General features: G+C 66.8%; 53 protein-coding genes and 3 pseudogenes (1 of these 56 cut by a window edge). 27 read left to right on the top strand and 29 right to left on the bottom strand.

Going from position 1 to position 57,052, the window contains the following annotated elements; genetic code table 11:
- The 6 genes from CF165_RS42435 to CF165_RS42410 form a co-directional block, all read right to left on the bottom strand.
- Positions 1-1,118, bottom strand: partial view of a recombinase family protein gene (locus CF165_RS42435; RefSeq protein WP_093953240.1) — the 5' portion only. The gene continues 691 nt to the left of window position 1, outside the view; only the first 1,118 of its 1,809 coding nucleotides appear in the window; it begins with the start codon at positions 1,116-1,118; the stop codon falls past the left edge of the window.
- A 150-nt stretch (positions 1,119-1,268) separates the two neighbouring features.
- Positions 1,269-3,395 carry an FtsK/SpoIIIE domain-containing protein gene (locus tag CF165_RS51920; RefSeq protein WP_093953239.1) on the bottom strand — a complete coding sequence of 709 codons (2,127 nt, stop codon included), beginning with the start codon at positions 3,393-3,395 and terminating at the stop codon, positions 1,269-1,271.
- Positions 3,388-4,077, bottom strand: a complete 690-nt coding sequence (locus CF165_RS42425; RefSeq protein ID WP_093953238.1) for a hypothetical protein — start codon at positions 4,075-4,077, stop codon at positions 3,388-3,390. Before CF165_RS42425 ends, CF165_RS51920 begins: the two co-directional genes overlap by 8 nt.
- On the bottom strand, positions 4,074-4,403 hold the full coding sequence (locus tag CF165_RS42420; protein WP_093953237.1) for a hypothetical protein: 330 nt from the start codon (positions 4,401-4,403) through the stop codon (positions 4,074-4,076). The genes CF165_RS42425 and CF165_RS42420 overlap by 4 nt, the downstream gene beginning before the upstream one ends.
- Positions 4,400-4,723 carry a WhiB family transcriptional regulator gene (locus tag CF165_RS42415; protein WP_093953236.1) on the bottom strand — a complete coding sequence of 108 codons (324 nt, stop codon included), beginning with the start codon at positions 4,721-4,723 and terminating at the stop codon, positions 4,400-4,402. The genes CF165_RS42420 and CF165_RS42415 overlap by 4 nt, the downstream gene beginning before the upstream one ends.
- Positions 4,720-4,908, bottom strand: coding sequence for a helix-turn-helix domain-containing protein (locus CF165_RS42410; RefSeq protein ID WP_093953235.1), 189 nt, complete (start codon positions 4,906-4,908; stop codon positions 4,720-4,722). The genes CF165_RS42415 and CF165_RS42410 overlap by 4 nt, the downstream gene beginning before the upstream one ends.
- A gap of 156 nt (positions 4,909-5,064) precedes the next feature.
- Between CF165_RS42410 and CF165_RS42405 the strand changes: the two genes are divergently transcribed.
- From CF165_RS42405 to CF165_RS50715, 4 genes are all read left to right on the top strand, one after another.
- Positions 5,065-5,445: a helix-turn-helix domain-containing protein gene (locus CF165_RS42405; protein WP_020640049.1), complete on the top strand. Its 381-nt coding sequence runs from the start codon at positions 5,065-5,067 to the stop codon at positions 5,443-5,445.
- A 144-nt stretch (positions 5,446-5,589) separates the two neighbouring features.
- Positions 5,590-6,333: a hypothetical protein gene (locus CF165_RS42400; RefSeq protein ID WP_143268807.1), complete on the top strand. Its 744-nt coding sequence runs from the start codon at positions 5,590-5,592 to the stop codon at positions 6,331-6,333.
- Between the two features lie 376 nt (positions 6,334-6,709).
- Positions 6,710-7,366: a Scr1 family TA system antitoxin-like transcriptional regulator gene (locus CF165_RS42395; protein WP_093953233.1), complete on the top strand. Its 657-nt coding sequence runs from the start codon at positions 6,710-6,712 to the stop codon at positions 7,364-7,366.
- Positions 7,367-8,746: 1,380 nt separating this feature from the next.
- Positions 8,747-10,192 (top strand): PIN-like domain-containing protein, encoded by a 1,446-nt coding sequence (locus CF165_RS50715; protein ID WP_143268806.1) that lies wholly within the window; start codon positions 8,747-8,749, stop codon positions 10,190-10,192.
- Positions 10,193-11,341: 1,149 nt separating this feature from the next.
- Here the strand turns inward: CF165_RS50715 and CF165_RS50710 are convergent.
- The 3 genes and pseudogenes from CF165_RS50710 to CF165_RS53080 all read right to left on the bottom strand — a co-directional run.
- Entirely contained in the window at positions 11,342-13,048 is a 1,707-nt protein-coding gene (locus CF165_RS50710; protein ID WP_143268805.1) for a hypothetical protein, read from the bottom strand.
- 1,091 nt (positions 13,049-14,139) lie between these two features.
- The gene (locus CF165_RS42385) at positions 14,140-15,261 is read right to left on the bottom strand and encodes an IS630 family transposase (protein ID WP_240522059.1); all 1,122 of its coding nucleotides are present in this window, start codon (positions 15,259-15,261) and stop codon (positions 14,140-14,142) included.
- A 79-nt stretch (positions 15,262-15,340) separates the two neighbouring features.
- Positions 15,341-15,514: pseudogene (locus CF165_RS53080) on the bottom strand (IS5/IS1182 family transposase); the annotation flags it as partial.
- A 334-nt stretch (positions 15,515-15,848) separates the two neighbouring features.
- Between CF165_RS53080 and CF165_RS42375 the strand changes: the two are divergent.
- From CF165_RS42375 to CF165_RS42355, 5 genes are all read left to right on the top strand, one after another.
- Positions 15,849-17,276, top strand: a complete 1,428-nt coding sequence (locus CF165_RS42375) for a hypothetical protein (protein ID WP_093953231.1) — start codon at positions 15,849-15,851, stop codon at positions 17,274-17,276.
- 10 nt (positions 17,277-17,286) lie between these two features.
- Entirely contained in the window at positions 17,287-17,688 is a 402-nt protein-coding gene (locus CF165_RS42370; RefSeq protein WP_093953230.1) for a hypothetical protein, read from the top strand.
- Between the two features lie 628 nt (positions 17,689-18,316).
- Positions 18,317-19,426 (top strand): tyrosine-type recombinase/integrase, encoded by a 1,110-nt coding sequence (locus CF165_RS42365; protein WP_240522058.1) that lies wholly within the window; start codon positions 18,317-18,319, stop codon positions 19,424-19,426.
- 9 nt (positions 19,427-19,435) lie between these two features.
- Positions 19,436-19,777 (top strand): helix-turn-helix domain-containing protein, encoded by a 342-nt coding sequence (locus CF165_RS42360; protein WP_093953228.1) that lies wholly within the window; start codon positions 19,436-19,438, stop codon positions 19,775-19,777.
- Complete coding sequence (locus CF165_RS42355; protein WP_093953227.1) at positions 19,774-21,285, top strand: hypothetical protein; 1,512 nt, start codon at positions 19,774-19,776, stop codon at positions 21,283-21,285. The genes CF165_RS42360 and CF165_RS42355 overlap by 4 nt, the downstream gene beginning before the upstream one ends.
- Positions 21,286-21,298: 13 nt before the next feature.
- On the opposite strand, the gene CF165_RS42350 is transcribed toward CF165_RS42355, so the two are convergent.
- The 3 genes from CF165_RS42350 to CF165_RS42340 all read right to left on the bottom strand — a co-directional run bounded on the left by CF165_RS42350 (position 21,299) and on the right by CF165_RS42340 (position 24,552).
- Complete coding sequence (locus tag CF165_RS42350; RefSeq protein ID WP_093953226.1) at positions 21,299-22,204, bottom strand: NmrA family NAD(P)-binding protein; 906 nt, start codon at positions 22,202-22,204, stop codon at positions 21,299-21,301.
- 93 nt (positions 22,205-22,297) lie between these two features.
- Complete coding sequence (locus CF165_RS42345; RefSeq protein WP_093953225.1) at positions 22,298-23,722, bottom strand: coniferyl aldehyde dehydrogenase; 1,425 nt, start codon at positions 23,720-23,722, stop codon at positions 22,298-22,300.
- A gap of 11 nt (positions 23,723-23,733) precedes the next feature.
- Positions 23,734-24,552 (bottom strand): SDR family NAD(P)-dependent oxidoreductase, encoded by an 819-nt coding sequence (locus CF165_RS42340; RefSeq protein ID WP_093953224.1) that lies wholly within the window; start codon positions 24,550-24,552, stop codon positions 23,734-23,736.
- 72 nt (positions 24,553-24,624) lie between these two features.
- Between CF165_RS42340 and CF165_RS42335 the strand changes: the two genes are divergently transcribed.
- Positions 24,625-25,215, top strand: a complete 591-nt coding sequence (locus CF165_RS42335; protein WP_093953223.1) for a TetR/AcrR family transcriptional regulator — start codon at positions 24,625-24,627, stop codon at positions 25,213-25,215.
- Between the two features lie 609 nt (positions 25,216-25,824).
- Here CF165_RS42335 and CF165_RS42330 read toward each other — a convergent pair.
- Positions 25,825-26,751: a helix-turn-helix domain-containing protein gene (locus tag CF165_RS42330; RefSeq protein WP_240522057.1), complete on the bottom strand. Its 927-nt coding sequence runs from the start codon at positions 26,749-26,751 to the stop codon at positions 25,825-25,827.
- On the opposite strand from CF165_RS42330, the gene CF165_RS50705 reads away from it, so the two are divergent.
- Positions 26,635-27,015, top strand: coding sequence for an SDR family oxidoreductase (locus CF165_RS50705; RefSeq protein WP_240522063.1), 381 nt, complete (start codon positions 26,635-26,637; stop codon positions 27,013-27,015). The two genes, CF165_RS42330 and CF165_RS50705, sit on opposite strands and share 117 nt — an antisense overlap.
- A 225-nt stretch (positions 27,016-27,240) precedes the next feature.
- Here the strand turns inward: CF165_RS50705 and CF165_RS42315 are convergent, their stop codons facing one another.
- Positions 27,241-28,026 (bottom strand): GAF and ANTAR domain-containing protein, encoded by a 786-nt coding sequence (locus CF165_RS42315; protein ID WP_093953220.1) that lies wholly within the window; start codon positions 28,024-28,026, stop codon positions 27,241-27,243.
- A gap of 417 nt (positions 28,027-28,443) precedes the next feature.
- Here CF165_RS42315 and CF165_RS42305 point away from each other — a divergent pair, with 417 nt between their 5' ends.
- On the top strand, positions 28,444-28,878 hold the full coding sequence (locus tag CF165_RS42305) for an SDR family NAD(P)-dependent oxidoreductase (RefSeq protein WP_240522056.1): 435 nt from the start codon (positions 28,444-28,446) through the stop codon (positions 28,876-28,878).
- 740 nt (positions 28,879-29,618) lie between these two features.
- Here the strand turns inward: CF165_RS42305 and CF165_RS42295 are convergent.
- The 3 genes from CF165_RS42295 to CF165_RS53570 all read right to left on the bottom strand — a co-directional run bounded on the left by CF165_RS42295 (position 29,619) and on the right by CF165_RS53570 (position 31,641).
- Complete coding sequence (locus CF165_RS42295; RefSeq protein ID WP_205661142.1) at positions 29,619-30,293, bottom strand: response regulator transcription factor; 675 nt, start codon at positions 30,291-30,293, stop codon at positions 29,619-29,621.
- A complete protein-coding gene (locus tag CF165_RS42290; protein ID WP_093953218.1) occupies positions 30,290-31,420 on the bottom strand; it encodes a sensor histidine kinase in 1,131 nt (376 codons plus the stop codon). Before CF165_RS42290 ends, CF165_RS42295 begins: the two co-directional genes overlap by 4 nt.
- 89 nt (positions 31,421-31,509) lie before the next feature.
- A complete protein-coding gene (locus CF165_RS53570; RefSeq protein ID WP_276209768.1) occupies positions 31,510-31,641 on the bottom strand; it encodes a hypothetical protein in 132 nt (43 codons plus the stop codon).
- Positions 31,642-31,869: 228 nt separating this feature from the next.
- Between CF165_RS53570 and CF165_RS42285 the strand changes: the two genes are divergently transcribed.
- Positions 31,870-32,067, top strand: coding sequence for a hypothetical protein (locus CF165_RS42285; RefSeq protein ID WP_093953217.1), 198 nt, complete (start codon positions 31,870-31,872; stop codon positions 32,065-32,067).
- A complete protein-coding gene (locus CF165_RS53715) occupies positions 32,064-34,022 on the top strand; it encodes an FAD-dependent monooxygenase (RefSeq protein ID WP_338023651.1) in 1,959 nt (652 codons plus the stop codon). Before CF165_RS42285 ends, CF165_RS53715 begins: the two co-directional genes overlap by 4 nt.
- A gap of 41 nt (positions 34,023-34,063) precedes the next feature.
- Here the strand turns inward: CF165_RS53715 and CF165_RS42270 are convergent, their stop codons facing one another.
- From CF165_RS42270 to CF165_RS42255, 4 genes are read right to left on the bottom strand one after another with little or no spacing between them, the layout of a single operon-like run.
- Entirely contained in the window at positions 34,064-34,609 is a 546-nt protein-coding gene (locus CF165_RS42270; protein ID WP_093953216.1) for a nuclear transport factor 2-like protein, read from the bottom strand.
- Positions 34,606-34,803: a ferredoxin gene (locus CF165_RS42265; protein ID WP_093953215.1), complete on the bottom strand. Its 198-nt coding sequence runs from the start codon at positions 34,801-34,803 to the stop codon at positions 34,606-34,608. The genes CF165_RS42270 and CF165_RS42265 overlap by 4 nt, the downstream gene beginning before the upstream one ends.
- Positions 34,800-36,146 carry a lanosterol 14-alpha demethylase gene (gene cyp51, locus CF165_RS42260; protein ID WP_439098545.1) on the bottom strand — a complete coding sequence of 449 codons (1,347 nt, stop codon included), beginning with the start codon at positions 36,144-36,146 and terminating at the stop codon, positions 34,800-34,802. Before cyp51 ends, CF165_RS42265 begins: the two co-directional genes overlap by 4 nt.
- Positions 36,147-36,148: 2 nt before the next feature.
- Positions 36,149-36,928 (bottom strand): SDR family oxidoreductase, encoded by a 780-nt coding sequence (locus tag CF165_RS42255; protein ID WP_093953213.1) that lies wholly within the window; start codon positions 36,926-36,928, stop codon positions 36,149-36,151.
- An 88-nt stretch (positions 36,929-37,016) separates the two neighbouring features.
- Here CF165_RS42255 and CF165_RS42250 point away from each other — a divergent pair, with 88 nt between their 5' ends.
- From CF165_RS42250 to CF165_RS42235, 4 genes and pseudogenes are all read left to right on the top strand, one after another.
- Positions 37,017-38,243, top strand: coding sequence for a hypothetical protein (locus CF165_RS42250; RefSeq protein WP_093953212.1), 1,227 nt, complete (start codon positions 37,017-37,019; stop codon positions 38,241-38,243).
- Complete coding sequence (locus CF165_RS42245) at positions 38,240-39,868, top strand: AMP-binding protein (protein ID WP_093953211.1); 1,629 nt, start codon at positions 38,240-38,242, stop codon at positions 39,866-39,868. The genes CF165_RS42250 and CF165_RS42245 overlap by 4 nt, the downstream gene beginning before the upstream one ends.
- A gap of 99 nt (positions 39,869-39,967) precedes the next feature.
- Positions 39,968-40,462 carry a GNAT family N-acetyltransferase gene (locus CF165_RS42240; RefSeq protein WP_093953210.1) on the top strand — a complete coding sequence of 165 codons (495 nt, stop codon included), beginning with the start codon at positions 39,968-39,970 and terminating at the stop codon, positions 40,460-40,462.
- 85 nt (positions 40,463-40,547) lie between these two features.
- A pseudogene (locus tag CF165_RS42235) lies at positions 40,548-40,847 on the top strand (transposase); the annotation flags it as partial.
- On the opposite strand, the gene CF165_RS53075 reads toward CF165_RS42235, so the two are convergent.
- A complete protein-coding gene (locus CF165_RS53075) occupies positions 40,847-41,443 on the bottom strand; it encodes a TetR/AcrR family transcriptional regulator (protein ID WP_240522062.1) in 597 nt (198 codons plus the stop codon). The pseudogene CF165_RS42235 and the gene CF165_RS53075 sit on opposite strands and share 1 nt — an antisense overlap.
- A gap of 51 nt (positions 41,444-41,494) precedes the next feature.
- A complete protein-coding gene (locus tag CF165_RS42225; protein WP_240522055.1) occupies positions 41,495-42,331 on the bottom strand; it encodes an NAD(P)-dependent oxidoreductase in 837 nt (278 codons plus the stop codon).
- 72 nt (positions 42,332-42,403) lie between these two features.
- On the opposite strand from CF165_RS42225, the gene CF165_RS42220 reads away from it, so the two are divergent.
- Positions 42,404-43,585, top strand: a complete 1,182-nt coding sequence (locus CF165_RS42220) for a cytochrome P450 (RefSeq protein WP_093953208.1) — start codon at positions 42,404-42,406, stop codon at positions 43,583-43,585.
- Here CF165_RS42220 and CF165_RS42215 read toward each other — a convergent pair.
- From CF165_RS42215 to CF165_RS42205, 3 genes are read right to left on the bottom strand one after another with little or no spacing between them, the layout of a single operon-like run.
- The gene (locus CF165_RS42215) at positions 43,582-43,953 is read right to left on the bottom strand and encodes a carboxymuconolactone decarboxylase family protein (RefSeq protein WP_093953207.1); all 372 of its coding nucleotides are present in this window, start codon (positions 43,951-43,953) and stop codon (positions 43,582-43,584) included. The genes CF165_RS42220 and CF165_RS42215 overlap by 4 nt on opposite strands.
- Positions 43,950-44,699 carry an SDR family oxidoreductase gene (locus tag CF165_RS42210; RefSeq protein WP_093953206.1) on the bottom strand — a complete coding sequence of 250 codons (750 nt, stop codon included), beginning with the start codon at positions 44,697-44,699 and terminating at the stop codon, positions 43,950-43,952. Before CF165_RS42210 ends, CF165_RS42215 begins: the two co-directional genes overlap by 4 nt.
- A gap of 13 nt (positions 44,700-44,712) precedes the next feature.
- Positions 44,713-46,191 carry an aldehyde dehydrogenase gene (locus CF165_RS42205; RefSeq protein ID WP_093953205.1) on the bottom strand — a complete coding sequence of 493 codons (1,479 nt, stop codon included), beginning with the start codon at positions 46,189-46,191 and terminating at the stop codon, positions 44,713-44,715.
- A 119-nt stretch (positions 46,192-46,310) separates the two neighbouring features.
- On the opposite strand from CF165_RS42205, the gene CF165_RS42200 reads away from it, so the two are divergent.
- The 3 genes from CF165_RS42200 (at position 46,311) to CF165_RS42190 (ending at position 49,934) form a co-directional block, all read left to right on the top strand.
- Positions 46,311-47,507 carry a cytochrome P450 gene (locus tag CF165_RS42200; RefSeq protein ID WP_093953204.1) on the top strand — a complete coding sequence of 399 codons (1,197 nt, stop codon included), beginning with the start codon at positions 46,311-46,313 and terminating at the stop codon, positions 47,505-47,507.
- Positions 47,507-49,096 (top strand): FAD-binding protein, encoded by a 1,590-nt coding sequence (locus tag CF165_RS42195; RefSeq protein WP_093953203.1) that lies wholly within the window; start codon positions 47,507-47,509, stop codon positions 49,094-49,096. The genes CF165_RS42200 and CF165_RS42195 overlap by 1 nt, the downstream gene beginning before the upstream one ends.
- 649 nt (positions 49,097-49,745) lie before the next feature.
- Positions 49,746-49,934, top strand: coding sequence for a hypothetical protein (locus CF165_RS42190; protein ID WP_093953202.1), 189 nt, complete (start codon positions 49,746-49,748; stop codon positions 49,932-49,934).
- A gap of 7 nt (positions 49,935-49,941) precedes the next feature.
- Here CF165_RS42190 and CF165_RS42185 read toward each other — a convergent pair whose 3' ends face one another.
- The gene (locus tag CF165_RS42185; RefSeq protein WP_093953201.1) at positions 49,942-50,478 is read right to left on the bottom strand and encodes a CGNR zinc finger domain-containing protein; all 537 of its coding nucleotides are present in this window, start codon (positions 50,476-50,478) and stop codon (positions 49,942-49,944) included.
- Between the two features lie 46 nt (positions 50,479-50,524).
- Between CF165_RS42185 and CF165_RS42180 the strand changes: the two genes are divergently transcribed.
- From CF165_RS42180 to CF165_RS42160, 4 genes are all read left to right on the top strand, one after another.
- The gene (locus CF165_RS42180; protein WP_205661141.1) at positions 50,525-51,445 is read left to right on the top strand and encodes a 2-dehydropantoate 2-reductase; all 921 of its coding nucleotides are present in this window, start codon (positions 50,525-50,527) and stop codon (positions 51,443-51,445) included.
- 1,071 nt (positions 51,446-52,516) lie between these two features.
- On the top strand, positions 52,517-52,777 hold the full coding sequence (locus tag CF165_RS42170; protein WP_240522054.1) for a DUF1883 domain-containing protein: 261 nt from the start codon (positions 52,517-52,519) through the stop codon (positions 52,775-52,777).
- Between the two features lie 227 nt (positions 52,778-53,004).
- Positions 53,005-53,313: an STAS domain-containing protein gene (locus CF165_RS42165; RefSeq protein WP_093953199.1), complete on the top strand. Its 309-nt coding sequence runs from the start codon at positions 53,005-53,007 to the stop codon at positions 53,311-53,313.
- 500 nt (positions 53,314-53,813) lie between these two features.
- Entirely contained in the window at positions 53,814-54,557 is a 744-nt protein-coding gene (locus CF165_RS42160) for a hypothetical protein (RefSeq protein ID WP_093953198.1), read from the top strand.
- Between the two features lie 16 nt (positions 54,558-54,573).
- On the opposite strand, the gene CF165_RS51465 is transcribed toward CF165_RS42160, so the two are convergent.
- Both CF165_RS51465 and CF165_RS54145 read right to left on the bottom strand, forming a co-directional pair.
- The gene (locus CF165_RS51465) at positions 54,574-54,726 is read right to left on the bottom strand and encodes a hypothetical protein (RefSeq protein ID WP_158226913.1); all 153 of its coding nucleotides are present in this window, start codon (positions 54,724-54,726) and stop codon (positions 54,574-54,576) included.
- A gap of 239 nt (positions 54,727-54,965) precedes the next feature.
- A pseudogene (locus tag CF165_RS54145) lies at positions 54,966-55,229 on the bottom strand (transposase); the annotation flags it as partial.
- Between the two features lie 544 nt (positions 55,230-55,773).
- On the opposite strand from CF165_RS54145, the gene CF165_RS42150 reads away from it, so the two are divergent.
- A partial coding sequence (locus CF165_RS42150; RefSeq protein ID WP_205661139.1) for a hypothetical protein occupies positions 55,774-57,052 on the top strand: 1,279 nt, incomplete at its 3' end.

Genomic DNA, 57,052 nt, shown 5'->3' with positions numbered 1-57,052 from the left:
AGGTAGGACCGCGCGGACTTCCGGGCGCCTCGCTCGGCCTTGCGTGCCGTCTTCAATCCGCCCGCAGACTTCGACCGACGCAAAAGCTGTACCTGCGTGAAGGTCTCCACGGACACGATCGCCGGATGCGCCTGCTCGCGCGACCGTACGACCCGGTCCGGCGCCGCGCGCTTGAACCGCACCACGTGGCCCGCGGCGACATCTTCCGGGTCGAGCAAGGTCTCATGTTTCGTCCAACGCCCGAAGATCGCGTAGCCGGTGTATCGCGGGTTGTCCAGGATCGCCCGCACCGAACTGCCTTGCCAGCCGTCCGCGAGCCGGTGCCGATTCTGCTCCGGCCGATGCGCGGAGGGACAGGGAATGCCGTCCCGGTTGAGCAGGTTGGCGATCGCTCGATCGCCGTTGCCGTCCAGGTACTCGGCGAAGATCCGGCGGACCACGTCCGCGGTCGTCTCGTCGAGCGCCAGCACCCGCAGCTTGAACCCTTCCGCAGCTTTTCGCGGGTTCGGGTGCGGACCGCTGTCGACGACCACATAGCCGTACGGCGCCCGGCCACCCTGGTGCCGTCCTTCGTTGATCACCTGGGCGTCCATCGCGGCCCGGACGCGCGCTTGAACGTGCTGACGCTCAGACTCGCTCATCCCGCCAAGCACGCTCATCAGCATCTTGTGCGACGGGTTCCGCGCGTCGTACTTCCCACCCAGTTCCGGCACCCATAGATCAATGCCGTACGCCGCGAACTTCGGCGCGATAAGCGAGAACTGATTGCCGAACCAGCACCGCGTGCCTTCGCCGACGACGATCGCGTCCCATCCGCGGCGCGGATTCTTCAACTCGGCGAGCAGCCGCGCACCCTCGGTCCGCCGTTCCCACGGGACGGACCGTGACTGCCCAACGTCGAAGAACTCCGCCACGATCTGCCCGCCGAGTGGCTCGACGAACTTCCGCGCGTTTCCGAACTGCCAACCACGAGAGGTCTCCGGGTCCTGGTTGTCCTCGGTCGAGCACCGGCCGTAGGCCGCCAACGCCCCGATCCCGTCGTCTGCCACGTCGGCGACCTCAAGCCCCAGAATGTCATCCAGCGTCGCCCACGGGTCGCTGATGATTTCAGCTGCCACGGTTCACCTCCTCGGCCGGAGCGTCCAGCGCCGGCACCTCAGTAACCTCGATCAGAACGGCCAGCGGTGCACGCGCGACAGCAGGCGTCAGCTCCGGTAATCCCGCAGGTAGGATAACCCGGATCGGCGGATCTTCGGAACGAGCGGCGCTCATCGCTGCCCGTCCTCGTCTGACGTGCTGGTGCTCGTGGTCGCCCGGCTGATCGCGCTCCTAATTTCAGCCGTCCGATACCCGCGGACCTGCCGGGTCTCGCCGTCTTCGCTGGTAACGCGGTCTCGTGTCGGCCGGCATCCCACCTCGGCCATCTGCTGCGCGAACGTCCGTGAGTCGACCTCCAGGACGTCCAGCAACTCGGCCGTCGGCACGAAGTCCCTGCCGTCCGGCCCGAGATCGTCTCCCAGGTACTCGACGAGCGATGCGAGCACCTCGGGTAGTTCGCCAGGCGACTCAGCTGCGTGACCTGCACCGATTGCCTTGACCGCGGCCGCGTGGTCGAGCACCGGCATCGTGTCCTGTCCGGCCGCGTGCCCGGTGAGCGTCCCGGCCGCCTCGCGTAGCGTCCGGCCCTGCTCGCAGATGGTCCGCCAGTCCTCGTTCGGCATGTAGTACGTCCGAACCGTCATGGCCAGCACGTCCGCGCCGGCTGACGTGTCGCCGTCCGGCCGTAGGATGCCCACTCCCTTGTGCGAGGGCAGCAGCCGACTGGAGTCGAACCCGCGCGTGTTCATCTGCTCGCCGAGCACGATGTTCGAGTCGCGCCAGTCCATTACCCGCAGCGCGAACCGCGATCCGAGCACAGCTCGCAGTCCGGACGGAATCGTCTTCGAGTCCGGCCGCTGCGTGGCGAGCACAAGCACGATCCCAGCGGCAGGGCCCTTCTTCGCCAGCCACGTCAACAGCTCGCCGACGTACTCGCCCGCGGTGAGCTTCTTGCCTTGCACGTCGACGGGCGTGCGATCCTCCAAAGGAACCTGAACCTCATCGATGAAGATGGCCGTGATCGGCATGTTCAGCGCCTTATCGCGGGACATCTCGGGCGTGACCTTCGATTCCGGGCACGTGAGGTCGTCCAGGTCGCGCATCCGCCGGAACCGCGTCTGAACCTCGCCGACCAGCTCAATCAGCCAGTCCACGAGCGCCAGAACGTGTTCGGGTTCGTCGCCGGACATGAACCGGTGCGCCACCAGGCCGGCCGCGTCCCAGTCCTTCCCGGCCTTGAAGTCCGCCACGTACAGCCGCACCCAGGCGTCCAGGATCAGCCCGGCCGCCGCGAGCCGGGCGGCAAAGGTCTTGCCCTGCCGGGGGATGGCACCGACCAGCAAGGACGTCCATACCAGCGGCAGGTCAATCCGCCGGTCCCGAGCATCCCGTCCGAACGGGATCGGCCGCCACGCGTCCCACTGCGCCACGCCGAGGAGCGGCGTTCGCAACGGCGACGACGCGTACGGGTCCTCATCGGCTACCCACATCGACACCCGCCCGGCATGCCCACCGTTCCCGCGGACCCGTTCGACGATCAGTTGGACCTCATCGACGGCGAGCGCGGACGCCAGTGCGTCCCGGTTCTTCACTACGTCGGCCGCCTTGCGGGTGGCTGGAAGGTCGACGGTGACCGCCCAGCCGTCGCCGACACGCGTCGCGCGCTCGACCAGCCGCAACATCTCGTCCTTACCGATCAGCTTTGCGTCCCGGAAGGCGTCCACCAGCACCTGCGGGTCCATCGTCCAGGTCAGCGTCCGCGGCCCAGCAAGCGCCGGCTTTCGGCCGGGACTGCCGTCCTTCCTGCGCCCGAGGATCGCGAGTGCCACGGAGGCGGCGACCCCGCCGATCCACAGAGGATCGGTGCCGTACACCAGGTCAAAGATGGACACCCCGACGATCGCGACGACCAGGACGGCACCGGTCACCTTCCAGCGGAACAGGGTCAGCGCCCGAATCTCCGTGAACTTGTCGGCCAGCTTCTCCGACTGTTCGGCCGCCGTCCGGTAGTCCCGGACGGTCACCCACCCACGCCACCACCGCACCCCGACGACCAGACCGCGAACGACCGCGCCGACGTACCGCCACGGCGACTTCACCAGCCCAACGACGGCGTCCTTGCCCGCCTGGACGGCCTGTGGCTTGCTCTTCAACCACAACGGCACCCGTGGCGAGTGCCGCCACCACCGAATGAAGCGGTTCGTCTTCGGCTCCCGCCGACGCGGTTGAGGCAACGTGTCGTCGATCAACTCGCCTTCGAACACGGGATCAGCTTTGACCGGCAATGAGTCAGCCATTGCGCACCTCCGACCGCAGCGCCCGCGCCAGCCGGGGCGACAGGCCCCGCGAGCATCCGGTAGCCCGCCGCACCCACGCTGGCGTGATCTCGACGTCCGGCGTCCAGGTCTCCCGAGCGATAGCGAGGTAATCGGCGAACAGCACCCGTCGCCCGGTCTCCTGCTGAACGGGCCGCCGTTCAGCTGCGACCAGCACGGCATCGGTGAGCTTGTCCCGCAGGTCGGTGATCGCCTCGACGGCGACGAACACCACAAGCGGCGGCACCGAGTGCAGCACGATCGCCGCAGCCTCCCCGGCGGCAAACGACGTCCAGGTGTTCATGACGTAGGTGGCCGCGAGCGTGAACCACTTCGCCCGCCGCACCCAGATGCCCGTCCGAACCTGGTACCGCGCGGTGACCTGCTCGGCCCGCAGGATCGCCAGCAGAACGAGCGAGACGGTCGGGTCCAGCACCCACGCGGCCAGCCACGGCAGCGACCCCGGCCGCGCGCCGGCCGAGGCGAAGCCCTGGACGTTCGTCATCGTGAACGCCAGCCCGAGCACGATCCCGGACCAGCACATCCAGTCGACCTGCCGACGCACCCGCTCGATCCGCAGCGCCACGACGTCCGGATCGGTCTGGTAGGCGCGCACCTCCGCCGCTTCGGCCGCGTCCTGCGCGAGCCGCTGTGCCCGGTTCATCGCCGACCACCCCGCTTCGCGGTGTTGACGGTGGTCACGGTCATGGCGCGGGTCAGGGCGTAGGACGCGAACAGGGCGGGCAGTCCGAGCACGGCGAACAACAGCCACGGGCTACCCGGGTGAGCGATCACGACCCACTGGACGGCGACGATCAGCCCGGCGTTGAACAGCACACGTCCGGCCAGCGACACGAGCCGCGCCCCACTCCGAGCAGCTTCAGCGGCGGCCTTCGCCCGGCGGGAACCGGTCCGCCAGACCCAGAACAGCACGAGCAGCACGCCGACACCGGCGAGGATCTGCGTGGGCGTCACGGTGAGTCCGTTCATCGCGCACCCCGATCGGTCCGCTCGCCACGCCGCAACCAGAGCGGGTACAGCGCGCGCCGGTCGTCGTCGGTCATCCCGCCCCAGACGCCGACGGTGTCGAGGCCGGCCGTCCGCAACTCCAGCTCCAGGCACTCGTCCCGGACCGGGCACCCGCCGCACAGCCGCTCGGCCAGCTCGCCGTCACTGCTCGCGTCGGGTGGACCGTCGTCCGGCGGGGGCCACATGCAAACTCCCTCGCAGGTCAGGACTTCGGTCGGCACCCAGCGCAGCCGGTCCAGCCGCCAGGCGGTCCCGATAAGTCGAAGGTCGTCGGCGCTCATGCGGCACCTCCGGCCTGACGCGATCCGAGCAGACGAGCCAGCTCGGTAGACGACACACGGAGGCCGGAACGGCAGCGGGTGGCGCGCAGCTCGCGCGTCCGGATTGCCCGGCTCACCGCGGCGCGGGAGACGCCGAGCAGCCAGGCCGCTTCTCGAGTGGTGTGAAAGGTGATGTGCGAGTTCATGAGAAAGACAAATCTGATGATTTCAAAACTATGCTGTTGATTTCAGCTCGTCATAGGGCGCGTTTGCCCGACGCGCCGCCGACGAAGTGCTAGGCGACGTGGTGAAAGCGCGAAGTACCGCTAATCTCGGCGCTGAGGCGGAGCGCGGAGGAATACGTGACGGAGGACTGGGCGGCAGTCGCCAAGGCCATCAACATGCGCGTGAACGAACTCGGCTGGCGGCAACGCGAGCTGGCCGAGCGGTCGCACGTGTCGCAGGCGATCGTGCGCGAGCTCCAGCACCACACAGTGGAGCGCCGCCGGAGCGCGCGCACGCTCGAAGCGCTGTCGACGACGCTGGGCTGGCACCCGCAGCACCTGTTGGCCGTGCTGCAAAACCGCACCCCGCCGCACCCGGACGAGCCGGCCGACGATGGCCACGAGCTGTGGTCCCGCCTGGACGCGCTCGAACAGCGCCTGGCCGAGATCACCGACCGGCTGGAGGACGTCCAAACGAGCCTCGCGACCGTGGTCGAGCACGTGAAGCCGAAGCGTTAGCGGCGGGCGATTCGGGCTGGTGAACCAGGTGATTTCCATACCTAGAATTCAAGGCCGAAACGACGTCCGATCCCATGCACAACCAGTGCAGGAGCAGTGCGCAACCACTGCATATCCGCTGCACAAGAGCGCTCTGGGGCGGCAATGAGCGGGGTAGGCGGTTGGACCGGACGGTCAGCGTCGGCGCTGCAATCCGCGTTGCGGCTGAGCAATGAGAAATTCGCGGAGAAGCTCGGAATCGGCGCGCGCACGGTCGCGTCATGGCATCAGAAGCCGGACCTTCGCCCGCAGTCGGAGATGCAGCAGGTTCTCGATACCGCGTATGAGCGGGCGTCGGACGCCGAGCGTGCCCGCTTCGCCGAGCTGACCGGCGACGGGCCGGCCGTCCACACCAGGCCGGACACAAAGGAAGCCGACCGGCGACTTGCTGCGGACCCCCACATCGGCGCGGCTCTCGAATGGCTCGACCAGCACGCCTACCGAAGCCCCGGCGCCGCACGCCGCGCCGTAGCCGAGCAGGCCGCACGCGTCGACGCGCAGGAGGCGTACGCCCGGGCCACGCGCCGCGCGTGGGTTGACCAGCGCGCTGTGACCGACGCACTTGCCGAGTACTACGGCCGCCGCCACGGTGACCACGGCTTGTACGCCGGAAGCTGCGGTGACCAGGCCGTGAACACCAGCATCCTGACCTGCGCCGACTGGCTCGACCTGGCGTGTGAACTACGCCCGCCGCACGACGGGCTCACGATCGCAAGCGCCCGGCCAGACCCGCGGGAAGTGCTGGACGAGCACGCGACGAAGGCAGCTGTTAACCGGCTGGCCGAGACGGTGGCCATGAACACGCGGCTCATGAACGCGCCGCTCGCGAACCGCGCGAACTCCGCCTGACCCCGCTGGGCCTGAACCGGCTGCTGGAGCACATTGGCGCACTAAAGACGGTCGCCGGCCACAGCCAGCGCTCTGGTCGGGGAGGTGCGAGCTGCGCTCCCCGTCGAGGGCCCTCCCTGAGGGTAGGCCAGCCAGCCGCCGTTCTCAATCCGCAGCTCACATGCGCACGCCTGCCACCAACAGCCCTCAGCAAGGACCCGAAAGATGCCCGAGCCGATTATTTGCCCGCCCGCCACAGTGGCCATCAGCAGCAGTCTGCGCGACGCCCGCAAGCGCCGTGGAATCGGCCTGCGCAGGCTGGCCGAGAAGATCGGGGTTCATCCAGCGACGCTCCTCGGCCTGGGAGCTGGGCATCAAGGTCGCGCCAGAGACCGCCGTGGCCTGGATCCTCGGGTACCTCCGGGTCGAGTGGGCCGAGTACGACCGGGTGATGTCGCTGGCCCCGCGTGCTGGCGACGCGAACCTGGTCGACCAGTCCGACCCGCAGCTAGGGCACTTGCTGTGGACGTACGAACAGCTCTCCAGTCGCATCGTGGAGTGGGCACCGTCGTGCATTCCTGAGCTTCTCCAGACGCGGGCGTATGCCGAACGAGCGCTCGACAAGATTATGATGCAGGACGACCGCAGGGACATGGACCTGCTGAGCCGCCAAGTCCGCCGCCAGGCACTGGATGTCGGCGATCGTCGCTACATGTTCCTGATCGGTGACCAGGCACTACCCGGCATGGACGACCCGCACGACGAGCAGGTCGAGCACCTTGGCGCGGCTGCCCAGCTCAAGCACGTGACTGTCCGGATCGTGCCGTCGACGGAGACCGCGCTGAGGTCAATCGGCGCCTTCGCGCTCTTCGAGGATCGAACCGATCCGATCGCCGTGAAGCTCAGACACCACCACTGCAACACCTACCTGACCGACCGGAAGATGCTGAGCCGCTACCACGCCACGGCAAGGGACCTGCTGCGGCGCGCGTTCGACGAGTCGGCGAGCACCTCCGCCTTGAGCACACCTGCACTGATTCGAGCGACGCCGTGACAGCGGCGATCTACATCGATCCGATGACGATCCTGCCGGTAATCGACGGCGAGTGGCATCGAACCCGCTTGACGGAGATTCCGGTACCCGGGAAGATCATCACGATGCTTGTAGTGCCTCCGGCGCAGCGGTGTTCGAGCCGTCCGATGAACGTCGACGACGCCAGATCCCGGTCCAGTGCGAACGCTGCGACGCCATCTACCGCCGTGAGCAGGGGATCCCACTGCGACAAGACCGGACCAGTCGCTCCTGAGTTGTCTACTGCCTACTTCGGCAAGACGTTCGGTTCGGCGAATATTACCATCTGTAGTCCGGTGTGACAGATGGCCTCGTTTAAACTGAAACCCTGGCGCCGCGGAGCCCAAACGTGACGGTGTGACGGGTATGAATGAAGCCGTCACAGCCGTCAAGAGCACCATCGTCGCAGGCCAACTGGCTTTCAGCTGTAACGACGAGTGTGACGGCTAAACGGAGAGGCTGCAACGCCAGGCCCGTGTCGAAGTCCATTGGAGTCGTCCGTCGATCGCCGCGATGTGTGGAGGGGGGCTTCGAAACGGTCGAGCGAGTGGTGGCCTCGGCGCGGCAGCGTTTGAGCCGGCTGATGTTGCACTCCATGGCGTGACGCTGACTTGTAGAATTCGGCGTCGAAGGCCGGTGGCCGCGCTTCTTGCGATTCCGTCGATGCTCAGGCTGGACGCCCAGGCACCGGACTACGAAGGTAAACTCGGTCGAGCCTCCATGTGTAGGCTTTGTCGGACACCACTACGATCGGGACGGGTGCGGGGCCGACTGCCAGTCAGCTGCGTTACCTGGATCCCGGTTGGCCGGCATGGACCGTGGGCAGTCGCCGCGCTGCCCGGCGGCCAGCCCGATTGACAACGGCTTCTGTCCTGTTCGCTGCCCAAGGTGTAGCTGCGTGGTCAACCCATCCCCGCGACCGGTCCAGCGTATGATCCTCCGGCTCGATCGAGTTCCCGCCCGACCCTGGCCTGCGCTTTTTCCCGCCCCGGCGGCGTGCTGCCGCGCCCCGAGTGGTCGTCGAGTCCGTGCTGTCGTCCCGAGTGATGCGCCAGGCCACGCCGACCAGAGCTGTAACGTAGTCAACATTCGTTGCCATGTCCCATTGCGCTGCGCTGCAGAAAACATCGCATACGCCGCTGCTCACGAGCCACATACGCCGAGGACATCGCGCCAAGGTGCTCCGGCGCACGCCCGCCACTGGATCGCGTCGATCAATTGCCCTTTGATCCACAACGACGGTCGTCCAGCTGGGTAAGCAACGGCTCCGTCGCCGCCTGCGGAGCGTCGGTCAGGTCAACCTGTCGCGACTCGTGAAGGCTCGTGGCCGTATCAGTGACCGCCGCTGTAAGATCGGTTGCTGTGACGAGAAGCAACAAGGTGGGTATCGCAGGGGGCGCCGAGAAGAATTCGGCTCTGACGGGGCTCCTGGATGGCTTCGATGGTTATTACAGGGTGCCTAGCGATCAGCGCGAAGCGGTCTATCTTTCTGGTCTGATCGTCTTCGACACGAATGCCCTTTTGGATTTGTACCGGTTCACGCCGGTTGCCAGGGCAGAGATGTTCGCACTACTCCAAGTGCTTTCGCCGCGTCTTTTTATTCCTTATCAGGTGGCCGCCGAATTCCATCAGAGAAGGATCAACGCGGTATCTGATCGACGTCGAGAGTTTCAAGATCAAATTCAATCGATAGAAGAGTTCGGCAATCAAACGCAAGCATTGATCAAGCGGGTTGCTCAACGAGCTCATGGTCGAACCGATCAAGCTGATCTGGTTCTAGCCAGTATGCGAGAAATCTTCGATAAAGGTCGAAACTTCATTGTTCAAGCTTCCGATGATTATGACTTGGATCCAGCTCTGCTTGCGAGATCTTCGTCAGATCCGATTCTGGATGAGCTTCAGAAAGTCCTCTCAGGGCGCGTCGCGCGGCGACCTAACAGTGAGACGCTTGAAGCTGACCGAAAAGAAGCTGAAAGGCGTGCTAGGGAGCAGCTTCCGCCGGGATTTAAGGACAAGGCAAAAGATAAAAACTCCGCTGGAGACTACTTGTGGTGGGCGGAGGTAATTCGGTACGCCAAGGGCAAGGTGTCTCATGTCCTGATTGTCAGCAATGATGTGGCTAAAGGTGATTGGACCTATGAACAGCATGGATTCCAGATCGGACCTGACCCTCGACTCGTTCGAGAAATGCAGGATCTTGCAGGCTGTCGCCTGATACTGGCGACCACAACAGCGATGTTAGGTGAGGCGCCGAAGATCGTCGGGGCGTCAGTCAGCCCTGAGACCGTCGCTGAAGCTGCCAGCATAGCGGAAGAAGCTGACGAGCACCGAAGGAAATCTCATGACAGCACAGGATCACTTCTTGAGCAATTGCCTGAAGGTCGATCTGCGGACTACCTGGAAACCGTCTTAGACATGTTGCGCCTGGCTGATCCTCCCGTTGCTCACGGTGACTACATACGATCATTTCAGCAGCGTTTTCATACCATTACTCGTTATGACGAGGCTTGTCGTCGTGCACGCGTTTTGGAGTCACTTGGTTTGGCTGAGGGGTTAGCTGGAAGCCGTTCCGACATGGTCTCGTTGACGCTAGCGGGTCGACGATTGATCGATGAGCAAGATCTGGAGTTCTTGCAGCAACAGATCTTGAAGCGGATACGTGGAGCAAAAGATATGGCCCAAATCGCATCATCATCGGATTCTGATCTTCGCGGACTTTTTGTATCTGGCGAATTTCCGGATGGAATCAGCGCTACGCAAGCAAGTGTTCAGCTAAGGTGGCTGAAGGCGCTTCGAATGATTCATTGACTACTTTCCTGTGTCGGAGCTTATGGCATTCACTCATCATGATGGGCTTGTTTTTGAAGTAAGCTGGGGGACCCCGTAGCTTGGGGTCCTCATGAAGAGTGGCCAATTTCGCATGGTTTTGACCGGTCCGCACGGACGATGCCCGCCATCGTCACCATGCAACTGGGTGATGGGAGTACTATGTCGAAGTAATTTGTGGATTTCCGTTTCAACGGTTCATTCGACTCCTGTATGTGTCTCGTGCTACCAAGCGTCTGCCTGCAAGTGGATCATGGGAAGAGCACACTACTTGAAGGTTGGCTGGATTTGGCGCGCCATCTGACCGTATTGGTGATACGGTCATTTCGGTAGTCTCTATTGAGCTTGAACAGCCTGAGTTATATTGGCAGGATTTTTGCATGGCAAGCGCGCGTACTACCCAGAAGCTATGCGGCATGCTAACTCGCCCTATGGTTGGGTGCTCGAAGCTCCGCATGAATCCAGGCGCGTCGTACAAAAGGCTGTAATCGCGCTTATTTCTATTGCACCATCCGCAGCTTAGTCTGAGTTGCTCCTCGTCACCTCCTGCACCCAAGGCGCCAACATGGTCTATCTCAACACGTAGATCATATCTTCCTACTCCGCGTGGACGCATGAAGTCGACCCAGGTTGGCAGCTCATCCAACGCAACTCTTTTACCAAGAAATCTATGTCCCGCGTTGGTGGAAAACTGATAACCGCAGATCCAGCACCGTGGCGTCGGGCCACTTGCGTCCCACAACTCCTGTTTCTCAGAAATCGTCCATGTGCGTCTTCCTGGTGCTTCGCTTCGTCGGGAGATCTCATCGACGATCAAGGTAGAAATCGAAGTTGCGATATCGCGACGTTGCATATCCGTATGCTGAGGCATTACGCGAGGCATGTGTTCTAGAACGCGAGCGAAGACTAAGGGAAAGGGATTATCTACAGTCCGATATCTATCTGGATCGACAACCCCTTCTGCAAACCATCGTGCCCACAAAAGGTGTATGTCCCCCATTAGGAGCCAGGCATAGCTGCCATGGAGGGCGTCGTTTGGTGGAGATATGTTCGACGCATGTGTAACCATCTCAATGTTCCATCGAGATGTGGCGTCGAGATAGCTACTTCGAAGGAAAGGTTCGAGTGTTGTCATTGCGACACGAGGGGTTTACGAAACGCTGCCGGCGAAGGCATGCGTACCGGATCTTTCCTGTAGTCCGTCCATAAGATGGCCCATTGATTTCGAATCCCCGTGGAGTCTTTCTTTATGCCACTTAACTTCCAGTCTCGGGAAAAATACTGGGGGTTCACTTCACTTAACCAGTTGTCGACCAGCGTGATGACTTGGTCTGCACTGTTGATGTTGACTTCTTTATCGCACATATACTGAAAAAAATCTGCTTGAAGTATGTGAAGTGTTACCTTATTGAAGAGATTTGACTGTCGAGGATCCCCCCAATAGTTGGGAGCTTGGTCGTCATCGCTGCCAAGACGGTCTTTGACAGAGTTCCAAAAATTGATGAAACACTCACGCCAAGGTCCGTCTGCTGATGACCAGTACTGATCACGTGTTTCGAATCCGTTAGATGCATAGCTTGACGCGATGTCAGATTCTGGCAAGCGGCGACGTCGCCACCTGTCGGCGTGGTCGGGACGTTGTCCCCAAAGGCGGCCACCTCGAAGATTTCGGAATACCCCAATTAGGTTTCCCATAACGGTCCAGTCTAGAAGACCGGATCCTTCGTCGCCAAGGCCGCGGCGCACGCGTCCAAAGAATGGGCTTTCCGGTCGACGTGTCATGAAGGAAATTGCTCGAGATTCCTCAAGCGGGATACCCGCCTGTCGCAATCGCGAGGCGACAGCATCGAGCTCCCTGTCTGCTAGGCTTGTCGCTACAATGGAACCGAGAAGTGCTGGCCTTATTGGCGTTGCCCTTTGGTTAACGACGACAAACTGAAATACATGTTCTGCGGATTCTGCGGTCATCAACATTGAGACGGGGAGATGTCGTGCAAACCGTGCTCTGGTGTCGAGTCGAACCTGTTCGGCGTCTGTGCCGTCCACGACTGATTCGGCCATTGCTTCACGCGTGCTGCGGGAATTCAAGGTCTTCTCGAGAGCTGCCACAGCGCCTGCCAGTCGGTGTTGCCCGTCAACCAGTAAGACTGGCTGAAGATACGCCTCAAGCGCCTCTCGGGAGAATCCCAATACGGAGCTTTCTGTGTATGGCCGCTCCAGGTCGCGCAAGATTTGCACTCGTGCACGTAGTTCTATCCAGAATCGGTGTATATGTGACTCGGTGTCGAACAGTACCTCTCCGTAGTCTTCCGGAGAACTGTCGTCGTTATTTTCCTCCCATGGTGCTTCTTCGTCTAAGATATCCGGCTGGCTTCTGTCAAAGATTGCCTTAAGCTGATCTATCCGCTCCTGTGGTGGTGGTGCATCCTTGAGTGCGTGATCTCGCTCCTCTAAGCGGCTGAGCACCCTTTCCATTACTTCGAGCAGTGGCAGGTCGCTGAGATCAGCGGTACTGATTGTTATCTTTCCGAGCTGTGTTCTTGAGGCTGCGCTCGGTGTCGCCTCAGTGGGACTCCAGGCTACTTGCTTGTCCTGTTGGGTAGCCGCCAATAAAGGGTTTTGCATCACATTACGATCGACTGCATAAAATTCGGCTAGCTGGCCAACTCGACTCGCGCTCAGGTCGCGTTGAAAACCGATAGGCTCCTCGTTTCCCCATAGCTGCCTTTGGGGAATCCCTGCCCACTGTTGAATCTCGTGGGCGGGAGCCGAGAATAAGACTAGATGTACACCTTCCTCGACCTGGAGTGTCGAGATGCCCTGGTATGTATACTCCATCAATCCTCCTTTGTGCGCAGCCTATGTCATACCATGGCACTTCGGCGAGCGCTTGGGCGCCCGAGTTTAGGCGGTGGTGCACGGTCATATCGCGCTGACCTGCATGAACGTAGTAGGAATGTGGCTCATGTCCGAGTAGCACTCCAACTTTCACATGGACGCGGCGTCAGGTCGAAGTCGAATCTCGTCTGAGATTCGCACCTGTGACGGCCAAGCTTCGTTGTCCCACAAGATCACGTTATCGTCACGTCCACGGCAACAGGTAGCGCATCTTGTTGTCGACTGGTAGGCGCCGTGTCGGCGGCATACGGGCAGGTACGTGGGGGAACAGGCCGGCGGGATGGCTCAACATGGCTGCCGTCCAGGCGAACCGCGTGACGAGTCAGTTGGCGCGGAGCAGGTAAAAGATGGGGCTGTTCTCCTAGGTGATCGGTGAGCTGCGCGCTCTTGAACCTGAGATCGTGTAGATGATCGCGCATGTCGCGGTGGGCGTCAAAAGATTGCTTCGCGGGTGATTACAGTTGAACCGGGTCTGCAGCGAAACCCGGTGAAACGACCAACTGGTCGGCTTGCTTATTTGCCTACGTTGGCCTCGTCACATCTGTCAACCTAAGCTGGATAGCGTCGATTACGGTCGACCTTGCCTTCAGTCGCTGCCGGTATTGGATTCCAAGGAAGAAAGTAAGTCGCGGCCAAAAGCGCTGGTCCTGGCTTCGCTGGTCAGCCGTAGTGCTGCTCACCGCCGGGAGATGTTCTCCAGGACCCGGCGGCAGGTGGCCACACAGTGTTCGCACTGCTGCCCCCTGCAGCTTGACCCGTGCTTGGTGCAGCCGGGACGTGGCCTGAATCAGCGAGGTCAGCGGCCGGCGGGACTGCGAGGGACGAGTCAGTCAGCGGACTGGAGAAGCGGACCCGTACTCCTATTTCCGTGCCGGGGTGTTCCAGCAGCTCCAGCTAGTGGGGCCTGGGGGCGCGCACCGGCAATCCCTCGTGTGCTGCTGGATCCACACCGCCCGGTGGTGCCAGCAGTGTGGCGGGGCCGTACTCGTGTGGGGCACATCTTCTCGCATCTAGCGCCGCCTAGTGCTGCATCATGCAACGTTGGGTAGGTAATCCGGGCGACGGATCTTGGAGTTGACCGCGAAGCGGCGTTTCGGGTGACAGTGGCGGTTGCGCCAGCGGAGGTACCCGGCGATGGCGGCCTCCTGAGCAGCGTGGTTGGGGTAGTCGCTGCCGTCGAGGGTGAAGTAGCGGACCGCAGTGAACTCGCATTCGATCCAGTTCAACCACGACGCGTGGGTGGGCGTGTAGACCAGCTCGATGCCGTTGGCCGCGCACCACGCCCTGACCTCCGCCTTGCCGTGGGGTCCGTAGTTGTCACAGACCAAATAGAGCTTCCCGGCAGGGAAGCGGCGGCGGAGTTGCTTGCAGAAGTCGAGGAACTGCGGCCAGCGTTTGCGGTCGCGGAACCGGTAGAACATCTGCCCGGTGGCGAGGTCGAGCGCGGCGAACATGTGCCGGACCCCGGCGGTGCGGGTGTAGGTCGCGCGTAGCCGGGCCGGGCGGCCGCGGGGGAACCAGCCTCGGCCGGGGCGGGGTTGCAGGTTCAGTGGCCCGAACTCGTCGACGCAGATCACCCGCCCGTCGGCGGGCGGGTGATCGTAGAGGTCGAGGATGCGGGTCTTCTTGGCTACGAAGTCCGGATCTTTGCTGGCTTTCCAGGTCTTCGTTGCCTGCCAGGACACGCCCGCCTTACGCAGGATTTGCCGGACGGTTTCGGTGCTCACCACCAGCCGCGCGTGCTGGGCGAGATACTCGACCAGCTTGCTCAGGCTCCAGGTCGTCAACGGCAATCCCAGCTCAGCGGGCTGACAGGCGGCGATGCGGCAGATCTGCTCACGGGCGGCCGGCCCGAACTTACGAGGTCGGCCGCCCCTCCATTTTGGGGACAACGCCGCGAACCCGGAGTCGTTGAACGCGTGGATCACCTCCCGCACATAGCCTTCGGTCGCGGCGAACATCTCCGCGATCTCACCCGTGGACCGGCTTTGCACCGAGGCCAGCACAATCCCGGACCGCCGCAGCCGCACCCGGTCCTTCGCTGACCTTGTGATCTTGATAAGTCGCTGAGCCTCCTCCGGCTCCAACGACCGCGCGAACACCTCCGGCTGACGCGCCACCAGCCTCACCTCCACCGCCAGCCTCGCGATCACCAGCCCGGATGTCCACGCGACACGATGACAACGTCAACGTTTCTTGCCGAGCCACTAGCCGGGTCCATTCGCCGTGTGGTCCCCCTTTGAGTGCACGCAGGTGCGTGGAGTCGACCAGTGCGGCCGACAGGTCCAGCAACCCGGCGGCACGTAGCTCGGCGAGCAGGGGTTCGTGCAGTTGCTGCCAGACGCCGGCCTCTTACCATTCGGTGAGGCGCCGCCAGCAGGTGGCGCCCGAGGCTCCGAACAGGGCGGCGTGATGGCACTAGGGCAAGCCCGCCCGTGACAGCCGCGGGGCTGTCGAGTTCGAAGCGCAATCCGGTCCACCTGCACCACTGATCGAGTTACGCCTGGACAGTCATCGAGCAGTTGCAGCCATGTTTCTTAGTCACCAATTCGACGATGTGAATGTCCGAATCTACCATTCGGAATCGAGATGTGCACGGTTCGCGCAGGCCCCGCGCCCCTTGACCTCGGCATGGTCGTTACCGCCGCCGGCGACAAGCGATGATGCCGGGCTCGCACCTGTAGCGAACGGAGCAACCGGACCGACTGACAAGTACGAGCTGAGTCATTCGGGAGCTGCCATGTTTCGCGATCCTACCCTCGAAGCCGTCGGTGTCGCTGGGTACCGTTGGGGCTCGTTCCTGCTCGAAACCACAGCTCTCTTCCCGGTTGACGGTCGGGGGATCGTCGAAACATTCGCCGGGGCGTCCGCACTCACGCTACCGTTCGAGACCGATGTGCGGATGCGGGCTGCGATCGCCTTGCTGCATGAGCTAGTCCATCTCAAGCAAGACTTGGCCAGCGGGATCGGCGCCCACGACCATCTCGTAACCCGCCACGCAGCACCTCGTCTCGTGGAGCAAAGCAAATGGTTCTTTGGCAAGTTCGACCGACAGCCGTATCGGGAAGCCGCGCTGCGCATCCTGGCCGATCTCGATCAGGCCAGTTTCACGGACCAGGTCCGCGGAGATCTCGCTGCGGTCGAAGACCGCACCATCGGACTACGCCAACTGCGCGGCGCGGCGTGGCGTACGCCTGCGACATCCCAGGTTCTCACAGACATGCTTGGCCCCAACGTCGAGTTGGACAACCTGTCCGAACACCCTCTACGACGAGTGCTAGAAGCTGAGGCCGCCTGTGAAACTTATCTGCATGTCATGCGATCAAAGGTGTCCGATATTGGCGTCGACCTGTTACATGAGCGGGAATATCTCTGGAACCCGATTCTCATGGGTGAGGACTACAGCAGTGGCATTATTTCCGTGGCACTAGCCACTGACCGCGAGGTCGGGTCCGACCAGATTCGCCGCGGTATGCGCGCTTACGCGGCGCTATCTTCGTGGATCGCCGAATTCGCAGTAGCCTACCCTCCTCCTGCAATCCTGGCTGACTGGCGACTCAGCCGCGCCTACTTCGACCCGGTCGTGCGCTACCTACTTGCATTGCGAGCACTTGGCGACATGTCGGAGCCAGCGTACGAGACTCTGCTTGAAGCTGTGTTGGACCGGCGTTGGGACGACTTCGACGACACCCTACGCGCGTATATGCGCGTAGAGTATCCGTCGACGCGAGACATCTACACCGCGTGGCTAGACGAGCTGGAGCCGCTCGCAACGGGCGAGAGCTGGGACGCGCCGCTCTTCGCGCTGCGGACTGCAATGCTGCGTAGCAGGCTCTCCGACACCCGGGAGACCGAGCTCGGCGCAGTATTCACAGCCCAGATTCCGATCCAGGTGATTGGTACGGGTACCGGCCTGCGTGGAATCATGTGGGGGCAGCAACTCTACGACGACAAGCTCAAGCGTGCCCTGCTTGACTGGAACGTCGACCGAGACCTGTACGAGCTTTTCTATGGCAGTGGTATGTTCCGTTGCATCTTCGCCCGCTCTCAGGTGTGCAAGAGCCGACAACCGAGATGCGCAACCGGCATGACACTGCTGAGTCAGCTTCCACCGGAGGAAGGATGTCAGGTCCGACGGGTGTTGCACGAATTGGGATATAATATCTAAGGAGATACCAATGGACGACAAGTGGTTTGCCACGCAAATCGATATGACTGCACTCGATCTGCGTGTTGCGATGGCGCAGGTTGAAAATGATGAAGCACTCAAGTTGACCGGACTCGAACCTGTCATCCTCGCGATTGCCTATAAAGCGGTGGTCGGCGTAGTATCGGGGTTCACAGGCAGACTCATGTACGACAAGTGGAAGTCCGCACGTAGTCGAAAGAATCTGGACGAGATTGCCGCAAGGCTCAGTCGGACGGTCATCGGTGCGCTTCAGTCCGACACAATGGACGATGATGTTATCAAGACCGATGTCATCAACGCCCTAACTTTGGAAGGACTCTCTCTCGAGCAAGCCCACATCGTCTGCGACAGGACATTCACTCGAGTCAAGGACCAGTTGCACAAGGCGTGACCTGCAGAGCTACTGATCGAATAGTTGCATGCGAGCCGGGTGCACCTTTTCCTCATCTCGCGCGATAAGTCGCCGAGCAGCCGGATTCATCTGGCAAGCACGTCGACTAAGGCGTTGTCGAACTGACGATTTTCGCGGCGGAGGACTTTCACCGCTTAGCAAACCCCACGCCGCTGTCAACACAGTCGCCGACCAGGTTGGCAAGGTCAGCGCTGGCACACGCCACGATGTTCGATCCTGCCAGTCACTGCCCGCTCGGCTGAAGATTACCGCCTCCGGCGACTCCTCCTTGGATGTGCGACGCCGTCGCGAGCGACTCACACTGGCACGAAACCTTCGCCTCAGACGATCCATGAGAACTCCACCCATCTTAACCCCAGACTGTACCAGTACAGCCGGGTCCAATCGCATCTGATGCGAACACGCGCCGCGCTGCACGCGGCGGTAAAGCGGCATTCGTGGAGCCCGCAGAAGAGGCGTTGACACGGCCTTCGGGATCCGAGTGTAGTGCAGGTCGGGACGGCGAAGTGCAACGCCGCGCCGCGATCGCGCCATGCAGTGCGACCAGCTAGGATCGCATCAGATGCGAGATCATCGCACTGAATGCGACCAGGTGGAGGCGGGTTTCGTGGGGCTGGACGATCGGTTGGCGGGCTCGGCCGGCCTGCACCTGGCCACGGGAGTGCCGCTTCTCCATCCGGAGGAGCAGGTGTTCGCGGCGATGCTGGACGGCTGGCGTAACCAGTTACTGGCCCGGAACCTGGCGCGTTCGACAGTCGAGAGCGGGCTGCGGGTGGTGCGGCAGTTCGGCGATCGCTGCGGCACCTACCCGTGGCTGTGGACCCCGCAGCTGGCTGACGAATGGTTCGCGGACCTTCGCGCGGTCCGGCACCTGTCACTGTCCACAGTGCGCAACTACCAGGGAGCACTACGTGGATTCGGCGCCTTCATCACCGACCTGGCCTACGGGTGGGCCGTCGAGTGCGAGCGCCGGTTCGGCACGCATCCGGTGCAGGTGATCAACGAGGTCAACGCCGCGGTGCACGTCGCTGACTCGGAGGCGGACGCAAGCAAGCGCGCGTTCAGCCGCGCGGAGCTGCAGGCGCTGTTCGACTACGCCGACGACGAAGTCGACCGCAAGCGAGCGTCGGGACGCAAGGGCTGGCTTACGGCGTTCCGGGACGCGACGTGTTTCAAGGCCGCTTGCGGCTTCGGGCTGCGGCGCAACGAGACGCGGATGCTCGACGTCGTCGACTTCGGACGGAACCCGCACGGTCCGGAGTTCGGTGAGTACGGAGTGCTCGACGTCCGGCACGGCAAGGCGAAGAAGGGCTCGCCGCCGAAGCGGCGTAGCGTGCTCTGCGTCTGGGAATGGGTCGCCGAGGTCGTCGAGCAGTGGTCGACCGAGGTGCGGCCGCTACTCGGCGTGGACGGCAACCCGGCGCTCTGGCCCTCGGAGCGAGGCCTGCGGATCGGGAACAAGCAGCTCAACCGGCAGCTAGCGACCTACCGCGACGCGCTCGGCCTGGACCCCGCGCTGGACTTCCACTCGCTGCGCCGCGCCTACGTCACCCACCTGATCGAGGACGGCTGGGACCCGCGGTTCGTGCAGGAACAGGTCGGTCATGACCACGCGAGCACGACCTCGATCTACACGTGCGTGTCCTCGGACTTCCGCACACGAACGCTGCGGCGGGTGCTCGATGGGACGATCACCCGAGCTTTGGCCTGGGAGTGAGGAGAGGCGATGACGGTGAAGAAGCGGTCGGTCAGCTACAGCTGGCGGTTGCGCGAGATCATGGCCGAGCACGGCATGTACCAGACCACCGAGCTGGTGGAGCCGCTGCACGAGCGCGGCATCTACCTGTCGGTCTCGCAGGTGCATCGGCTGGTGACCGGCACGCCGGAGCGGTTGTCGCTGCAGGTTCTGGCGGCGTTGTGCGACATCTTCGCCACCACCCCGTCAGAGCTGATCGTCACTGGCGCGGAGAACGCCGGGATCCGCAAGACCGGCACCACCGATCATCCTGCGCCGGCCGACGTCGCTGAGCTGCGGCCCCGGCGCGCCCGGATCACCAGCACCGAATGAGCCGTTCTGGCGAGTTCTGCGCCCGCTGCGAACGACCGGTCTGCACCGACGGGCAGAAGACGAAGCTGCGTGATCCGCGGCTGCGGATCCGGATCCGCTGGCCCGAGGGCCCAATCTGCGTGAAGTGCTACGACGACGCCGTGCACACGCGAGGACTGTGCGACGGCTGTGACACCGACCGGCTGCTGCCCGGAATCGGCACGGCAGGCACGCGGCTGTGCACCGAGTGCGCGGGCGGTCTCGGCGACTTCACCTGCCGCCGATGCGGCCAGGAAGGACCGCGCTACCGCGTCGGCGAGTGCGCGCAATGCGTCCTGTCCGAGCGGCTCGCGGCCTGTTTGGACGATGGAACCGGCGCGATCCCAGCTGCCCTGATGCCGTTCTATGAGTCGTTCCGAGCGATGCCCCGCCCTCGCGGCGGCCTGCTGTGGCTGGCCAAACCGCACATTCCGCCACTCCTGTGCGCCCTCGCCGGCGGCGAGGTCCCGCTCACCCACGCCGGGCTGAGCACGCTGCAGCCCTGGCGAGCGGTGATCCACCTGCGCGACCTCCTCGTCGAAGCTGAGGTTCTGCCGCCTGTCGACCGATTTCTGTTCCTGCTCGAGCAATGGCTTCCCGGCTGGCTGGCCTCGATCGAAGACCCGCAGCAACGCGGACTGCTCGAGCGCTTCGCGACCTGGCACCTCCTACGCCTGCTGCGCAACACCTCGGCGAAACAGCCCATCAACTCCGGACGCGCAAACCTGGCCCGGCACGTCCTGCGGACCTCCGCGCAATTCCTGACCCACCTCGCCGAGCACAACCGGCACCTCCGTGACTGCAGCCAAGCCGACATCGACCGCTGGTTCGCCACCGACCTTCGCCGCGCCGAACACTCCCGCGGGTTCCTACATTGGTGTGTCAACCAGCGCGAACTGACCCGCCTGCGGCTCCCGCCCGTCGTGAAGAAGACCGGAGCCCGGCTCAGCCAGCCCCTGCGCCTGGCGTTCATCCGGCGGGTGCTCACCGACGTGTCTATCCCGCTGGCTGACCGGGTGCTCGCGCTGCTGATCCTGCTCTACGCACAACCGCTGGTGAAGATCGCGCAGCTCACCGTCGACCACGTTCTGCGCGAACAGGATGAGGTCCTGTTGCGGCTCGGTGACCCACCGATCCCCGTGCCACAACCCTTTGCCGACGTGCTGCTGGACTACGTCGACCACCGCCCGAACATGCTCTCCGCCACCAACCCGAACAGTCGCTTCCTGTTCCCCGGGCGCCGCGCCGGGCAGCCGATGCACACCACGTCTCTGCGCCTGAGGCTCCGCAACCTCGGGCTCCCCAGCCTCGACGCTCGCACCGCCACGATCCGCCAGCTGCTGCTCGAAGCCCCCGCCGCAGTCGTCGCTGGCATGCTCGGCTACCACATCGGCACCGCCGAAACCCTCGCCATCCAAGCCGGTTCCACCTGGAGCCGCTACGCCGCGGGCGAGCACCAACGACTACCACAACCACAAGGACCGCGATGACATACTCCGGGAGTCAGCCGAGGTAGAAGTCCTTGCGGGCGGTGACGAACTCCTCGACCGTCTGGGGCCGCTTGCCGGTGATGCGCTCGACGTCGAGGGTCGCCCGGTCGTAGCGGTTCGCGCGGTGTAGCTGGGCCATGGTCGCGATGTGCTCTTCGGTGTGCCGTGGCAGGCCCGCGTTCGCGAGTACCTCTGTGCGCCACCATTGCAGGGGGACGTCCACATAGGTCACCGTACGGCCGAGCGCCTTGGAGAATTCTTGGGCTACGCCGGTCATATCGAGCGCTCGCGGTCCGGTCAGCTCGTACACCTTTCCGGGGTGCTCGCCGGGGTCGCGCAGGATGGTCATGACCACCTGGGCGACGTCGTGGGCGGCGATTGGCGAGGTGCGTCCGGTCCCGAACGGCAGTGCCAGCGTGTTGTTCTCGCGGATCGAGCGGGCGGCAAGCGTGGTGAACAGCGGGTTGTCGAGGAACGTGGTCGGGCGTACGTGCACCACGGGCAGGCCCGACCAATCCAGCACCTGCTCGGCCAGCCAGTGCAGTCGCTGCTGGTGGGATTCGGCGGTGCTGGTGGCGGTCATCTGCGACACCGTCATCTGCGACATGTCCACCAGCACGTCGAGTTCGGCGTGTGCCTTAGCGACCGTGGCCAGGATTGTCGCGGCCAGCAGGTGGTCCGGGGACACGCTGAGCCCGAAGTACACCCGGCGGACGCCGTCGAGCGCGGCCGCCACGGTGTCGGGCCGGGTCAGGTCCCCGGTGACGACCTCGGCGCCCAGTGCCCGCACCTCGGCCGCGCGGTCGTCCTCGCGGCGGACCAGGACGCGGACCGGCATGTTCTGCGCACGCAGCCGCTCGGTGACCAGGCGGCCCACGCCGCCCGCGCCGGTGACGAGAATGAGGTCGTGATCAGTCATTGGTAGTTCCTTCCAGTGAGTCAGCGTCGGCCAGGACCTGGCGCTTTTGTGCGGGTGTGGCGCTCAGGGCGGCGGGCCCCGGGGACGCCTCCCTCATCGGAGGAAGAAGTTGAGGAGTGCCTCGGTGCGCTTGTTGAAGGGGGCGCGGAGCAGGCGGGTGGCGTTCCAGCGTCCTTGTACGTGGATGCCCTTGGGGTGGCTGAGGGTGCGGAAGCCTTCGATGCCGTGGTATTTGCCGATTCCGCTGGCGCCGACGCCGCCGAAGGGGAGGTCGTCCTGGGCGACGTGCATGATGGTGCCGTTGATGGTGACGTTGCCGGAGGTCGTGCGGTCGAGGACCGTGCGCCGCTCGGGGCCGTCGTCGCCGAAGTAGTAGAGCGCGAGCGGCCGCGGCCGGGCGTTGACGTAGTTGATGGCGTCGTCGATGTCGCGGTAGGAGAAGATCGGCAGGATGGGGCCGAAGATCTCTTCGTAGGCGATGCGCATGTCGTCGGTGACGCCGAGCACGACGGTCGGGGCGAGGGTGTGCGGACGGCGGGCCGCGTCGCCAGGACGGTGCCCCACCTCGATGATCTGCGCCCCGTGGGCGCGGGCGTCGTCGATCAGGCCGGTGAGGATCTTGTACTGCTTGTCGTCGACGATCGAGGTGTAGTCCTCGCCGGCCGGGCCGTCGGGGTAGGCGGCCTTGACCTGTCTGTCGTAGCGGGCGATGAAGGTGTCGATCTCGGCTTCGTGGACCAGGGCGTAGTCGGGGGCGATGCAGGTCTGGCCGCCGGACAGGAGTTTGCCGAAGACGATGTCGGACACGGTCCGGTCCGTCACGCGTCCCTTGGCGACGATGGCCGGGGACTTGCCGCCGAGTTCGAGGGTGACGGGGACGAGGTTGTCGGCCGCGGCCTTCATCACGGCGCGGCCGACCTCGGTGCTGCCGGTGAAGACCAGGTGGTCGAACGGCAGGGAGGAGAACGCGGAGCCGTCGCCGCTGACCATCGTGACCTGCTCCGGCGGGAAGAGTTCGCCGAGCATCGACGCGATGACCGCGTTCGTCGCCGGGGTCAGTTTCGAGGGTTTCAGCATGACGCGGTTGCCGGCGGCGATGGCGGTGACGACGGGCAGCAATGACAGGTTGACGGGGTAGTTCCACGGCGAGATGACGCCGACCACGCCCAGTGGCTGGTATTCGATGTGGTTGCTGCCGAAACGCAGGAGCAGGTCGATGTGGCGGCGGGCCGGGCGCATGAACCGGCGGAGGTTGCGGTGCAGGTAGTCGATGCCCTGCACGACGCCCAGGATCTCCAGGAACGCGGTCTCGTGTCGGGAGCGGTGTCCGAAGTCGGTGTCGATCGCCGTCTCGATGGCGCTGCGCCGGGCGATCAGTGCGGCCTTGAACCTGCGCAGGTCGTTGCGCCGCGCCGCCAGGGAAGGCACTCCTTCGCGCAGGTAGGCGGCGCGCTGGGCTTGGAGGATGTGACCGAAGCGCTCCGCGTCGGTGGATTGCGTGACTTCTCTGGTGGTCATGACGGTGTTCCTCAGCTGTGAGCGGGGGCAGCGGGCTTGTTCTGTGCGCGGCGGGCCATCCAGCCGATGACCCGGACCATGTGCCGGCGGGTGAGGAGCCTGCCGAGGAGGGTGAGCGAGCGGCTGTTGGTGACCACCGACGGCGGCGCCGACCGGCGGTCGAGGGTGTCGAGGGCGATGGTGACGACCTGTTCGGGGGTGGCGCGTTTGGTGCCGAGGTCGGCGGTTTGGCCGGCGGCGTCGAAGAACTCGGTCTGCATGGCGCCGGGGTTCACGGCCAGGACGCGCAGGTTGGTGCCGCGGGTTTCTTCCCACAGGCCTTCGGTGAAGCTGAGGACGAAGGCCTTGGTGGCGGCGTAGACGCTCATGTAGGGGATGGGCTGGAAGCCGAGCAGGCTGGCGACGTTGATCAGGATGCCGGTGTCGGCGGTGGTCAGCGGGTCGATGTAGGCGCGGCTGAGGTCGACCAGGGCGCTGATGTTGAGCGCGATCATGTTCTGCAGGCGGTCGGGGTCTTCGTTGGTGAAGGCGTCGTGGGTACCGAAGCCGGCGTTGTTGACCAGCCCGGTGGCGTGGATGCCGCGGGATTCGAGTTCGGCGCGCAGGGTGCGGCCGGCGTCGGGCGCACCGAGGTCGCGGGCGATGGTGGTGACGGTGACGCCGTGGGCGCGGGTGAGTTCGGCGGCCAGGCTCTCCAGCCGGTCGGCGCGGCGGGCGACCAGCACGAGGTTCGCGCCGCGGCGGGCCAGCTGGCGGGCGAATTCGGCGCCGAGGCCGGAGCTGGCGCCGGTGACGATGACGGTCTGGTGGTGGTAGTCGATTTTGCTCATGCATTCACTCTACGCACGATCTTGCACTGAGTGCAAGAGCTTGCATGATGTGATGTGTCGTACCATGGGTGCATGGCTTCGAAACCGACACCTCTTCGGGAGCAGACCCGCTCGGTGGTCCGCTCCCTGCTGGCCCGGACCGCGATCGAACTGTTCGCCGCGAAGGGCTACGACAACACGACCCTCGACGAGGTCGCCGCCGCGGCGGGCGTCTCCCGGCGGACCCTGTTCAACTACTTCCGCAGCAAGGAAGACCTCGCCCTGAGCAGCCTGGCCGAGCAGGGTGACCTGATCGCCGCGCGCCTTGCCGAGCGCCCGGCCGGCGAGGACCCGTGGACGGCGCTGCGCGCGGCGTTCGGGGTCCTCGATGAAATCGAGATGAGCCCCGAAGGGCGCCTGGAGTTCATCACGCTGCTGTTCGGCAACGACTCCCTGCGCGCCGGCCACGCCGAGAAACAGGCTCGCTGGCAAGACCTGTTCGCCCCGCTGATCGAGCCGCGCCTGCCCGATACCGACCGCCGCATTCTGGAAGCCCGCTCGATCGCCGCAGCGGCGATCGTCTGCCTGCAGGTCGCCAACGAGGAATGGGTCCGCCTGCGCGGACAGGCCGACATGCTCGACCTCTACGACACGGCCGTACAGGCCATCCGCCGCCCCACCTGAAACCGGTCGCCTCCCGCTTCATCACACTCGCTGGCGTGGGATCACGCCCGAGCCCAGCCGGACCGAACGATCCAGCGCCGCCAACCGCGCAGCCCGAGGTCAACGCTGTGCGGGCAGCCGCAGCGGCCGGTAGCCATCGGCATCGATGCTTGGCCAGCTCACCGTCGATGTCCACCGAGTGGGTCCGTAGAAGTTGACGTTGGCGTGGTGGCTGGGCCAGATGTGCGCCAGCAGGTCATCCTCGACGGGGCCGGCCGGCCCGGCGCAGCGCGGTGGGCTCGTCTGGTGTCGCCGGACTGGAGTACTAGCCAGCAGAATCCAGCGCCCGCGCCAACTTCCGCATCGACGAACACGCGCCCATCAAATACGCGTCGTTACCAGTACACGTACAGAGCGCTCGCGATGAAGGGACCGAGCGCCCCGGCGATGTTCGGGCGTAGGACCGGGTCGCTACGAACGGTCCAGTGTGCTCAGCAATCTCCGAAACATCTTCGCGATGTTCGAGCATGGGATCGGCGGGGACTCCCTCGGCCCCCGCCGGAGGCCTTCGCGCTGGCGCGGCACTGGGTTCACCGTGTCTCCGAGATCATGTCGCGCGTTTCGTTGTGGTCAGGGACGGCCGGTCGGCGCGTCATGAGCCGAGGGAGATGTCGCGGCGATCCAGGAGCTGAGGATGCGGAACTTCTCGTGGGTGGGCGAGCCCGGTTCGGCGGACCAGACGATGAGCTGCTGGTCGGGGTCGCCGGCCCACTGGAAGCCGTCCCAGTCGACGGTGAGGTCGCCGAGCTCGGGGTGGCGGACAGTCTTGGTGCCGAACTCCTGGCGGGCCACGTCGCGGGCGGCCCACCAGCGACGGAACTGCGGGTGGGAGACCGACAGCTCTCCGACGAGGGTGGCGAGCCGCGGGTCGGCGGGGTTCTCGACGGCCTGCATGCGCAGGAGCGCGACGCCGGTGCGGGCCATGCTCTCCCAGTCCTCGTAGTAGTCCTTCATCCGGGGGTCGGTGAACATCATCCGGATGTAGCTGCGCTCGTGCGGGGCCATCTTGTCGACGTCGATCAGCAGCGCCGCGGCCAGCGGGTTCCAGGCGAGGATGTCGAGGTACTTGCCGACCACGAACGCCGGGGTGTCGATCAGCTGGTCGAGGAGCCGTTGGAGCTGGGGTCGCACCGGGTTCGAGCGGCGTCGCGGAGGCGTGCGCCGATCGGCCTGCTGTGCGAGGCCCTCGACGTAGGTGCGCTGGTCCGCGGTGAGGCGCAGGGTGTGGGCGATGGCCTCGAGGGCGGGCTCGGAGGGCGCGAGCCGCCCCTGTTCGATCCGGGTGTAGTAGTCGTGACTGATCGCGACGCTGGCGGCGACCTCCTCCCGCCGCAGGCCGGCGACACGGCGCGTCCCGGGATCTCCTTGGGGCAGCCCCAGATCGGCGGGGGTGAGCTCACTGCCGCATACGCCAGGGCAAAGCTGCTGGCCACGATCTGCGGTTACGAATTCGCCGACCGGTGGCGCGACCAAGGCGTCACCGTGAATGCCGTGCACCCGGGGATCGTGAGCACGGGCATCGTCGACGACATCACGCCCGTCGTGCTCGCGCCGTTCCGGTCGCTGATCCACCGGCGGCTGCTGACTCCCGAGCAGGGCGCATCGGCGGCGCTGCGCCTGGCCACCGATCCGAGCCTCACCGTGGTGACCGGCCGCTACTACGTGCGCGACCAGGAGGCGCGCTCGCCCGAGGTTTCCTACGATCCCGCGACTCGCGCCGCAGCCTGGCGGCTCAGCCTCGACTGGGTCACGCCGGAATGATCTTCCGCGGAGACACCGTTCCTCCCGCCACTCTCGACCTGCTCGACGATCTGGGCTTGGGCGAGCGCTTCGCGGTGCCACACTCCAGGGGCACCGAGGTGCTCCTGCCGGACGCGCGCGACGGGTTGCTGTGCCTCGGCGACGCCGCCCACGCGATGTCGCCGGTGGGCGGCGGGAGCGGAAGCGCCGTGCGCTGCGCCGGGTGGAGGCCCGAAGTTGCGGTGGTCAGTGGGTGGGGAGGTCGATCTCGGTGTGGCGTTCGGTGAGTGTTCGAGCGAGGTCGGCGAGCTTGACGTTGAGGTCTTGGGAGGTACGCCGCAGGATGTCGAAGGCCGCGTCCGCGGAGACGCCTCGCCGCGCCATGATGATGCCTTTGGCTTGGCCGATCACGTCGCGGCTGTCGATGGCCTTGTGCAGGTGCGCGGCCTGCAGTTCCGCGCGTGTGACAGCGTCGGTGGCGGCCAGAGCGAGAGAAGCGTGGGTCGCGAGCAGCAGCAAGGCGTCGCGGTCGGCGGCGTCCAGTCCGTGGCGGGAGCGGGAGTACACGTTGAGGGCGCCCCTGGACGCGCCGCTGGGTGGTCCGCTGATGAGGGCAGTGGAGAGGACGGAACCCATTCCGAGTTGCGCGGCGGCCGGCGCCCAGCGGGGCCAGCGCGGTTCGGCCGCGAGGTCCGGGGCGATCGCCACGGCCGGGCCGCCGGGCTCGGCCGCTTCGACGCAGGGGCCCTCTCGGAACCGGTACTGCAGCCGGTCGAGTTCGATGGCCACCTCGTCGGTTTCGGCGGGGGTGTGGAAGTGACCGCCGGCGTCGAGCAGGGTGAAGCTGGCGAGGTCGGCGGCCGGAACCATCACCGTCGTCGCCTCGAGCACACGCTGCAGGACGTCTTCGACGGTGGGAGCGGTCAGCAAGGTGCGCGTCAGCTGGGCGAACTGCCGGGCCAGAGGCCCGGCGGCAAGCCGGTCGGTCACGAAGGCATCTTTGTTGCGTTGCCAGTCCTGGTCACTGCTCATGCCGTTCTCCCTGGGTGGCAGCGGAAGACGGCTGCTCTCTCAACCATCGCGACGACCAACGTAACTCTCCAAGCCATGGGATCGCCAGGAGCACGTCGCATGGGTTTCGCGTTCGTGTTTCGGCGGCCGGTGCCGGGGTACAGGGAACGTAGATTCGGACCTCTCGTACGGGTTCCTTTCGGATCGAGACCCTGCCGGCTCTAAACCCAGGGTCGGCAGGGCCGTCTTCGCCGGACGAGGCAAGGCGGAGACTGCCAGGCCGACCTCAGTGCAGGCGTGCCACCAGCGAAAGCCAGGCTTCGGCGTCGGCGCGGTCGGCGTGGATGGGCAGGACGCGGTCGAGTTGGAGCAGTGTGATCGGGCGGATCACCGCGCGCTGCGTGGCTGCCCCACATGCGCGCCCAGGGCAGTGGCCGCGTGGTCAACGTCGCCTCGGTACTCGGTCTGATCCCCGCCCCCTTCATGGCCGTCTACGCCGCCACCAAGCACGCGGTCGAGGGCTACGCCGAGTCCGTCGACCACGAGCTTCGCGAGCACGGCGTCCGGATGCTGCTCGTCGAGCCGGCCTACACAAGCACCAGTTTCGAAGCGAGCAGCCAGGCACCCGACTCGCCCCTGCCGATCTACACCGCACAGAGGGAGATCGCCCGAGACGTACTGGCCACGGCCGTGCGCAACGCCGACGACCCGGCCGTTGTCGCGAAGGTGATCGTCGCGGCCGCCACCGACGCCAAGCCCAAGCTCCGCTACACCGCCGGCTCGATGGCCGCACGCGTCAGCGCCCTGCGCAGGATCGTGCCCTCGCGCGCCTTCGACAAACAAATCCGCAAGCTCAGCCGACTGGTCGGCTGACCCCCGCAGTACACCCCTGCGCATGCCTGTGAACTCCACCGCGCCGCCCGGCGTGCGACGCCTTCCAGGCCGGCAAGGCCCGGTCTGATCCTCGCGATCCTGGCGACGGCGAGCTTCATCGCCGTACTGGATCTGTACATCACGAACGCCGGGCTCTCCTACATCGGCCGCGGTGTCCACGAGTCCTCGCTGTCGAACCTGAGCTGGGTGCTCAGCGCGTACGCGATGACCTACGCCGCTTACTTGCTACTTGGTCCGGGCTTGCCGGACCGCGACGCCGCGAAGGCGGCTTGGAGCTTGAACTCATGACACAGGTGCCCGAGCGACCGCCCTTTGGCGAGGACTCCCCGGCCAGGGGGTCCCAGGCGACCGACCGCGTCCGTCATCGGACGGTTCAGGCAGGCGGGCTGGTGGTTCCGATCCTTGAGGCCGGCAGCGGGCGCTCGTTGTGTGCCTCCACGGATTTCCCGACCATGCCGCCAGCTGGGCAGGGATCCTCGACTGCCTTGCGCAGGACGGGTATTGGGCGGTCGCGCCCGCACAGCGCGGATACTGGCCCGGCGGCGCGGCACCCGACGGCTCCCCATCCGGCCGGGCACCGAACAGCGGATGTCTTACCAAGCTTTAGCTTTCCAAGACATCTCACGTGTGCCATGAGGGACCCCCGTCCCGGTGGCTCTACCGGGACGGGGGATCCCGTGACGTGCACGAACTCAGACGCACGGGAGGAGCCTGATGGGTTATGGCTGGGTGAGGTGGTGTTGGTAGGCGTAGCGGACGGCTTGGGCGCGGTCGGCGGCGCCGATTTTGGCGTAGATGTGGTTGATGTGGGTTTTGATGGTTGTTTCGCTGACGAAGAGTTGTTGGGCGATTTCGGAGTTGGAGTGTCCGGCGGCGAGTTGGGTGAGGACTTCGGTTTCGCGGGTGGTGAGCCCGTCTGGTGGTGTTGACGGTGGCGTGTCTGGGTGGGCTGGGGGGTGCGCGGTTGCGGCGAGCAGGCGGGCGTGGATGGTGGGGTCGAGGACGGCTTGTCCGGCGGCGGCGGTGCGGATGGCTTGGGCGATGTGGTCGCGGCCGGCGTCTTTGGTGAGGTAGCCCAGTGCACCGGCGCGCAGGGCGTCGAGGATGGAGGTGTCGTCGCTGTAGGTGGTGAGCACGACAATTTTTGTGGCGGGGTGGTGGTCATGGATGCGTCGGGTGGCTTCGATGCCGTCGACGCCGGGCATGCGCAGGTCCATGAGCACCACGTCGGGGGCGTGTTGTTCGACGAGGGTGAGGGCGTGGTCGCCGTCGGCGGCGGCGCCGACGACGGCGATGTCGGGGAGGAGGTCGAGCAGGGTGACGAGACCCTCGCGGACGGCGGCTTGGTCGTCGGCGACGACGACGCGCAGCGTCGGGTTGTCAGGGGTGGTCATGTTGGTAGCCACAACTGCAGGCTCCAGTTGGTTGCGTCTTGTCCTGCGATGAGTGTGCCCCCGAGCAGGGTGGCGCGCTCGGCCAGCCCGGGTAGCCCGTAGCTGCCGCCGGTAGCGCCGAGTGTGCTCCCGTCGGTGGTGGTGCTGGTGGGGTTGATGATGGTGACTGCGACGTTGTCGTGGTGGTAGTGCACGTGCAGGGTCACCGGCTGGCCGGGGGCGTGTTTGCGCGCGTTGCTGAGGCCTTCCTGCGCAGTGCGGTAGATAGTGAGGGCGGCGTTCACCGGTAGCGGGCGGGGCTCGCCGAAGATGGTGAGTGTGGCGGGTGTGGCGGCGTCGTTGTAATGGTCGGCGACCAACGCGGAGAGTTGGTCGCCAAGAGGTGGGGCGTCGTTGCGTAGCGCGCCGATGGCGCGGCGGGTTTCGGTGAGACCGTCCACGGCCAGGTGTCGGGCGCGTTGGACGTGGTGTCGGGCTCGTGGTGTGTCGGTGTCGGCCTCGAGGAGTGCGTCGGCGGCGTCGAGTTGCACGGCCACTGCGCCAAGGGAGTGCGCGAGCACGTCGTGGATATCGCGGGCGATGCGGGTGCGTTCGTCCAGTGCGGCGGCCCGGGTGTCGGCGTCGGCGGCGATGCGGGTTTGGGTGAGTAGTTGCTCGGCCTGGACGAGGCGTTGTTTGTACTGCCGGCGGTTGAATCCCGCGAGGGTGATCGCCACGAATCCGCCGGAGTAGCCGGCGAAGGCCACCCACTGGTGGTTGATCGTCGCGGTGCCGACGGCCGCGACGAGGACGCCGGCGGCGGTCAGGGTCGTGGCCAGTGCGGGTGTCAGCTCTACGGCTGCGGTGAACGCTCCCACACCGGCCAGGGCCAGCGCCGGGGGCATGGGGGCGATGCTCATGAGCAGGCCACCTGCGGTGACCAGCGCCCCGCTGGGGGCGGTCGTGGTGAGGGTGCGGTGCTGATTGTCGAGATATACGGTGACGGTCCTGACCAGCCAGCCCAGGCATGCGACCACGACGCAGATCAGCACGGCCAGTGCCTGACCGTGAAGACCCAATCCCGGCGTGCGGGCGTTGATGCCGTAGACGATGCCGCCGAGTCCGGCCAGGTTTGCACCCAGCCGCACCGGCCACCATCGCCGTGGCACCCATTGCCCCGTCACTATCACCGTCGTCGCTCCTTGTCTGCATCTGCCGTAGCGCAACGAAGCGGTGGTCAACGCCGTCGGCGCCTCCGCATCTTGAAGGCCACCACGCCCACCACGGCGAGGACAGCCACGGTCAACCACACCGCGATTGGCACACCGGTGAACAGGCCGGCGGCAGCCAGCAGGGATCCGATCAACATGGGTGGTGCTCCTTCGATGGTCACTATCGCGACGGCATAACTGTTGATGACGACGCTACGAACACCGCCCCGGGTGTGTCGTCGGTTCGCGGTAGGAGACCGCGGTGGAGATTTCCCAGGCAGGTCTCCACCCCGATCTCCACCTCCAGCACGAGGACACCCTGCCCGGAAACCGGCTAGCGTCACCGCCGATCGCCTCAGTGACCGCACGGGATCAGGAAGGGTGTGATGGCGAGCATGCATGCCGTATCGGCGCCGGTCAGGGCCGCGCGGGGCCTGTCCGACGCGAACGTCACCGTGCTCAACGGCACCGACGGCCTCGGCGATCTCACCGTCGGCCTGGGGATCTTCGACTCGGTGCGGCAGAACCTCGGCGACGGCGCGCCTGGTACTGCGCCGGCAGTGCGTCAGGAGGGGGACCGGTGACCGACGTCCTGATCGCGGGCGCCGCACCCACCGGGCTCACGCTGGCCATCGAGCTGGCCCGCCGGGGCGTCGACGTGCGCATCGTCGACCGAGCCGGCGAGCACTTCCCCGGTTCGCGCGGCAAGGGGCTCACCGCACGCACCCAGGAGGTGCTGGACGACCTCGGTGTCGCCGACGAGGTGCTGCACTACGGGTTCCGGCACCTGCCACACCGGCGGTACCTCGACGGCGACCTGGCTGCCGAGGCCGACCCGCACGCCCAGCGGGCACCCACACCGGATCGGCCCTACGACGGCGGGCTGCTGATCCCGCAGTGGCGGATCGAGCGGATCCTGCGCGCGCGGCTCGCCGAGGACGGCGTGCGGGTGGAACTGGCCGCGGGCCTCCCCGAGTTCAGCCAGTCCGCGAACGGTGTGCATGCGGTGCTGGATACCGGGGAGCGGGTGGCTGCGCGCTACCTGGTCGGCTGCGACGGCGGCCGCAGCACCGTGCGCAAGGCACTCGGCGTGCGCTTCGAGGGCCAGAACGGGGAGCAGGCCATGCTGCTCGGGGACGTCGAGCTCGGCGGGCTCGAACCGGACGCCTGGTACCAGTGGACCGTCCGCCGGCGCGGGTTCCTGGCCCTGTGCCCGTTCCGCCACGAGCGGTCCTGGCAACTGCAGGCCGTACCGTTCAGCGACTTCGGCGCGGAGGGCAGCCTCCCCGAACCCTCGCTGCCGTACTTCCGGCGGATCGTGGACGATCTCGCCGGCGGGCACGGCATCCGGCTCTCGAAGGCAAGCTGGCTGTCCACGTACCGGGTGAACGTGCGGATGGCCGACCGGTTCAGGGTGGGCCGGGTGTTGCTGGCCGGCGACGCAGCGCACGTGCATCCGCCGGCCGGCGGCCTCGGCATGAACACCGGCATCCAGGACGCGTACAACCTCGGCTGGAAGCTCGCCATGGTGTGTTCCGGCGCGGGGCAGTCGCTGCTGGACAGCTACCAGGAAGAGCGGCTCCCGGTCGCCTCGTGGACGCTCGGCGTGAGTGCCGAGGGGCTGCGCAGGGTCGCGGAGCGGTTCGTCAACGGTGGCAGCACGGACATCGTGGACGGCGCGGACCCGGACGGCCAGCAGCTCGGGCTCGGCTACCCGGCCAGCTCGCTGTCCGTCGACGGCGACGCCGGGAATGGACCGCGCGCCGGTGATCGTGCGCCCGACGCGCCCTGCGTGGACAGCTCCGGCACGCCACGGCGGCTGTTCGACGCCTTCCGCGGCCCGCATTTCACCCTGCTCGGCTTCGCGAGTCCTGCGCCGGTCCACTGCAGGACGTCGGCACCGCCCACCGTGGACTCGTCAAGCCGGTGCCGGTCGGCGCGCCGGGCAGCGGTGCCGATCTGGTCGACGTCGAGGGGCACGCGCGGACCGCGTACGGCGTCACCGGGGACACCCTCGTCCTGGTGCGGCCTGATGGCTACCTCGCGCTGCGCGCACCCGGCGCGAGAAGGACTGCCGTGCGGGACTACCTGGACCGGGTCGGCGTCAGCCGGAGCGCTTGACCGCCGAGACGTCGATGTCCAGGGTGACCTTGTCGCCGACCAGCACGCCGCCGGCCTCCAGTGGCGCCCCGAGGAAGTACCTAACGAGACACCGCAACAAAGCGGCGAGAAGGCATTGCGTACAAGGGGACCGTCCCACCCCAGGGAAGGCGCTGGTGGACCAGCCTGCCGACCGGGAGGTGCCATCGCCGACCGCCAGGGCTACCCCCAGGCGAGCGCCCGTGCGAACAGGCTCGTGTACGCGACGATGACCGGCACCGACGTAGCGCTCTACCGCCTGGACAAGACGTACGCGCAGCTTGGGGCGGAGAGTGCGAAGGTCCGGCCTGGACGGAACCGTGACCTCTGTGCAGGGCCGAGGGTACGGCCAGCAGGTCGCCCCGATGTCGGACTGCCTGACCAAGGGCTCGAAGCTTGATCCGGCCCGTCCAGGCTGCACTCTCGTCCGTCCGTAATCCCTCACCAGATGCCGACCGGTGACTGGCCGCGTGGGTGGTGGCCGGGCTGGGGTGCGGCGGCGCGTTCGATGCGCTTGCGCATCCCGTCGGACAGGGAGCCGTCCTTGATCATTTCCATGAACAGGGCCGCCGCGTTGCCGAAGTCGTAGAAGTCGCGTTGCCAGGACCACTGCCAGTCGCCGGCGTAGCGGAACCAGCTGCCGCCGATGCCGGCGACCACGTATGGGGAGCCGTCGGGCCGGCGGGCGTCGGCTACCTGCTTCCAGAAGCCGACGACCTCGCCGGCCTGGTCGTCGATGAGAACCTTCTGGTAGGGGTAGGTCCATCCGTCGAGGCCGTACATCTCGGTGCCGAGGGCGTGGTCGCGGATTTCGTCGCGGCCGACGGCCATGAACTCGTCGTCGGGGCCGTTGTGCCAGCCGTAGGTGGCGTCGGTGGTGTACATCTCGGCGAGTGGCTGCCAGTCGCCGGTCTTCTCGCAGCGTTCGTTGGCGTCGAGCCAGCGCCGTACCATCTCGTCGAGTTCTTCGCGCGGGAATGCGGTCACGATTCCTCCACTATGGACAGTGCTTGCGTGGGGCAGTTCCGCACGGCGCTCTCGACCCGCGGGCGCAGCACGGCGGGCGGGGTCTCGGCGAGGATGATCACGGTGCCGCGCTTGGGGACGTCGAAGACTTCGGGCGCCTCCAACTGGCACATGGCGTGTCCCTGGCACAGGTCCAGGTCGGCCTCGACCTTCACGACGTGCGCCTGCAGTAGCGCACCTGACATGGCTGGGCCAGCTGGACGACCATCTTCGAATGGTCGTTGCGGTAGGTCTCCGACGGCTGGGCCAGTTCGAAGGTGTAGTCGCGGAGCAGCACGGAGAAGATGGCCTTGAGCTGCAGCATGGCGAACGCCGCGCCGACGCAGCGGTGCCGCCCGGCGCCGAAGGGAATCCAGGTCCAGCGGTTGACCAGGTCTTCCTGGCGTGGTTCGGCGTAGCGGGCCGGGAGGAAGACGTCCGGGTCGGGGAAGTCCTCCGGGATCCGGTTGGAGATGGCGGGGGTGGCCCCGACGTAGTCGCCGCGTTTGATCGAGTGCCCGTTCACGGTGAAGTCGCCGTTCGAGACCCGGAGCAACAGGATCAGCGGTGGGTGGAGGCGCAACGCCTCCTTGACCGCCGACTCCAGCCGCGGGATCTCGCGCAGTGCCTGGAAGCTGACGGCCGAGCCGTCGGCGTGGAGCCGGTCCAGCTCGGCGACCACGCCGTCCAGCGCGTCGGGGTGGCGCAGCAGTTCGATCAGGGTCCAGGCGGCGGTGCCGGAGCTGGTGTGGTGCCCGGCGAACATCATCGAGATGAACATGCCGGTGATCTCGTCGGCGGAGAAGCGCGGGCTGCCGTCGGTGTCCTTGACCGACATCAGCACGTCGAGCATGTCGCGCTCCTCGCGTGCCGGCCGTGGCCCCTCGGCACGACGGTTCATGATGTCCTGCACGAGGTCGACGAGTCCGGCGCGGGCCTTGTCCCGGCGCCGGAAACTCTCGATCGGCGCGTAGGGATCGACGAACGCGAGCGCGTCCGTGCCCTGGTCCAGCTCGTGGTAGAGCTGGGCGAACCGGCTGTCCAGCTGGTCGCGGAACTTGGTGCCGATCAGGCAGGCGGACGAGGTGTAGATGGTCAGCTCGGCGAAGAAGTCGAGCAGGTCGATCACGCCGGCGTCGCCCCAACCGGCGACCATGCGGTCGATCTCGCGCGAGATGGTCGCCGCGTGGCCTTTCATGTGCTCGCCGCGCAGCGCCTGGTTGTGCAGCATCTCTTTGCGCCGCTCCGGCGGCGCGTCGAACACCACGCCTTCACCGAAGATGGGCTTCATGAACGGGTAAGCCCCGGCCTGGTCCAGGTCATCATCGCCGGCCCGGAAGAAGAACTCGTTCGCCTCGGCCCCGGACAGCAGCACCACTCGCCGTCCGGCGAGGTCGAACGCGCCGACGTCGCCGCACTCGGCGCGCACCCGTCGCATCAGGCCGATGGGATCGGTGCGCAGTTCCTCCAGGTGGCCGTGTTCGGCTTCGCCGCCGGACACCTGTCGTGGTTCGAGCACGATCATCCCTCCCGCAGGGGTGCCTCGGGCTGGACCTCGACGACGGTCAGGTGGACGCCGCGGGGCGCGGACACGACCGTGGTCACGGCGGCGGCGATGTCCGAGGCGCGCAGCATGTAGGGGTGCCGCACGAAACCCCACAGCTTCCAGTCCTCGAGCATGGTCAGGGTGGCTTGCTGGTCCCAGCCCGCGGCCAGGTCGGAGACGGTCGGGCCGGGCCGGACCAGGGAGGCGCGCACGCCGGTGCCTTCCAGCTCCATGCGCATCGCGTAGGCCATCGCCTCGAGTCCGGACTTGGCCGGCACGTACGCGCCCATGCCGGGGCGTGGCGCCGGCACGACGTCGGAGCCGATGAACACGACGTCCCCACGGTGGCGGCCGGCCATGTCCGGCACGACGGCCGACACCATGCGGTGTGCGCCGACGAGGTTCACCGAGACCTGTTCCGCAAAACTGTCGGAGTCCGTTTCGTGGATCCGCGCCGGGACGAGACCGCCGGCCCCCGACACGAGGATCTCGATCGGACCGAGCGTTTCCGTTGCGGTGGCGACGAATTTGCGGACCGACTCGTCGTCTCCGACGTCCAGCGACATGGCGACGGCCTCGCCGCCCGCCGCGCGGATCCGTTCGGCGACCTCCGCGCACTTCTCCACCCGGCGGGCGCCCAGTGCGACCGGGTGGCCCGCCTCGGCGAGGGCGATCGCGGTGGCGGCGCCGATCCCCGATGAGGCGCCGGTGACGATCGACGGCCGTTTCTCCGGATGTGGCTCGAACCGTGGCATGTCAACCAGCCCCTGTGCTAGACATGTGTCCAGACGATAGTACGGACTACTGGCAATCTCAAGGCCGTAGGATTCGGAGGGCCGTCTCTTGCCGAGCAGGTATGCGACGTTGCGTCGCGAGGAACTGGCCGCCCTGCTGCCGGAACTGTTGCTCGCGGGGCAGTTGATCGACCGGTCGGGGATGGCGTGGTGCATCGGCGCGTTCGGCCGGGAGGAAATGACGCGGATCGCGATCGAGGAGTGGATGGCCGCGAGCCCGGTCTACACCCGGCGGATGCAGCGGGCGCTGCACTTCGAGGGCGACGACGTCGTGACGATCTTCAAAGGGCTGCAGCTCGACATCGGCGCGCCGCCGCAGTTCATGGATTTCCGCTATACGGTGCACGATCGGTGGCACGGGGAGTTCCGGCTCGACCACTGCGGCGCGTTGCTGGACGTCGAGCCGCTCGGGGACGAGTTCGTGATCGCGATGTGCCACGACATCGAGGACCCGACGTTCGACGCGACCGCGGTCGCCACCAACCCCCGGGCCCGGGTGCGGCCGGTCCACCGGCCGCCCCGGCAGCCGGCCGACCGGCACCCGCACTGTGCGTGGACCGTCGTCATCGACGAGGCCAACGCCCCGGTGAGCGAGTCACCCGGCTGCCGGCGACTTCGGAAGTCCAACGCCGCCACCGTGGAACTCGACCCGATCGACCCCGCTGATGACGGCGTGGCCGACTACTCCGGGCCGTTGCTGGCCGATCTCGAGTTCGCTGCCTTCACCAAGTCCGCTCTGGTGCGGATGGCCGACGAGGTCTGCCTGCAGATGCACCTGCTCAATCTCGGCTTCGTGCACGCGGTCGGGCAGCGCACCGACGCGGAGCAGGCGCGTCGGCTGTGCGTCAAGCAACTCACCGGCATCGCGGGTATCGCCGCGGAGCGCCTGCACCGCGCGCTTGGCCTGCCCGGTGGTGTCGAGGGTGCGCTGCGGGTGCTCGAACTGCATCCGCTGCTCAACCCCGCCGCCTACGTGCGTGCCACGGTCGGCGACACCGTGACCGTGACTGCGTCGCCCGCGCATGAGGATGGTGCGTGGATCTCGTTGTGCGGCCCGGACGAAGTGCGGCCGCTGCAGGCCATCGTGCGTGCCGTGGAACCGCGTCTCGATGTCGAGACAACGGGCGACGCGAAAGAGTGGTCCGCGCGGGTGGTGTGGCGTGACGAACCGGCGAAGGAATTCGACGAGGTGGCCGTCACCAGGATCAGCACCGGGTCGTCCTTCACCTTCTCCCCGCGCAGGTCGCTGCCGATCACCCCGGTCGGCCGGTCGTGACCCGGTTCACGCTGTCGACGGTGTTCGACACGGTGGCGCGAGCGGTGCCCGGCCAGGAGGTGATGGTCTGGCGGGATCGCCGCCTCTGCTACCGGGACATGAACGCCCGCATCGACGGTGTGGCGCACTTCTTGGTCAGGCAAGGCCTGGGATGCCACGTCGAGCGGGGCGAGCTGGCCGGCCACGAGTCCGGGCAGGACCACGTCGCGTTGTACCTGCGCAACGGCAACGAGTACCTCGAGTGCATGATCGGCGCGTACCGGGCCAGGGCGGTGCCGTTCAACGTCAACTACCGGTACGTCGACGAGGAGCTGCGGTACCTGCTCGCCGACGCGGGGGCACGGGCGCTGGTCTACCACGCCGAATTCGCCCCGCACGTCGCCGCGATCCGCGACGAGCTGCCAGGCCTGGAGTTGCTGGTGCAGGTCGCCGACGACAGCGGGAACCTGCTCCTGCCCGGCGCGGTCGGCTACGAGTCGGTCGTGACCACCCCGCCACCACCCCGCATGCCGGTGCCGGACGGCGACGACCTCTTCCTGATCTACACCGGAGGCACCACCGGGATGCCGAAGGGCGTGCTGTGGCGCCAGCACGACGTGTACCTCGCGGCGATGGGCGGCACGCCGTTCGGCACGAAGACACCGTTCGCCGGCTACCCGGAGATCGCCACCGCCGCCCGGCAGGCGGCCGGTGGCATCAGGTTCCTCATGACCGCGCCGTTCATCCACGGGGCGGCTCAGTGGTCGAGCTTCCACATCCTCAACTCGGGCGGCACGATCGTGCTGCCCGACGGCGTGCGGCAGCTGGACTGGGCCGACGTGTTGCACACCATCGAACGCGAGCGGGTGGTGAGCGTGCCGGTGGTCGGGGACGCCATGGCCCGCCCGCTGGCCGAGGAGATCGAGATTGGGCGCTACGACCTGTCCGGGCTCGTCGCGGTCAGCAACGGCGGCGCGCCGCTCACGCCCGCCGTCCGCGCGCGCCTGGCCGCGGCGCTGCCGAAGGTCGTGCTCCTGGACGCCGTCGGCTCGTCCGAGACCGGTATCCAGATGAGCCGTGTCGGCGGCGCGGACACCACGGTCTTCACTCCCGACGAGAACACCACCGTCCTGGACGACTCGCGGCGGCGCGAGCTTCGGGCGGGGGAGGGGGAGGGGTGGCTCGCCGGCCGTGGCCGGGTGCCGCTCGGCTATCTCGGCGATCCGGACCGGACCGCGGAGACCTTCCCGGTGCTCGCCGGCTGCCGCTACAGCGTGCCGGGCGACCGCGCGATCCGCCTCGAGGACGGGTCGATCCGGCTGCTCGGCCGCGCCGCGACCACCATCAACTCCGGTGGCGAGAAGATCTTCGCCGAGGAGGTGGAACGGGCACTCGCCGCCCACCCGGCCGTGCGCGACGTGCTGGTGGTCGGCCGCGCGTCGGCTCGCTGGGGGAGTGAGGTCGTGGCCATCGTGGTGCTGGCCGGCACCGTCACCGACCGGGAACTGCTCGCCGAGTGCCGCCGCCATGTCGCGGGGTACAAGGCGCCGAAGGCGATCCTGCGCCGCCCGGAGATCGTGCGGTCGCCGAGCGGGAAGGCGGACTACCGCTGGGCCCGCCAAGAGGCGTCCGCTGCCGCAGGCTAGTGCTCCAGCCGTAGATCGTTATGTGCCCTGGTCTTGGGGCTGTCTGCCACTGGCAGAAACTCAGGTGACCTCAGCGCACGGTCTGGGTAGAGTCGGGCGATGCCCGAGCTGAAGCGGCTGCATGCTGGCCATGCCCCGGCGGTCCTGGCCTTCGAGCTGGCGAACCGCGCCTACTTCGCTGCCTCGATCTCCGACCGCGGCGACGACTTCTTCGGCCAGTTCACCAGCGGGTACAACGCCTCGCTGGCCGAGCAGGAGGCCGGCATCTGTGCCTTCTACGTGCTCGTCGCCGAGGATGGATCGGTACTCGGCAGGTTCAACCTGTACGACTTGGAAGACGGCACTGCCAGACTCGGCTACCGGGTTGCGGAGCAGGTCGCCGGCCGCGGCGTGGCGACCACGACGGTCCGGGAGCTGTGCCGGATGGCGACAGCGATGCACGGCCTGCGCACACTGCGGGCGGCCACCTCCCACGACAACGCCGCGTCCCGGAAAGTCTTGGCCAAGGCCGGGTTCGTCCCGGTTGGCCCGGCCAACCCGGCCGATCTCGGCGGCAAGTCAGGCACTTGGTACCAGCGCGACCTCCAGCCATAGACCTTGATCTTGCTCGTGTTTCGGCTGCGGGAAGGCAGGTCACAGCGGAGACCCTGCCCGCTGGCAGGAGGCGTTCGAGGGCCTGATGGGCCGGATCGCGGGACGGTTCGCGCGGGTCGAACCCCGCCGCCGAGTCAGCCAGTTGGTACTCGGGCTGCTGTCGGACCTGCCACGAAAGAACTGCTGGACAATGGCCGAGTGGGCCGGGGAGGCGACCCCCGACGGAATGCAGCACCTGCTGGGGCGGGCGAAGTGGTACGCCGACACCGTCCGCGACGACGTGCGCGGCTACGTGGTGGAGCATCTCCACGACGACCAGGCGGTGCTGGTGGTCGACGAGACCGGCGACGTGAAGAAGGGCACCGGCACGGTCGGCGTCCAGCGCTAGGAGTCGCGCCGCTTCGGATCCTTCGCGCGACGGCGGGTGTCGGCGAGCAGCAGGTCGGTCACCTTGCCGAGCCGGCCGGGGAGGTCCTCGAAGGTCATGTAGCCGGTGCCGGCGAGGACCAGGGCGCCGATGAAGGCCATGGCGAACGTCTCGCGGGCCGCCGTCGGCATGGGTCCGATCGCGTCGCCGGCCCGGCGGAGGAGTGCGGTGCCGATCTGGTCGCGGAGGCGCCGTACTTCGGGGTCGTCGGTGAGCAGGGCGATGGTGCATGCCCGGCTCAGCTCCGGCTCTTTGGTGAACACGTCGGTGACGCCGTGGACCGCGGCGGCGAGTGCGGCCGACGGGGACCGGCGCGGTGTGGCCGGCGGCGCCGGGAGGTCCTGCAGTTGCTGCCACAGGATCCCGCAGACCAGGTGCTCCTTGGAGGAGAAGTAGGTGTAGGCCGTCGCGGGGGAGACCTCGGCGCGTTTGGCCACCGAACGGACCGTGAGGTCGCTGTAGGGGACAGAGCGGACCTCGTTGAGCGCGGCGGTGAGCAGGCGCTGGACCGTGTCGGCGCGGCGGCCGTCGACGATGCGGCGTACGGGTTCCATCACGGTGCCGGGCTCTCGGTCATGTCCACATGATATCTGTCCGGACAGCTGTCAGGGCACGACGCCGAGGCCGGCGGCGAGTCGCTCCAGCGCCAAGCGGGCGAGTGGGGTGTCCACTTCGAGTTCCTCCCCGAGCGCGATCGCCAGCGTGAGGTCCTTGTGCCCCAGATCTCGTACGTGCGACAGGATCGGGTACCAGCCGTCGTCGGCCGCGACCGGCGCGGTCGTGGGGCGCCGCATGATCGCGCCGGGTCCGCCGGTGATGGCGTCGGTGTGCCGCACGACCTTGCCCAGTTCGAGCAGGTCCAGTCCGGCCGCCTCCGCGAGGCGCTGGGCTTCGGCCGCCGCGGCGAAGGACACGAAGTGCAGGAGGTTGCGTGCCAGCTTCGCGCGGGTGCCGGCGCCCGGGAGGCCCGCGTGCATGGTGTGGCCGGCCCACAGCGCGAACACGTCGCGGCAACGCTCGAACGCGGAGTCCGTGGCGCCGACCATGACGGCGAGGTCACCCTTGGCCGCGCCGGGCGCACCGCCGGAAACCGGTGCGTCCACGATCTCGATCCCGAGCGGCCCGTGGGCTTCCGCCAGCCGGGTCGCGGTACCGGCGGCGATGGTGGAGTGGATGGCGACGACCGTGCCGGGGGTGGCCGTCTCCAGCAGGCCGGCCGGTCCCGACAGCACCTCCTCGACCTGGGCGTCGTCGCGGACCATCAGCGAGATCACCTCGGCGGACTCGGCCACCTCGCGGGGACTGCCCGCCACGCGGGCGCCGGCCTCGATGAACGGCACCAGCGCGTCGGGCCGGACGTCGTGGACGACAAGACCACCGGGCCAGCCCAGCAGCCGCCGCGCCATCGGCGCTCCCATCTGGCCGAGACCGACGAAACCCACCGGTTTCACCATTGCCTCCTAGGAATAGACATCCGCCTGGACTGTAGAGTACTGTCTGGACATGTGTCCAGTATGACGTTCAACCCGTACGCCTACGACTTCCACGAGGATCCGTATCCCACGTATGCGTGGTTACGTGCGCACGCGCCGCTCTACCGCAACGAGGAGCTGGATTTCTGGGCGCTGTCCCGGTATGCCGACGTGACCGCGGGTTTCCGCGACAACGTAAGGTTGTCCAGTGCCAACGGCGTATCGCTGGACCCGCTGGCCTACGGGCCGCACGCGCACAGGACGATGTCCTTCCTGGCCATGGACGAGCCGCGCCACCTGCGCATGCGTGCGTTGGTGTCACGCGGTTTCACCCCCCGGCGGGTGCGGGAACTCGAAGGACGGGTCGCGGAGCTGACCCGGCAGCACCTCGACAAGGCATTGGAGCGCAAGGAGTTCGACGTCATCGGCGAGTTCGCCGGCAAGCTGCCGATGGACGTGATCTCCGAGCTGCTCGGGGTGCCCGCGGCGGACCGGGATCGGCTGCGTGCCCTGGCCGACACCGTCATGCACCGCGAGGACGGCGTGCTGGACGTGCCACCTCCGGCCGTCGAGGCGGCCATCGAACTGGCGGGGTACTACGCGGACATGCTCGCGCAGCGGCGGCGCCACCGCGGCGAGGACCTGGTCTCGGCGCTGCTGGACGCGGAGATCGACGGCGAGCGTCTCAAGGACGAGGAGGTCATCGGCTTCGTGTTCCTGATGGTCGTCGCGGGCAACGAGACCACCACCAAGCTGCTCGGGAACGCGCTCTACTGGGCCTGGCGCAATCCCGATGAGCGCACGCGGGTGCTGGCCGACGCGGCGCTGGTGCCGGCGTGGGTCGAGGAGACACTGCGCTATGACACCTCGAGCCAGATCATCGTGCGCACGGCGGCCACGGATCTCGAGTACCACGGGCGGACGGTCCCGGAGGGCGCGCGGGTGCTGCTCCTGATCGGGTCGGCCAACCGGGACGAGGACGCCTTCCCCGGCGGGGACTCCTATCGCATCGGCCGCGAATTCAACCACCAGCTGGCCAGTTTCGGCGCGGGGGTGCACTTCTGTCTCGGCGCGTCACTGGCGCGGTTGGAGGCGCGGGTCGCGCTGACGGAAATCGTCGGCCGCGTCGCGGACTACGAGATCGACGACGCGGCCGCGGAGCGCGTGCACTCGACGAACGTACGCGGGTTCGCCACCTTGCCGGCCAGGATCACCGCCCGCTAGGAACCGTTCTCACCGGCTTTCTCGTGTTTCGCGATCACCTTCTCGACAGCCGTGAACAGCTTGGTGCCCAGTGGCCAGCCGACGTAGTGGGTGAGGAACAGGACCGCCTCGCGCAGTTGGTCGGCGTCGAGTTCTTCGTTGTGCAGTGCGGCGGTGGCCTGGATCGTGGCGATTTCGTCGAGACCCTGTGCCGTGATCGCCCCCAGCAGGAGGAGCCGGCGGTCGCGCAGGGACAGTCCCGGCCTGGTCCAGATCTCGGCGAACAGATGATCGACGGTCTGCGCGAAGAACTCGCCGGGCTGGTCGGTCATCTCCCAGCCGTAGACCAGGCGCATCATGTCGAGGCCGCGCCTGCGGTTGTCGGTCATCGCAGGACCTGCCCGCCGTCGACGTTGAAGATCTGCCCGGTGATCCAGCCGGCCTCTTCGGACAGCAGGAACAGGCACATCCCGACGAGGTCGGCCGGGGTGCCCATGCGGCTGATCGGCAACCGGCCGACCATCTCCTTGACGATCTCGGGTGGGGTCACGGCGCGGGTGGCCTCGGTGTCGATGGGGCCGGGCGCGATGGCGTTGACGCGGATCCCCGACCAGCCCAGCTCGGTCGCGAGCTGCTGGGTGAGACCGTTGATCCCGGCCTTGGCCAAGCCGTAGAAGGACGAGTAGGTCCAGGCCGCGGTGGAGGACTGGTTGACGATCGCGCTGCCTCCGCGTTTCTTCATGTGAGGCACGACGGCACGGGTGCACAGCAGGGCTCCGTCGAAGTTCACGCCCATGAACCTCTTGTAGTAGTCCCAGTCCACCTTCAGCAGCAGGTTCAGTTTCATGTCGCCGTAGATCGCGGCGTTGTTGACCAGGAAGTCGATGCCGCCGAAACGGTCTGCTGTGGACTCGGCCAGCGCGGTTGCGGAGCCGGGGTCGGAGACGTCGACCCTGGTGCACACCGCGGTGCCACCCTCGGCGGTGATCTGTTTCGCGACCTGTTCGCCGAGGTCGGTGTTGAGGTCCGCCACGACCACGCCGGCCCCCTCGCGGGCGAGGGCGCGGGCGTAGGCCTCGCCGATGCCTTGTGCCGCGCCGGTGACGATGGCGACCTTCTCGTCGAATCGACCCACGGGTTCTCCCCTTCTATGCGGGTTCGGCGATGAGCTTGGTTTCCAGGTACTCCTCGAAACCGGCCACACCCATCTCGCGGCCGATCCCGGACTGCTTGTAGCCGCCGAACGGCGCGTCGGCCGAGTACCAGACCGCGCCGTTGACGCTGAGCGTGCCGGTCCGGATCCGGGCGGCCACCGATCGGGCGCGGTCCGGGTCGGTGCCGTGGACGGCGCCGGACAGGCCGTAGGGCGAGTCGTTGGCGATGCGCACCGCGTCGTCGTCGCCGTCGTGCGGCAGGATCACCAGCACCGGACCGAAGATCTCCTCCCGCGCCACCCGGGTGTCGTTGGTCAGGCCGGCGATCAGCGTCGGCTCGACGTAGAAACCCTTCGGGTGCTTGGCGGGGCGGCCACCGCCGCAGACGATCTTGCCGCCCTCGTCCGCGGCGAGCGCGAGGTAGCCCTCGACGCGGTCGCGCTGCCGGGCGGAGATCAGCGGTCCGCAGATGGTCCGGCGGTCGGTGGGATCGCCGCAGCGGATGCGGCTCATGGCCGCGACGGTCGCCTCCACCGCCTCGTCGTAACGGGTGCGTGGCACGAGAAGCCGGGTCGCCAGCGCGCAGCCCTGCCCGGCGTGCGTGCACACCATGAACGCGGCCATCGCACACGCCGCCGCCAGGTCGGCGTCGTCGAGCACGACACAGGCGGACTTCCCGCCGAGTTCCAGGAAGACCTTCTTCAAGGTCCGGGCCGCCGTGGTCATCACCGACCGTCCGGTGGCGGTGGAGCCGGTGAACGAGACGAGGTCGACCCGGGGGTCGTCGGTCAACCGGGCGCCGATGCTGTGGTCGGCGGAGGTGACGATGTTGATCACGCCGGGTGGGAAGTCTGTCTTCTCGGCGATCAGACGGCCGAGCGCGGCGGCGCACCACGGCGTGTCCGGGGCGGGCTTGAGCACCACGGTGTTGCCTGCGGCGAGTGCGGGCCCGAGCTTGGCGAACGTGATCTGGTGCGGGAAGTTCCACGGCGTGATCGCGGCGATCACCCCGGCCGGCTCCCGCCGGACCGTGCGCCGGCTGCGCACCCCCATGGGCGCAGCGACGCCGAGGTCTTGACTCCAGGCGTAGCCGTCCGCGAGATCGGCGAACCACATGAGGTCCGCGACCGGAATGTCCAGCTGCGGGCCGTACGTCAGGGCGACCGGGACACCCGCCTCGGCCACGGTCAGCGCGCGCAGGTCGTCGCCGTGGGCCCGCAGCACCTCGTTGAGCTGCCGAAGGCAACCGGTCCGCAGAGCGGTGTCGCGGGACCAGTCCGTGTCGTCGAAGGCGCGGCGCGCGGCGCCGACGGCGTCGTCCAGATCGGCGGCGTCGGCGTTCGCCGCCAAGCCGAGCACCTCCTCCGTCGCCGGGTTGAGCGTGGGGAACTCGCCGGCGCGGCCGTGCCGCAGCGTGCCGTCGACGAGCAGCCTCGAAGATTCACCCCGCCAGAAGGCATTGTGGCTGGACATGTGTCCAGACGATAGTTTGTCGTCATGTCCGACGCAAGCGCGTTGACAAGCGTATGGACAGCTGTCAAGTTGGCTTCGGTGCAGGTGCCGGCAAGAACCCGGGCGAGGGAGGAACGGGTATGAGCGACGGTGCTCCGGACGTCAGCCTCCTCGACGGGGCGTTCTACGCCGGCGATCCGTATCCCGCGTTCGCGTGGCTGCGGCGGAACCAGCCCGTTTATCGAGATTCCCGGTCGGGTGTGTGGGGCGTGACCCGGTACCACGACATCAAGGCCGTCGCCGCCGCGCCGGCGCTGTTCTCGAACGCCGAGGGCATTCGTCCCGACCAGGCCGCCATGCCGTACATGATCGACATGGACGATCCCGAACATCGACGGCGACGGCGTCTGGTCGACACGGGCTTCCGGCCCAAGGCCGTGGAGGCGCGCCGGACCGCGATCGGCGAGATCTGCGACTACCTGATCGACCGTGTCCGCGAACGGGGGGAATGCGACTTCGTGCGAGATCTCGCGGCGCCCCTGCCGTTGTTCGTGATAGGGGACATGCTCGGCGTCGAGCCGGAGGGCCGCCCCGACCTGCTTCGCTGGTCGGACGACATGATGGGGGCGCTGGGCTCGCCCGACCCCGGCGCGCTGCCCCGCGCGATGACGGCGTTCAGCGAGTACACCGGCTATATCGCCGAAAGGACGGCGCAGCGGCGGCGCGACGGCTGCGAGAGCGACCTCATCGGCATCCTCGCGAACGCCGAGGTCGACGGCGACCGGCTCGCCGACGACTCGCTCACCATGGAGACCCTGCTGATCCTCATCGCCGGGGACGAGACCACCCGCCACGTGCTCAGCGGCGGCATGGAGGCGTTGCTCGCCCACCCGGACCAGCACGCGCGGCTGCGCGCCGATCCCGGCCTGTTGCCGACCGCGCTCGACGAGATGCTCCGCTGGGTGTCACCGATCAAGAACATGGCGCGGACCGCCACTGCCGACACCACCATCGGCGACACCGAGATCCGGGCGGGGGAGAAGGTGCTGCTGCTCTACCCGTCCGCCAACCGGGACGAGGAGGTGTTCGAGCGGCCGGACGAGTTCGACATCACCCGGCAGCCGAACGACCACGTCGCCTTCGGCTTCGGAGCGCATTTCTGCCTCGGCAGCCGCCTCGCCCGGCTCGAGCTCGAGGAGATGTTCAGCCGGCTGTTCACCCGGCTGCCCGAGCTCCGGCTGGCCGAGGAGGCCAAGGTTCCCCTGCCACGGTGCCCGGCCAACTTCGTGTCGGGTATCCAGTCGATGCCGGTGACGTTCAAGCCGGAACGGGTCTGATGTCCGGATCCTGGGACGACGAGGCCGACGTCGTGATCGTCGGATTCGGCGGCGCGGGCGCCTGCGCCGCCATCGAAGCGGCCGACCGGGGCTGTGAAGTGCTGGTGGTGGACCGGTTCTCCGGCGGTGGGGCGACGGCCATCAGCGGCGGCATCGTCTATGCGGGTGGCGGCACCCGGCAGCAGGTGGCGGCGGGGTTTGCGGACAGCGCGGAGGCGATGCTGGCTTACCTGCGGCTGGAGACCGGGGACGCTGTGTCGGAAGCGACCCTCAAACGGTTCTGCGCCCAGAGCGTGGAGAACCTCCGCTGGCTGGAGGACAACGGCGTTCCGTTCGACGCCAGCATGGCGCCGAGGAAGACGTCGTACCCGACCAACGACTACTACCTCTACTACTCGGGAAACGAGCTCGCGCCGCCGTACCGCGACCAGGCGCCGCCGGCGCCGCGCGGCCACCGCACGCATGGCGCCGGGATGTCGGGCCGGACGCTGTTCGCCGCACTGCGCAAGGCGGTGGCGCGCCGGCCGATCACCGTGCGCCGGCAGACCGCGGCCGCCCGCCTGCTCACCGACGAGTCCGGCCGCGTGATCGGCGTCGAGTGCCGGGAGATCACCGCGCCCTTCGCCCGCTTCGCCCACCGGGTGATGGCGCAGGCGAACCGCAAGCTCAACGTCTACTACCGGCCGTTGGGCCGGATGCTCGACCGCCCGATCCGCGACCTGGAGCACAGGCGCGGCGTCGTGCGGCGGTTCCAGGCCCGCCGCGGCGTGATCCTGGCTGCCGGCGGGTTCGTGTTCAACCGGAAGATGCTCGCCGAACACGCACCCGCCTACAAGGGCGGCTCGTCGCTGGGCACCATCGGCGACGACGGGACCGGCATCCGGCTCGGCGTCGAGGCGGGTGGGGTCGCGGACCGCTTGGACCGGGTGTCCGCCTGGCGGTTCTTCAACCCGCCGATCGCGCTGGTCGACGGCGTCCTGGTGAACACCGAAGGCGAGCGGGTCTGCAACGAGACCCTCTACGGCGCCAAGATCGGTGACCACATCGCCCGGCAGCCGGCGGCCGGCGCCTACCTGATCGTGGACCGGCGCATCCTCGACGACGCGAAACGGCAGCTGCCCGGCCAGACGCTGTGGTTCCAGTGGATGCAGATGAAGTACCTGTTCCTCGTCGGTCACGCCGCAGCAGGCACACTCGAGGAACTGGCCGGCCGGATCGGGGCCGACCCGGACCGGATGCGCCGCACGATCGAGGCGTACAACGCCGATGCGCGGGCCGGGAAACCGGACGCGATGGGCAAGGACGCCGAGCACGTCCGTCCACTCGAGACGGCTCCCTACTACGCGCTGGACTGCTCACTGCGCACCCAGCCCGGCTTTCCCTGCCCGATCATCACGCTGGGCGGGCTCGCGGTGCGGGAGGAGACCGGCGCGGTGATCCGCGCGGACGGCAGCGCGATACCAGGACTCTACGCGGCGGGACGGAACGCGGTGGGCGTCTGCTCGGAGTCCTACGTCAGTGGACTGGCCATCGCCGACTGCGTGTTCTCCGGCCGCAGAGCGGGAGCGACGGTGGCGAACCTGCACTGATCCTGCCGCCAGTCGCTGGGTGAACTGCCGAATTGCTGCCGTGCGGTGTCGGTCGCCGACTACTTCGGGTCCGGCGCCCTCGGGGAACCGGCGTCGAATGGCGGCTTGGGTCGTACTCCATGGCGAGTTGACTGAACTTCGCCCACTCTTCGCCTTGTCGACAGTAGTGTGTTTCCCGACGTGACGCGGGGCAGCGCGGACGCGTCGGCGACCTCATCGTCGGACGCCTTTGCCAGGAGAACGCCGGTACTCCGGCAGAGAGGCATCCCGGCCACCGTGGATCCCGCTCCGGCCCACAGCAAACGCCGACCGCGAACGTCGCCCACTCGAGAACCGGAGTGAGCGACGTTCGGTAGCCCGCTAGGTCACGACGATCTTGCCGGTGTTCTGAGGGAAGATCGGGTCGTTGTAGAAGAACTCGCCCTTCGTGGTGAACGTGTGCTTGGCCCACTGAGCGGACGGCGCGGCCGAGTTCGTGGGCCGTCCTCGAGCCGTGTATGGCTGGCGTCGTGGGAGATCGGGAAGAGGACGTCGGGGATGTCCGCGCGGCACGGGACGCGCTGCGCCGGGAGCTTGCCGATCGAGAAGTTGATGGAGGAGCGGGGTAGGGGCCCCGCAGATCATTCGCGTTGTTGTCACCGGCCGGTCAGTGAGTTCGCAGTTCCGCGTTGCGGTCCGCTACTTCACCCTCGACGGCAGTGACTACCCCAACCACGCTGCTCAGGAGGCCGCCATCGCCGGGTACCTCCGCTGGCGCAACCGCCACTGTCACCCGAAACGCCGCTTCGCGGTCAACTCCAAGATCCGTCGCCCGGATTACCTATCCAACGTTGCATGATGCAGCACTAGGTCCCCGGCTGGGCAGCGCGGTAGCGGGCCATCTTCGACCGGGCCCCGCAGGTCTCCATCGAGCACCATCGGCGTGCGCCCGCCCGGCTTTCGTCGACGAACAGCAGCGAGCAGTCCGGGCGTTCGCATTCGTGGATCCGATGGGCCCAGGGGCCGGTCAGCAGGTCCGCGCCGTCGCGAGCGACGAGGCCGAGCAGCCCTCGTGCGTCGGTGTCCGGCGGGAGCCGGGTCAGTTTTCCGGACACGACCTCGAGTGTCCCGCTCGGGACCGGGTTCGCGAGCCACCGGTTGACCAGGCTCACGTCCGTGCTCATCCCGACGAACAGCGCGTACAGCGCTTCGCGCAGGTCACGCGCCTCAGCAAGGTCCGCCGCCGAAACCTCGACGAGCTCGCCGGTCATGTCCGCGTCCCGGAACCAGCGGGCCAGGTCTGCGGGCTCCCGCAGCCGCTCGACCACCGGGCCCCAGCGCATGCCCAGGGTCGCGGTGAAGTTCACCGAGAGCCTGCCGCCGTGCCAGCGGAACGTCGTCATGCGCCTATCCTACCGAGTTACCGGTTAATGGGGTAACGTCACGGGCATGACACTGAAGATCGCGGTGCTCGGCACCGGTGGCGTGGGCGGGTACTTCGGCGGACGGCTCGCGAAGGCGGGGCACGAAGTGAGCTTCGTCGCCCGAGGCGAGCACCTCGCGGCGTTGAAACGTGGCGGCCTGCAGGTCGCAAGCGTGGTGGGGGACTTCGTGGCGACCCCGGCGCGGGCGACCGACGACACGAGCGAGATCGGCGAGGTCGACTACGTCGTGTTGGGCGTCAAGACCTGGCAGCTGCCGCCGGCGATCGCCGCCCTCAAGCCCCTGCTGGGCCCGGACACCGCGGTCGTCACCACGCAGAACGGCGTCGAGGCTCCGCAGCAGGTGGCGGACGTGATCGGCCGCGAGGCCGTGCTGCCCGGCGCGGTCGAGGTCATCGCCTTCCTCGAGGGCCCCGGCCGGATCCGGCAGATCGGCGGCGGCAAACTCACCTTCGCCGAGTGGGACAACCGCCCGACGCCGCGGGTGGTGGCGCTCCGCGACGCCTTGACCGAGTCGGGCCTGACGGCCGTCGTGGCCGAAGACGTCTGGGCCGCGCTCTGGCGGAAGTTCCTGGCGTTGGCGTCGGTCGGAGCGGTCGCGACCGTGCTGGACGCTCCGTACGGCGCGCTGCGGTCACGGCCCGGCATCCGGCGGTTGATCGAGGACGTCATGACCGAGATCCAGCAGGTGGGACGGGCCAGGGACATCGCGTTCCCCGACGACGCCGTGGCCGCGGAGATGGCGTTCCTGGACGACCTGCCCGAGTCGGGGACGACGTCGTTGCAGCGGGACATCCGCGCGGGCCGGTCCTCCGAACTGGAGGCCTGGACGGGGGCCGTCGTGCGGCTCGGCCGCGAAGCCAGGGTGCCGACGCCGGTCAACACCGTGCTCTACGAACTGGCGAGCGCGGTGGCCGATGCCCGTTAGCGGCCGTGCTGGGTTCGCGGACCGCGCCGACCAGCAGGAACCTCGGACGTGACCATCCGGCGGAAATACGCCACCACCGGCTCGGCCCGCACCGCCCCGATGCCGGGGCCGCCCGCGCTGGTGAGCACCGAGCCGAACAACATCCCCAGCAGCGACCGATAGCTGCGAGCCGCGGCTCAGCCCGGGATCCGGCTCGTGACCGCGGAGCGGTCACGAGCTGTGGCAGACGACGTTCGCCGATCCGTGGCAGGCGTGGTCTGAATGGAAGAAAGTGCGGCAAAGGGCGTGCGTGCCGATGCGCAGAAGAGTTTCTCGATGGTTCGTGACCCTCGATCCATGCCGATGCCTCGATCCGTGAGGCGCCTGGATGTGACTGGCGCATCACCTGACTCTGCAGCAGGTCTCGACCTAGACGGAGAAGGGGTCTGTCCCAAGATTGGACCGCATGTTGATCTGGATGAGGGGCACCTCCGGCGCGCGCTTCGTGAGTACGAGCGGCACTACAACCTGCATCGAACTCACCGGTCGCTTGCTGCCGCGGCACCCTGCGAGCCGGGCTCAGGCCCTTGAACCTGAGCGGATTGAACGCCTCGTGATACGCCGGCACGCCCGTCTCGGCGGAGTCCTCCATGAGTACGGACAGGCCGCTTGACCTGCGTGGACGTGATTTTCGGCGCCCACAAGCTACATCATTGCGTGAAGACCACGAAGAACCCGCTTCATGAAGTCGATGCTGGGACGATCGCCGGGGGCACCCGGGACGGCCAGCCGTTCCCGACCCGAACTGCACCCCCGGCGCCGTGAATCCCGCGGTGCGCAGGACGCCGTCAAGGACACGATCTGTAAACCCGGGTAGACCAGACCGTCCGGCCGCCGACGTCAAAGCGAACGCGATGAAGGCCGGCGAAGGCGTAGCCGTACTCGACCGTGAATTCCTAACTCATTCGATGCTGTAACAGTGGATTCAGCACACTCGACCCTATTGAGGCCTGATATTTCGCTCGGACTCCGGTTGAAATAGCCGAACGGAGGAGGACTTTCGTCTTCCCGGAGGTTGCCATGGTGTCGGACGTGACGGTGTTCGATCTTGGCTGGCTGAGCAGAGCCATCATCGTCCGGGTCGAACTGGACGTCATGGCGAACGTCCGGCTGATGACGAAGGCCAATATCGATGCATACAAGAAGAGAATCGCATACCGCATGATCGGCGGAGTCGCGACAATACGGCCATTCGATGTCACAATCCCGGTCGATGGGCATTGGTATGTCGCTGTGGACACCGAAGGGTTGACCGTGAGCCGTTTCCGAGCCGAGGTCACGATCGTCGCGTGAGCACTCGCCGTGCCGGGCGGCCGCGGCCGCGTTGGCGGCCCACAGGTCCTGACGGCGTCCTTCTTGAGCGCGCGGCGGGTCAGATCGTCGATACTCCAGCCTGGCGGGGCACTTCGTCGATCGAAAGATGGCGGTGGCGAGGAGCCACGACGACGGCGTAGGCTGAGAATCTCGCGTTGGGCGCCCGCGTGGCGGCTGGCTTTTGATCTGAGGACAGGATTCCGGTCATGGTTTTCACCATGAGCACCCGTTACAACAGCGTGAACGATGTCGAGCTGCATGTGGCTGGTGAGATGTCGGGATTCGCGCCTGACGCCCTCCGGGTCCGGATCCAAGGGTTGATCCTCACAGATCGTCTGGACTTACTCCTGATCAACCTGGGCCAGGTGACGGCCCTGAGCTCCGCTGGAATTCACACCCTGCTTTCTGGGCACATCACCGCCATTGAGCATGGCGCGTCGTATCGCGTCCGTTATGCCCATGGCGAAGTTCGGCACTTTTTGCAGCTCGCTGGAGTGCTCGACCTCCTAGCCTGACAGCGACGACGTCGGTGCGCTTCTCCTTGCGACATCGGCACTGAATACACCGGTCCCGCCTGCCAGCAGAGGGCGTCCGCCTCGAGGCGGCAGCTGATTGCGTCGATGGTGGCGGTAGCTCCCTCCCGGATCGGGACTTCTTTCGGAGTGCTGTCCAAAGGGGCGCGCAGGGTACGCGATGTGCGGCGGCGCACCCTGGCGACTTTCTCTCTTGAGGGTTGCTCGGGTCGCCGCAGCAACCTTCAGGTTCCGGGCGGCACGATCGATGCACAGTCGTGATCACCATCGGGTGAGGCAGTCGTAACGGGCGCCGGGAAATCGGCGACTTTCAGATCTCCGGAACAGTGGGAGGAAACATGCCACAGAAGAATTCATGGCGGCGAGGAGCCGCACTCCTGCTGTTCCCTGCAGTCCTGGCCGGCTGTGGCTGGCTGGGTGGCAGGACGGACCGGACGTCAACTCCGCCTCCGTTAACCGCGACCATCGCGGACTCCACGTCGGTGACCGTGCTGCCGACGACGAGCACTGCCTGTGCCGGCCTCTTTCCGAACACTCTCACGCTGGTGACTGAGAACTTCGACGAGCTACTTGCTCAGTTCGGCCTTACGGTGTGCGCAGACATCGGTCTTCGTACGGTGGACGTGGTGAACAATTCGTCGACCGTCTGGATCGTCGACCAGCCCGCAGGTCTTACCGAGGTATCCGCGACGCTTCCGATACCCACGGATGTCGGCTTGTTCCGGGAAATACGCGGCGGGACCGCGGGCGTGGCCGTGGAACCTGGCCAGCATGCCGTCATCGGGGCAACACCCGGAGAACTGCACTTGCGTCTCGACAAATCCTCGACATTCGGCTGGCAGGCGATAGCGCTGTTCAAGGGCTCGGTCGGCGAGAGTCGTCAAGCGAAGGTCGTCGATGCGTTCGCAAGGATCGGCGCGCAAGGTTCACCCACGAGGAATGCCCTGGTCACCTGCGGTCGAGCAGTCTATGAGGCGGCCAATTTCGTCTCGGATGACCCCGCTGCGAAGGCGCAGAAGGAGCCGGCCCAGTTCCTGCGAGAGAGCCTCGGCCTGTCCGGGAAATGGGGGAAGTGCAGCAACGCCCTGAACGGGGTGGAATCTGGGGCACCCGAGCTGAAGGTCGGCACGCTGGCGGAGTACTCGACGCGCGAGCCTTGGACACAACCGACGAACAGGCTGGGAAAGGCTGCGATACGAGCGATGACCATGATCGCGAAAGGTTGACGAAACCCGCGACTTCTCAGACGCGGCGACCGGACACGTGAGCCGCCGCTGTGGTGAGCAGTTCGGTTGCTGTCGCGCAGGCTTCGTCGGTGGTGATGTGCTCGGTTCCCAGGTCGATGCGCAGCTTCACCTCCGCCCCGGCCTCCCGCAGCAGCGCTGCCGTCTCCACTACCCGGTTCCGCAGCGCCCACGGATCCTCCTCGATGCTCCGCAGCACCGCGGGTACGCCGGGCAGCGCCGGTGCAGGCGGGGGGAGCCGTGGAAGACGCGGGCGAAGACGCTTCTGAGAGGGAATCGCTCGCCTGCGTCCGCAATCGTCGAAGCGTCGGAAGAAATCCGGGTGAGCAACGGGCACGACATCGCCTTCACGCCGACGTGGCACGCGCGTCGGATGATCGTCATCGGCGACGGCTCGAAGCTGGCGTCCCGGTCCCGCGGCACATCGATCCGGACCGGGCCCACGTCGGTGAGCACGGTCTTGGCGCGGGTGCCGTTGCGGGAGTTGCCGGTCCCGCGACCGGCCGGATCGTACTTGTCATAGCCGAGGTGATCGGTGATCTCGCCCTCGAGCACCGACTCCAGCAGCCGTTTGGTCAGCTGCGCCAGCACCCCGCCCTTACCGGTCAGCGCCAGCCCACCAGCCTTCGCACGGCTCACCAGCTGCGCAACCAGCTACTCATCCAGGCCATCCAGGCCAGTCTCCGGGCTCGGGTCCTCAGCGGTCTGCACGCCGGACATCATGTCGGTCATCAGGTGCACTTCCATGATCAGGAGTTACACCGCTCGTTTTACAGTCCCCCGGAGACACCTGCGTGGGGAGTCACGGGCGACCCAGAACCTCGAACAGGACTTGTGTTCGAATGATGAAAGGTGTCGGCTCCCGGTGCGGGAAACCGAACTTGACCCGTGAAACAGACTTAGATCGCGTGCGACAGTATGTAGCGAGTGGTGAGCGCGCCGAGGCGCAAGCGAGGTGGGAGGAACTGAGGTGAGCTCTCGCCGGTGGCCGCGAGTCGCAGTAGTGGTTGGTGTGGCGGCTGCGGTGGTGTGGGCGGTTGGAATGTTCGGGCCTCCGAGCTGGCTGCTGGCCGATCAACATCCTATTCGGAACGTGTTGGAAGGGCTGAGTTGGCCCGCGGGAATCGTAGCTGCGGTGGCTCTATTCACACCTGGGTTGCGGCGGTGGCTGTTCGGCCGGTCGGCTACCCCGCTCACAGTGACGGCGGAAGGAGCGGCGAATCCGTTGGTGGGACGGGCGCTGCACCTGGTCGATGGCGAGCTGCCGCCGGTGAAAGGGGTGGGGTTGCTCGACCTGCGTGTCAAACCGGCGATCGACACCCACGCGGAGGACGGCTCCGATCTACCGCCCTATGTCGCCCGGGACATCGATGTGGACCTGGAGTGGGCCATCCACGCTGGAGGGCTGGTGCTGCTGCACGGCCCAGCCGCAGTGGGCAAATCCCGGGCCGCGGCCGAGGCACTGCGCCGGCTACGACCCGACCACAAGCTTCTCGTCCCAGACGGCGGCCCGGCGCTGCGGGAAATCGTCGACGCCGGGGTAGACCTGTCAGAAACGGTACTCTGGCTCGATGACCTTGAACGCTACCTCGGCGCCCAAGGCCTCGATGTCGGGCTGGTGCAGCGACTGTGCTCGCCCAGGAATACCGGGGTGGCGATGGTCGCAACGATGCGCGATGAGCAACTTGCCCTCCATACCCACGCCGCCACCCGCTCCATCGCCGGCACCGGCACGGTTATCGACCGGGCTGCGGTGGAGGTCCTGGCCGGGGTCCGTGGTCGCCGTCGAATCAGAGTTGCTGCGGCGCTCACCGACACCGAACAAATCCGCGCGGCCCGCGTTGGTGAGCGCGACGCCCGGGTCCGGCGCGCGGTCATCGCGCCGGAAGGATTCGCTGAGTACCTCGCCGCTGGGGCGGCGATGATGGACCGCTGGAGCACTGGCGAGACGCCTGAGTTCATCCGCGGCCAGGCCCTCATCAGCGCGGCGGTCGACTGCCGCCGCGCCGGACACCATGATCCCGTGCCCGCCACGCTCCTGGCCGACCTGCATATCCAGTTTCTTCCGCCCGCGTGGCGGAATCGCGCCGACCTGCCCCCGCTCGATGTTGGTTTGCGCTGGGCCACCCGCCGGGTCCTGGGTGCCAGCTCCTGCTTGCAACCTGCCCCCGACCGGCGGTATCTCGCCTCCGACTACCTGCTCGACCGTACCCGGCAAGCTCATACCGCCTCAGCCTCGCCACTCACGGGACCCGTGAGTGACACAACCTGGACCGTCCTCGTCGCCGCGCTCACCTCGAGACAAAGCCTCCGCATTGGCGTTACCGCCTATCTCGCCGGTCGCCATGACGTCGCCGAGCAGGTATTTGTCTCCGCTGCCACCCATGATTCGGAGGCCCTGTTCAACCTGGGAGTCTTGCTGGGCGAGCAGGATGGGCGTGAAGCCGAGGCCGAACTGATCTTCCGTGACGCCGCCA

This window comes from Amycolatopsis vastitatis, assembly GCF_002234595.1.
Classification (GTDB): domain Bacteria; phylum Actinomycetota; class Actinomycetes; order Mycobacteriales; family Pseudonocardiaceae; genus Amycolatopsis; species Amycolatopsis vastitatis.
Note: the sequence above shows the minus strand (reverse complement) of the source record. Positions and strands in the feature narration are given on the sequence as shown.

Excerpts from the sequence above, each read along its gene's own strand:
- CF165_RS42335 (WP_093953223.1), top strand. The coding sequence starts at position 24,625 with ATGGCTTCGAAACCGACACCTCTTCGGGAGCAGACCCGCTCGGTGGTC.
- CF165_RS42315 (WP_093953220.1), bottom strand. The coding sequence starts at position 28,026 with ATGAGCAGTGACCAGGACTGGCAACGCAACAAAGATGCCTTCGTGACC.
- CF165_RS42360 (WP_093953228.1), top strand. The coding sequence starts at position 19,436 with ATGACGGTGAAGAAGCGGTCGGTCAGCTACAGCTGGCGGTTGCGCGAG.
- CF165_RS42255 (WP_093953213.1), bottom strand. The coding sequence starts at position 36,928 with ATGCCACGGTTCGAGCCACATCCGGAGAAACGGCCGTCGATCGTCACC.
- CF165_RS42350 (WP_093953226.1), bottom strand. The coding sequence starts at position 22,204 with ATGACTGATCACGACCTCATTCTCGTCACCGGCGCGGGCGGCGTGGGC.
- CF165_RS42185 (WP_093953201.1), bottom strand. The coding sequence starts at position 50,478 with ATGACGACGTTCCGCTGGCACGGCGGCAGGCTCTCGGTGAACTTCACC.
- CF165_RS53075 (WP_240522062.1), bottom strand. The coding sequence starts at position 41,443 with ATGGAACCCGTACGCCGCATCGTCGACGGCCGCCGCGCCGACACGGTC.
- CF165_RS42220 (WP_093953208.1), top strand. The coding sequence starts at position 42,404 with ATGACGTTCAACCCGTACGCCTACGACTTCCACGAGGATCCGTATCCC.
- CF165_RS42195 (WP_093953203.1), top strand. The coding sequence starts at position 47,507 with ATGTCCGGATCCTGGGACGACGAGGCCGACGTCGTGATCGTCGGATTC.
- CF165_RS42200 (WP_093953204.1), top strand. The coding sequence starts at position 46,311 with ATGAGCGACGGTGCTCCGGACGTCAGCCTCCTCGACGGGGCGTTCTAC.
- CF165_RS42400 (WP_143268807.1), top strand. The coding sequence starts at position 5,590 with ATGAGCGGGGTAGGCGGTTGGACCGGACGGTCAGCGTCGGCGCTGCAA.
- CF165_RS42375 (WP_093953231.1), top strand. The coding sequence starts at position 15,849 with ATGTTTCGCGATCCTACCCTCGAAGCCGTCGGTGTCGCTGGGTACCGT.
- CF165_RS42240 (WP_093953210.1), top strand. The coding sequence starts at position 39,968 with ATGCCCGAGCTGAAGCGGCTGCATGCTGGCCATGCCCCGGCGGTCCTG.
- CF165_RS42345 (WP_093953225.1), bottom strand. The coding sequence starts at position 23,722 with ATGACCACCAGAGAAGTCACGCAATCCACCGACGCGGAGCGCTTCGGT.
- CF165_RS42420 (WP_093953237.1), bottom strand. The coding sequence starts at position 4,403 with ATGAACGGACTCACCGTGACGCCCACGCAGATCCTCGCCGGTGTCGGC.
- CF165_RS42370 (WP_093953230.1), top strand. The coding sequence starts at position 17,287 with ATGGACGACAAGTGGTTTGCCACGCAAATCGATATGACTGCACTCGAT.
- CF165_RS42410 (WP_093953235.1), bottom strand. The coding sequence starts at position 4,908 with ATGAACTCGCACATCACCTTTCACACCACTCGAGAAGCGGCCTGGCTG.
- CF165_RS42285 (WP_093953217.1), top strand. The coding sequence starts at position 31,870 with ATGGCGAGCATGCATGCCGTATCGGCGCCGGTCAGGGCCGCGCGGGGC.
- CF165_RS42415 (WP_093953236.1), bottom strand. The coding sequence starts at position 4,723 with ATGAGCGCCGACGACCTTCGACTTATCGGGACCGCCTGGCGGCTGGAC.
- CF165_RS53570 (WP_276209768.1), bottom strand. The coding sequence starts at position 31,641 with ATGTTGATCGGATCCCTGCTGGCTGCCGCCGGCCTGTTCACCGGTGTG.
- CF165_RS42340 (WP_093953224.1), bottom strand. The coding sequence starts at position 24,552 with ATGAGCAAAATCGACTACCACCACCAGACCGTCATCGTCACCGGCGCC.
- CF165_RS51920 (WP_093953239.1), bottom strand. The coding sequence starts at position 3,395 with ATGGCTGACTCATTGCCGGTCAAAGCTGATCCCGTGTTCGAAGGCGAG.
- CF165_RS42355 (WP_093953227.1), top strand. The coding sequence starts at position 19,774 with ATGAGCCGTTCTGGCGAGTTCTGCGCCCGCTGCGAACGACCGGTCTGC.
- CF165_RS42425 (WP_093953238.1), bottom strand. The coding sequence starts at position 4,077 with ATGAACCGGGCACAGCGGCTCGCGCAGGACGCGGCCGAAGCGGCGGAG.
- CF165_RS42295 (WP_205661142.1), bottom strand. The coding sequence starts at position 30,293 with ATGACCACCCCTGACAACCCGACGCTGCGCGTCGTCGTCGCCGACGAC.
- CF165_RS42180 (WP_205661141.1), top strand. The coding sequence starts at position 50,525 with ATGACACTGAAGATCGCGGTGCTCGGCACCGGTGGCGTGGGCGGGTAC.
- CF165_RS42205 (WP_093953205.1), bottom strand. The coding sequence starts at position 46,191 with ATGTCCAGCCACAATGCCTTCTGGCGGGGTGAATCTTCGAGGCTGCTC.
- CF165_RS50710 (WP_143268805.1), bottom strand. The coding sequence starts at position 13,048 with ATGGAGTATACATACCAGGGCATCTCGACACTCCAGGTCGAGGAAGGT.
- CF165_RS42215 (WP_093953207.1), bottom strand. The coding sequence starts at position 43,953 with ATGACCGACAACCGCAGGCGCGGCCTCGACATGATGCGCCTGGTCTAC.
- CF165_RS42165 (WP_093953199.1), top strand. The coding sequence starts at position 53,005 with ATGGTTTTCACCATGAGCACCCGTTACAACAGCGTGAACGATGTCGAG.